50 protein-coding genes (2 of these 50 cut by a window edge) are annotated in these 57671 nt (G+C 39.7%); 31 read left to right on the top strand and 19 right to left on the bottom strand.

What is annotated here, in order from left to right; translation table 11 throughout:
• On the top strand, positions 1-617 hold the final stretch of the coding sequence (locus IF202_RS14815; protein WP_191595691.1) for an aspartate kinase. Its footprint begins 826 nt before the window's first position; only the last 617 of its 1443 coding nucleotides appear in the window; its start codon lies off the left edge, out of view; the stop codon is at positions 615-617.
• A 159-nt stretch (positions 618-776) separates the two neighbouring features.
• On the opposite strand, the gene IF202_RS14810 is transcribed toward IF202_RS14815, so the two are convergent.
• Both IF202_RS14810 and IF202_RS14805 read right to left on the bottom strand, forming a co-directional pair.
• A complete protein-coding gene (locus IF202_RS14810) occupies positions 777-2975 on the bottom strand; it encodes a bifunctional diguanylate cyclase/phosphodiesterase (RefSeq protein WP_235963567.1) in 2199 nt (732 codons plus the stop codon).
• 211 nt (positions 2976-3186) lie between these two features.
• Positions 3187-3771, bottom strand: a complete 585-nt coding sequence (locus IF202_RS14805; RefSeq protein WP_191595689.1) for a HupE/UreJ family protein — start codon at positions 3769-3771, stop codon at positions 3187-3189.
• Between the two features lie 261 nt (positions 3772-4032).
• Here IF202_RS14805 and IF202_RS14800 point away from each other — a divergent pair, with 261 nt between their 5' ends.
• Together IF202_RS14800 and IF202_RS14795 are read left to right on the top strand one after the other, a co-directional pair.
• Positions 4033-4296: a DksA/TraR family C4-type zinc finger protein gene (locus tag IF202_RS14800; protein ID WP_191595688.1), complete on the top strand. Its 264-nt coding sequence runs from the start codon at positions 4033-4035 to the stop codon at positions 4294-4296.
• A 204-nt stretch (positions 4297-4500) separates the two neighbouring features.
• On the top strand, positions 4501-5085 hold the full coding sequence (locus IF202_RS14795; protein WP_191595687.1) for a hypothetical protein: 585 nt from the start codon (positions 4501-4503) through the stop codon (positions 5083-5085).
• A gap of 75 nt (positions 5086-5160) precedes the next feature.
• On the opposite strand, the gene IF202_RS14790 is transcribed toward IF202_RS14795, so the two are convergent.
• Together IF202_RS14790 and IF202_RS14785 are read right to left on the bottom strand one after the other, a co-directional pair.
• Positions 5161-6375: a phosphoribosyltransferase family protein gene (locus IF202_RS14790; protein ID WP_191595686.1), complete on the bottom strand. Its 1215-nt coding sequence runs from the start codon at positions 6373-6375 to the stop codon at positions 5161-5163.
• Positions 6376-6528: 153 nt separating this feature from the next.
• The gene (locus IF202_RS14785; RefSeq protein ID WP_191595685.1) at positions 6529-8055 is read right to left on the bottom strand and encodes a DUF3612 domain-containing protein; all 1527 of its coding nucleotides are present in this window, start codon (positions 8053-8055) and stop codon (positions 6529-6531) included.
• Between the two features lie 155 nt (positions 8056-8210).
• Between IF202_RS14785 and IF202_RS14780 the strand changes: the two genes are divergently transcribed.
• The 4 genes from IF202_RS14780 to IF202_RS14765 all read left to right on the top strand — a co-directional run bounded on the left by IF202_RS14780 (position 8211) and on the right by IF202_RS14765 (position 16303).
• The gene (locus tag IF202_RS14780; protein WP_191595684.1) at positions 8211-10412 is read left to right on the top strand and encodes a malate synthase G; all 2202 of its coding nucleotides are present in this window, start codon (positions 8211-8213) and stop codon (positions 10410-10412) included.
• A 75-nt stretch (positions 10413-10487) separates the two neighbouring features.
• The gene (locus IF202_RS14775; protein WP_191595683.1) at positions 10488-12089 is read left to right on the top strand and encodes an isocitrate lyase; all 1602 of its coding nucleotides are present in this window, start codon (positions 10488-10490) and stop codon (positions 12087-12089) included.
• A 347-nt stretch (positions 12090-12436) separates the two neighbouring features.
• A complete protein-coding gene (locus tag IF202_RS14770) occupies positions 12437-14107 on the top strand; it encodes a methyl-accepting chemotaxis protein (protein WP_191595682.1) in 1671 nt (556 codons plus the stop codon).
• A 189-nt stretch (positions 14108-14296) separates the two neighbouring features.
• Positions 14297-16303: a cache domain-containing protein gene (locus IF202_RS14765; RefSeq protein WP_191595681.1), complete on the top strand. Its 2007-nt coding sequence runs from the start codon at positions 14297-14299 to the stop codon at positions 16301-16303.
• 42 nt (positions 16304-16345) lie between these two features.
• Here IF202_RS14765 and IF202_RS14760 read toward each other — a convergent pair whose 3' ends face one another.
• Entirely contained in the window at positions 16346-17350 is a 1005-nt protein-coding gene (locus IF202_RS14760) for a GGDEF domain-containing protein (protein ID WP_235963566.1), read from the bottom strand.
• 294 nt (positions 17351-17644) lie between these two features.
• Here IF202_RS14760 and IF202_RS14755 point away from each other — a divergent pair, with 294 nt between their 5' ends.
• Together IF202_RS14755 and IF202_RS14750 are read left to right on the top strand one after the other, a co-directional pair.
• Entirely contained in the window at positions 17645-18394 is a 750-nt protein-coding gene (locus IF202_RS14755; protein WP_191595679.1) for a YccT family protein, read from the top strand.
• A gap of 294 nt (positions 18395-18688) precedes the next feature.
• Positions 18689-19327: an HD domain-containing protein gene (locus IF202_RS14750; protein ID WP_191595678.1), complete on the top strand. Its 639-nt coding sequence runs from the start codon at positions 18689-18691 to the stop codon at positions 19325-19327.
• Between the two features lie 40 nt (positions 19328-19367).
• Here IF202_RS14750 and modC read toward each other — a convergent pair whose 3' ends face one another.
• The 4 genes from modC to IF202_RS14730 are packed head-to-tail and all read right to left on the bottom strand — an operon-like array spanning position 19368 to position 22315.
• Positions 19368-20462 carry a molybdenum ABC transporter ATP-binding protein gene (modC, locus tag IF202_RS14745; protein ID WP_191595677.1) on the bottom strand — a complete coding sequence of 365 codons (1095 nt, stop codon included), beginning with the start codon at positions 20460-20462 and terminating at the stop codon, positions 19368-19370.
• Positions 20459-21157: a molybdate ABC transporter permease subunit gene (gene modB, locus IF202_RS14740; RefSeq protein WP_191595676.1), complete on the bottom strand. Its 699-nt coding sequence runs from the start codon at positions 21155-21157 to the stop codon at positions 20459-20461. The genes modC and modB overlap by 4 nt, the downstream gene beginning before the upstream one ends.
• A 10-nt stretch (positions 21158-21167) precedes the next feature.
• Complete coding sequence (gene modA, locus IF202_RS14735; RefSeq protein WP_191595675.1) at positions 21168-21962, bottom strand: molybdate ABC transporter substrate-binding protein; 795 nt, start codon at positions 21960-21962, stop codon at positions 21168-21170.
• A 23-nt stretch (positions 21963-21985) separates the two neighbouring features.
• Positions 21986-22315 (bottom strand): Rieske (2Fe-2S) protein, encoded by a 330-nt coding sequence (locus tag IF202_RS14730; RefSeq protein WP_191595674.1) that lies wholly within the window; start codon positions 22313-22315, stop codon positions 21986-21988.
• A 400-nt stretch (positions 22316-22715) separates the two neighbouring features.
• Here IF202_RS14730 and IF202_RS14725 point away from each other — a divergent pair, with 400 nt between their 5' ends.
• Positions 22716-24893, top strand: coding sequence for a transglycosylase domain-containing protein (locus IF202_RS14725; protein WP_235963565.1), 2178 nt, complete (start codon positions 22716-22718; stop codon positions 24891-24893).
• Between the two features lie 61 nt (positions 24894-24954).
• A complete protein-coding gene (locus tag IF202_RS14720; protein ID WP_191595672.1) occupies positions 24955-25806 on the top strand; it encodes a substrate-binding periplasmic protein in 852 nt (283 codons plus the stop codon).
• A gap of 64 nt (positions 25807-25870) precedes the next feature.
• On the opposite strand, the gene glgA is transcribed toward IF202_RS14720, so the two are convergent.
• Positions 25871-27310, bottom strand: a complete 1440-nt coding sequence (glgA, locus tag IF202_RS14715; RefSeq protein WP_191595671.1) for a glycogen synthase GlgA — start codon at positions 27308-27310, stop codon at positions 25871-25873.
• Between the two features lie 93 nt (positions 27311-27403).
• On the opposite strand from glgA, the gene glgC reads away from it, so the two are divergent.
• From glgC to acpS, 8 genes are all read left to right on the top strand, one after another.
• Positions 27404-28654, top strand: a complete 1251-nt coding sequence (gene glgC / locus IF202_RS14710; protein ID WP_191595670.1) for a glucose-1-phosphate adenylyltransferase — start codon at positions 27404-27406, stop codon at positions 28652-28654.
• Positions 28655-28918: 264 nt separating this feature from the next.
• Positions 28919-29551, top strand: coding sequence for a riboflavin synthase subunit alpha (locus IF202_RS14705; RefSeq protein ID WP_191595669.1), 633 nt, complete (start codon positions 28919-28921; stop codon positions 29549-29551).
• Positions 29552-29822: 271 nt separating this feature from the next.
• On the top strand, positions 29823-31625 hold the full coding sequence (gene lepA, locus IF202_RS14700) for a translation elongation factor 4 (protein ID WP_191595668.1): 1803 nt from the start codon (positions 29823-29825) through the stop codon (positions 31623-31625).
• A 50-nt stretch (positions 31626-31675) separates the two neighbouring features.
• Entirely contained in the window at positions 31676-32500 is an 825-nt protein-coding gene (gene lepB, locus IF202_RS14695) for a signal peptidase I (RefSeq protein ID WP_191595667.1), read from the top strand.
• 18 nt (positions 32501-32518) lie between these two features.
• Complete coding sequence (gene rnc, locus IF202_RS14690; protein WP_191595666.1) at positions 32519-33202, top strand: ribonuclease III; 684 nt, start codon at positions 32519-32521, stop codon at positions 33200-33202.
• A 31-nt stretch (positions 33203-33233) separates the two neighbouring features.
• On the top strand, positions 33234-34166 hold the full coding sequence (gene era / locus IF202_RS14685) for a GTPase Era (RefSeq protein ID WP_191595794.1): 933 nt from the start codon (positions 33234-33236) through the stop codon (positions 34164-34166).
• A gap of 5 nt (positions 34167-34171) precedes the next feature.
• Positions 34172-34909 carry a DNA repair protein RecO gene (gene recO / locus IF202_RS14680; protein WP_191595665.1) on the top strand — a complete coding sequence of 246 codons (738 nt, stop codon included), beginning with the start codon at positions 34172-34174 and terminating at the stop codon, positions 34907-34909.
• A 27-nt stretch (positions 34910-34936) separates the two neighbouring features.
• Positions 34937-35326 carry a holo-ACP synthase gene (gene acpS / locus IF202_RS14675; RefSeq protein WP_191595664.1) on the top strand — a complete coding sequence of 130 codons (390 nt, stop codon included), beginning with the start codon at positions 34937-34939 and terminating at the stop codon, positions 35324-35326.
• 18 nt (positions 35327-35344) lie between these two features.
• On the opposite strand, the gene IF202_RS14670 is transcribed toward acpS, so the two are convergent.
• Positions 35345-38110: a response regulator gene (locus IF202_RS14670; RefSeq protein WP_191595663.1), complete on the bottom strand. Its 2766-nt coding sequence runs from the start codon at positions 38108-38110 to the stop codon at positions 35345-35347.
• A 384-nt stretch (positions 38111-38494) separates the two neighbouring features.
• Between IF202_RS14670 and cysM the strand changes: the two genes are divergently transcribed.
• The 9 genes from cysM (at position 38495) to IF202_RS14625 (ending at position 49998) form a co-directional block, all read left to right on the top strand.
• Positions 38495-39391: a cysteine synthase CysM gene (gene cysM / locus IF202_RS14665; protein WP_191595662.1), complete on the top strand. Its 897-nt coding sequence runs from the start codon at positions 38495-38497 to the stop codon at positions 39389-39391.
• A 128-nt stretch (positions 39392-39519) separates the two neighbouring features.
• Entirely contained in the window at positions 39520-40836 is a 1317-nt protein-coding gene (gene rlmD, locus IF202_RS14660; RefSeq protein WP_191595661.1) for a 23S rRNA (uracil(1939)-C(5))-methyltransferase RlmD, read from the top strand.
• A gap of 16 nt (positions 40837-40852) precedes the next feature.
• Positions 40853-43102, top strand: a complete 2250-nt coding sequence (relA, locus tag IF202_RS14655; RefSeq protein ID WP_191595660.1) for a GTP diphosphokinase — start codon at positions 40853-40855, stop codon at positions 43100-43102.
• Positions 43099-43917: a nucleoside triphosphate pyrophosphohydrolase gene (gene mazG / locus IF202_RS14650; RefSeq protein ID WP_191595659.1), complete on the top strand. Its 819-nt coding sequence runs from the start codon at positions 43099-43101 to the stop codon at positions 43915-43917. Before relA ends, mazG begins: the two co-directional genes overlap by 4 nt.
• Positions 43918-43985: 68 nt before the next feature.
• Complete coding sequence (gene ppc, locus IF202_RS14645) at positions 43986-46616, top strand: phosphoenolpyruvate carboxylase (protein WP_191595658.1); 2631 nt, start codon at positions 43986-43988, stop codon at positions 46614-46616.
• Between the two features lie 224 nt (positions 46617-46840).
• On the top strand, positions 46841-47497 hold the full coding sequence (gene adk, locus IF202_RS14640) for an adenylate kinase (RefSeq protein WP_191595657.1): 657 nt from the start codon (positions 46841-46843) through the stop codon (positions 47495-47497).
• 7 nt (positions 47498-47504) lie between these two features.
• Complete coding sequence (tsaB, locus tag IF202_RS14635) at positions 47505-48212, top strand: tRNA (adenosine(37)-N6)-threonylcarbamoyltransferase complex dimerization subunit type 1 TsaB (RefSeq protein WP_191595656.1); 708 nt, start codon at positions 47505-47507, stop codon at positions 48210-48212.
• 4 nt (positions 48213-48216) lie between these two features.
• Complete coding sequence (locus IF202_RS14630) at positions 48217-49017, top strand: undecaprenyl-diphosphate phosphatase (RefSeq protein WP_191595655.1); 801 nt, start codon at positions 48217-48219, stop codon at positions 49015-49017.
• Between the two features lie 186 nt (positions 49018-49203).
• A complete protein-coding gene (locus IF202_RS14625; protein ID WP_191595654.1) occupies positions 49204-49998 on the top strand; it encodes a class I SAM-dependent methyltransferase in 795 nt (264 codons plus the stop codon).
• Positions 49999-50023: 25 nt separating this feature from the next.
• Here IF202_RS14625 and IF202_RS14620 read toward each other — a convergent pair whose 3' ends face one another.
• Complete coding sequence (locus IF202_RS14620) at positions 50024-50236, bottom strand: SlyX family protein (RefSeq protein WP_191595653.1); 213 nt, start codon at positions 50234-50236, stop codon at positions 50024-50026.
• A 282-nt stretch (positions 50237-50518) separates the two neighbouring features.
• Between IF202_RS14620 and IF202_RS17750 the strand changes: the two genes are divergently transcribed.
• Both IF202_RS17750 and tpx read left to right on the top strand, forming a co-directional pair.
• Positions 50519-50989: a cold-shock protein gene (locus tag IF202_RS17750; RefSeq protein WP_328797236.1), complete on the top strand. Its 471-nt coding sequence runs from the start codon at positions 50519-50521 to the stop codon at positions 50987-50989.
• Positions 50990-51076: 87 nt separating this feature from the next.
• Complete coding sequence (gene tpx / locus IF202_RS14610; RefSeq protein ID WP_191595652.1) at positions 51077-51574, top strand: thiol peroxidase; 498 nt, start codon at positions 51077-51079, stop codon at positions 51572-51574.
• A 74-nt stretch (positions 51575-51648) separates the two neighbouring features.
• On the opposite strand, the gene IF202_RS14605 is transcribed toward tpx, so the two are convergent.
• From IF202_RS14605 to dapE, 3 genes are read right to left on the bottom strand one after another with little or no spacing between them, the layout of a single operon-like run.
• Positions 51649-52023, bottom strand: a complete 375-nt coding sequence (locus tag IF202_RS14605; protein WP_191595651.1) for a hypothetical protein — start codon at positions 52021-52023, stop codon at positions 51649-51651.
• 4 nt (positions 52024-52027) lie between these two features.
• Entirely contained in the window at positions 52028-52294 is a 267-nt protein-coding gene (locus IF202_RS14600; protein ID WP_191595650.1) for a hypothetical protein, read from the bottom strand.
• Positions 52295-52306: 12 nt separating this feature from the next.
• A complete protein-coding gene (dapE, locus tag IF202_RS14595; RefSeq protein ID WP_191595649.1) occupies positions 52307-53452 on the bottom strand; it encodes a succinyl-diaminopimelate desuccinylase in 1146 nt (381 codons plus the stop codon).
• A gap of 80 nt (positions 53453-53532) precedes the next feature.
• Here dapE and IF202_RS14590 point away from each other — a divergent pair, with 80 nt between their 5' ends.
• Positions 53533-53736, top strand: coding sequence for a hypothetical protein (locus IF202_RS14590; RefSeq protein WP_191595648.1), 204 nt, complete (start codon positions 53533-53535; stop codon positions 53734-53736).
• Here the strand turns inward: IF202_RS14590 and IF202_RS14585 are convergent.
• The 4 genes from IF202_RS14585 to glnD form a co-directional block, all read right to left on the bottom strand.
• Positions 53733-54077 carry an ArsC family reductase gene (locus IF202_RS14585; protein ID WP_191595647.1) on the bottom strand — a complete coding sequence of 115 codons (345 nt, stop codon included), beginning with the start codon at positions 54075-54077 and terminating at the stop codon, positions 53733-53735. The genes IF202_RS14590 and IF202_RS14585 overlap by 4 nt on opposite strands.
• 89 nt (positions 54078-54166) lie before the next feature.
• Positions 54167-55204, bottom strand: a complete 1038-nt coding sequence (dapD, locus tag IF202_RS14580) for a 2,3,4,5-tetrahydropyridine-2,6-dicarboxylate N-succinyltransferase (protein ID WP_191595646.1) — start codon at positions 55202-55204, stop codon at positions 54167-54169.
• A gap of 42 nt (positions 55205-55246) precedes the next feature.
• Positions 55247-56449, bottom strand: a complete 1203-nt coding sequence (gene dapC / locus IF202_RS14575; RefSeq protein ID WP_191595645.1) for a succinyldiaminopimelate transaminase — start codon at positions 56447-56449, stop codon at positions 55247-55249.
• Between the two features lie 6 nt (positions 56450-56455).
• Positions 56456-57671, bottom strand: the 3' end of a protein-coding gene (glnD, locus tag IF202_RS14570; protein WP_191595644.1) for a [protein-PII] uridylyltransferase. It continues 1478 nt past the right edge of the window; 1216 of the gene's 2694 nt are visible here — the last part of the coding sequence; the start codon falls outside the window, past its right edge; it ends in the stop codon at positions 56456-56458.

Raw genomic sequence — 57671 nt, 5'->3', positions numbered from 1 at the left:
GTATGGAAGCAATTCATCCGAAAGCAGCAAAAGGGTTACGTCAAAGCGGTATTTCATTACGAGTAAAAAATACCTTTGAGCCAGAACATACAGGCACACTAATTACGGGTGATTACGTGAGTGATGCACCTTGTGTTGAAATCATTGCGGGTTGTCGTGGCGTTTTTGCTGTTGAGTTATTTGACCAAGACATGGCGGGTGATATCGATAAATTCGATGTTGGTATTCTTAAGGTATTGAATCAATTTAATGTTCATATTATTGCCAAAGATATTAATGCGAATACGATTACGCATTATTTAGCGATTAACTTAAAAATATTAAAACGTGTTATGAAAGTGCTTCACGAGCGCTTTGAAGATGCGGAAATCACCCAGCGTAAAGTCGCAATCGTGTCGGCTATTGGTAGTGACATGAAAACAACGGGTATGCTTGCTAAAGCGGTTAAGGCGATTGCAGAGCAAGGCGTAAACGTATTGGCTATGCACCAATCTATGCGTCAGGTTGATATGCAGTTTGTTGTTGATGAAGAAGACTATGAAAAAGCGATATGCAGTTTGCATAAAGAATTAGTAGAATCACATAATCATGGTCGTGCTATTTGCTTAGCATCGTAACACTTGAGAGTGTTTAGTAGTTGATTTTAAGAAAACAGAGTTAATAAAAAGCCCTAAGTCTATCGTTTTGACTTAAGGCTTTTTATTATGAATATTTTTTTACGTTAAGGTTTTAATGGAGCGATGAGGTTCTTAAAAATAGCCTCACTTTGTATAACGTTATAAATTATCATGATTAATTTGTGGGAGAAGATTAAACTGATCAGCAGTGATTGCTTTGCTTACATAGTAACCTTGACCATAATTACAGTGGAATGAAGCTAGCATGTTCCATTGTTCTCTTGTTTCTATACCTTCTGCCAGCACCTGAATATTTAATTTGTGTGCCATGGCGATAATGGCCTCAATGATTTTTCTGTCATCTATATCATTCTCTAAATCCATTACAAAACTACGATCAATTTTCAATAAGGTAACTGGCAGGTTTTTTAGCTGGGCAAGAGATGAATAGCCTGTTCCAAAGTCATCAATGGCAATACAAATGCCCATTTCTTTAAATATTTGTAGCACTTGTTTTGCTAACTCAACATCTTCAAGTATTAATGTTTCTGTAATCTCAAAGCCAACAAGCTTGGCAGATACGTCATACTGTATAAGTAAATCTTGTACTAGAGTAACAAAGTTTGGGTCGGAAAGTTGCTTCGAAGAAAGATTGATATGCAATAGAATCTCAGGCTTACCTTCTTTTTTACGTCTTGCCAAATACGCGATGCTGCTTTCTAAAATCCAATAACCTAATTCAATGATCTTCCCTGTAGTCTCTGCTAATGGAATAAAATCATCAGGAAAAACTAAACCTTTTTCTGGATGATTCCAACGAATTAGCGCCTCAGCTGCAATGATTTTATCTGTATGAAGATTAAATTGAGGTTGATAATACAACTCAAATTCATTTCCTTGTATTGCTTGAGATAGATCATACTCATCTTGGATTTGAGTATAGGTATTGATCTTCATACTTTCATTATAAAAAGCGTATCTATTTTTCCCGTCAAGCTTCGCCTGATACAGAGCCATATCTGCATTTTTCATAATAGTGACTAGGTCATAACCGTGCTCGGGAATCATTGCAATACCTAGTGAAGTACTTAAAGAGTATTCACTATTATCTATTCTTACTGATGTTCGAATACTTTCGAGTATTTGGTCTGCCTGCTTTTCAACTTCATTATTACTTTTGATATTACCAAGTAATATCCCAAACTCATCTCCGCCTAAGCGTATTACTAGGTCAGATTTTTTTTGAAGATTACTTAACCTATTAGCGACGACAACTAACACCTTATCGCCAATGTCATGACCAATCGTATCGTTGATATGTTTGAAATTGTCTAGGTCAAAATAAATAAATGCTGAAATGCGTTTTCGGTGCTGATTGTTATATAGCACCCGCGGAAGAGTATCTTGTAAGTATCGACGATTTGGTAAGCTGGTTAATGGATCTTGGTAAGCCAGCTCTTCTAGTTCCTTTGTCTTGGCTTTTACCAATGCTCTTAGACGCTGGGGTTGAATAAGTATTATATAGAGTGCGACAGCGAGTAAAAATGCGATAGTGATGCTCACTGTATAACCGATTATTTCACGTTCTTCTAATTGAACGTCTAACTCTTTACTAATAGTGAGGTTCCATTCCCCTGACGGTGTTATTAGCTCGGCTGTGATTTGAATTTCAGTAAGAGGCTTAGTAGAAGAAGCAATGATGAGATTTTCTTCAGTACCAATATTGACCCTTGAAAGATTATATTGATAACCTCTTTCTTCAAGCTTCTGTAATTGGGTAGAGGCTAATAAATTATCTAAGTAAATAACAGAAGAAACGAAACCCCAAAATACTTCACGTTGAGTGCCTGAATATAAAAAAACAGGGGCTCGGCCTATGATAGCTGTGCCTCCTTGTACAAGCTCGACAGGGCCAACAAGAACAAATTGTTGTTTTTTAATGGCATAAAAGCCTTCTTCTTTGTACTTGTCTCTAGATAAAATATCTAAGCCAATGGCTAACTCATTGCCTTCAATAGGGAAAAATTGGCTGATGATGCCGTCAGGTGCAAGATGTAAACTATCCACATCACTAATAGATTGAAGGAGCTTATCTGCGTACTCTGGAAACCAGCTACTATCACCTTTATGGTGCTCTATTTCGTAGGCTAATATTTTAGAAGCAGTAAAAGCGGAAGACAACTTACGTTCTAGTACAGCAGCTTGTGTATGGGATAACTCGTTTAATAGAGATACCTGCTGATTAATTATGGCGCTGTTCATGGAGTGAGTCCAATAGACGCCTAGTATTCCAGTGATACAAAAAACAATACAAGCAATAATTATCGCTATAAGTTGTGTTGCTTTTAACTCTTTCAATCCATTGCCCTTATTTAGATGTGCTTTATACCAATATGAAAAAGCATACACAAAAAGCGTGTATTGATGTTTCATTTTTTGTAAATAGATGTGGAGGATGTTAACGCTATAAGTATTGATGAAATGTTTTGTAAGCTGTTTTTAGGGATGTCTAGAGGTCTGAGGAAACTGGCTACGGCATACACTTTATAATTATGCTCGTAGCCATTTATTATGCGATGGCTAGAAAAACACCAGTGAGCCCAATAACACTTCCTATTAAGCGAGTTGCGAGAGGTGTTTGAAAGCGAGTAATAGCGCCACCAAAACCAATACCAACGATATGAAGTAGAGCAGTAGCAACGGCAAAGCCTAATGCATATTGTGCACTGTGAGTGCTTAATGGCATTTCTATACCATGGGCTGCACCATGAAATATTGCGAACAGTCCAGCAATGGCAGCACAAGTGACTATTGGAAAACGTTTTGTTGTTACTAATAACGCACCCATTAATATCACTGACAAGAGAATCCCTTGTTCGACGAAAGGAACTTGCATGCCAGCAATGGCAATACCGCCGCCAATCAACATAGCACCAACAAACGCTATAGGTACTGCTAGTAGGGCGCGACCGCCAAGGCTAGCAGCCCAAAGACCAATAGCCAGCATAGCCAATAAGTGATCTAAGCCACCCATAGGATGCATAAATCCAGTCATAAAACTGGAAGCATGTTCGTGTCCTGGATGAGCTAATGCAAGAGCTGGTACGGCAGTAAGAATGGCTACCAATCCCATTTTAAGCGTGTTTAGACGCATGGTTTAATCTCCTAAAGTAAGATGAGTGTTAAGACAATTTAGTTAAAAACGTCTAAAAAACCACCGCTCTTGCGGCTGGAATAGTTTCTCATTCTAGCATACTCACAGAGAGGGGGAATTGAATGATGCGTTGTTAGTATCGCGATTTTTTCAGATTGGTATGCTTCTAAGTCAAATGTAGAAAATATAGATGCAAAAAAGGTATAAAAATGTAAATCGCGGTAATATATTTTATACACTTACTAGGAAAAGGGTCAAATTATGGCTGGTGGTTGGGCGCACGATGGTGCAGTGCAAGATCAAATAGACGCGACGGTCGATTCGGAAGTTGAGCGTGCAAAAAACAGCATGCCAAAAGGAGAAAGCCTAAGCCATTGTGAAGAGTGTGATGCCGTGATTCCAGAACCGAGGCGCAAAGCTATTGCAGGAGTCCGGCTGTGTATTCAATGTCAGTCCAAGCAAGAAAAGAAAGGCCATTCTGCATTGTTTAATCGTGCTGGTAGTAAAGACAGCCAACTTAGATAAAGTGTCCTCTTACTCTTCCTTAGGTATCTTCATCTTTATTGATCCAGATAGGATGGTTTTATTGAATCCATGTATTTCAGATTGATTTTCACCTGTTTGAACTTTGACATTATGGTAAGGTTCTGCCCATAAAAAAGGCAAAAGTAAAAAGCGTTTTCGATATAAGTCGGGCGTTCCGTTTTTAGAATGAATGAGGAAAAAGTTGTGGCAGACACTCAATCTACACAGATCGAAAAATTAGACAAATTACGTACAGCTTGGTTACCTGCGGTTGAATTTCTTTTTGGCGAAGCGGTTCCCGGAGCAAAATTTGATGGTTTTGATGTATTAGACGATATCGCTAAACCAACGGTTCTCTTTGCACACGCGGATGATCCTTATCGATACACCATTCAAATGCCAACACGAAGCTTCACTAATGACGTAATGTTGTTTGTTGATGTGATTCAAGAAATGGTTCGAGGTTTGTACCCGGTTGGTACCGATGATGTGAAAACATCGGCATTGTGTGAAGGTGCAGCCGTGTTCGGCGCGATTACAGCGATCCGACAGGTATTTGGTGAAGAAACCGTCGACTCTTATTTAAATGCGCTAAAAGAACAAGCTTTTCCATATTACGATGCATTTTCTTATACCGCTGTATTATTGGCAGAAGATCCACAAGCGATCAAAAAATTACGCGGCGTTCAGCCTTTCCTTTATAAGGTCATAAGGGATGATTTTGAATCGGCGGGTGTGGAGATAGATCGGAAAATTAAAGACATTTTGTTATTGGCGTTTCGTGCTTAATAAGCCCGTCGCCAAGGTTACGATAAGCAATAACATTGAAGTCAGGTGAAAGCCTATTCACCTGACTTCAAACTGCTATTTTGCTTGCAGTTCGCTTAACTCTTCACTGAACCAAATTTTACGTGTAAAGCGTGGGTTCTTAGACGACATATCAATTTTATATGGGTTGGCGTCTTGGTTATGTGGTAAATCAAGAATATTACACAGCTCTTGAGCAAGCCATTTCTCTACTTTCAATACCACCATCTTCTTACGCAAACGACCTTGCTCATCACGATTTAAAATTGTCGGTAACGTATTCAGCGTTAAAATTTCACCCAAAGCAGGGTGCGCCATACGTTCACGACCTTCATCGCTGGCATAAAAATGCGATACCGCAAACACCATACGTTGAGGATTAATCTGACGTAAAAACTGACAAGATTTAACAACGGTAGAACCAGTACGAACCATGTCATCAAACAAAACGATACTCGCTCCGTCTAAGCCATCAAAGGTGTGTTCGCTTTCTTTATGAAGAGTGATTTCGACTTTGCGTTCATCTGTTCGCTCTTTATCGAGCATGATGAATTTTGCTTTGCTTAGTCCAAGTGTCTTATACATTTCTTTAACGAAATCGCGTGCGCCTTTATCCGGTGCACAAAGTACAAGACCTTCACCGTCTTTTCCGTAGTGCAAAATGTCTGAATTTAACAAATAGTGAGCGTAAATTTCATAAGGGATTAGATTATGAAAATCGCCTTCGAAGACTTCGGTAAAGATTTTTTGTACCGAATCAGAATGGTTGTGAATCGTCATTACCGTGTCGACACCAGACAGTTTTAGCATCTGGGCGTAAAGCTTGGCGGTAAAAGGTTGGCCGTCGAATTTCTTAATGTCTTTGACATCACGTTCGAAGCTGGTTTTACCTAAACTTTTATGTGGACCACGATCCTGTGCGCTGTAGAACAAATCAGGTTCCACAAGAATTACACGAGCTGCGCCGTTTTCTTTCGCTGCACGAGCGATAATAAAATTCGACATAGCCAATTCTTGACGACTTTTCACATGGCTGCCAGTACTAACAATAATGACAGATTTGCCCTTGAGCTTACGACCAATGTTCTCAAAATCTGTTTCGTCGGAAATAAACCGAGGACAAAATTCAGAGTTCATAAATTGTTTCATACTGATCAAATCAGCGATGTCATCGAATTGGCCCATTGCATAAGCAATATCGATGGCAAATGGATTATCGGAAGAGTTACTAACAACTACGACATTAGTTGACTGACTGGTCGACAAAGTCATTGAAGATCCTTTACGAGGGGTTGGGGATTTGAGCAGATTTTAATACTTGTAGACGCATTTCGATAGGCCTGATTACGTATAAATGGCAATTTCATGTCAAAGAATGATAATGAAGGTTTTTATTTACATGAAAGCCTTATAAAACAGGCCGAATTAACTCCCTTCACATTGCTTGTAACAACTTGGTGTTCTTGGGCAAACGGCGCCACGTGAGCAGATAAGTCTGGCATCATTGTCTATACCGCGTTCGACCCAATTGATATTAAGAATCTTGGCGACGCTCATTAGGTCTTTCTGAATGCTTTTGGGGATTCGAGAAGAGCCACCATGACTGACACAGGCTTGTTTCAAGTCATTGGCAATGGAAATAGCGTCTTTGCCTTGTGCATCGATAGCTGGATTGAGGTCGATACCAGAACAAAGTACATGGCTGTTACCAGCAAGGTCTTGAACTTTAATGGATTCACAAGCATAAATGCGAGGTTCATCGGCGACGTTAAGAATCGATATCTGCGCAGAGGTTCCAGTAGTGGGCTCACTGATCATGCGAAAAACGGCCCAGTGCTGACAAGGGTCCTCCACTAAGTTCATGTTCCCCCAAGGTAAAGGAATCCCGTTACCTCGATAAACTGCCTTTAATTTTCCTGGTGCGTAGGCATCAAAATAATGCCAATGAGGATAAGGTGAAGCTGCGGTCATACGGCGCATGGCAACGGATTCTGAAACCCCTGCCAATTTCGCGGTATTGATCTCGTAACCATTGCGATCCAGCATTTGTCGAAACGGCACTTTAGGACAAAGCAATGCGCCTGCAAAAAAACTGCACTCAAAGTCTCGCCATGCGTGCAAAATATCTTGAGAGTCCATTCCTGATGACTGTACTTTTGAATTACGTGCTTGCAGTGGCGAGATTTCATTACGCCCTGTAACCAGTACATTTTTCATACCGTCTTTGTCGTGTAATACCGCATGGCCAATGTGAACGGCCAAGTTGTATTTCAAACGCTGCGGTTGAGCTTTCATGATCTGGTTGATATAAATCGTGCTTGGTGGATCAAAGAAAGAAGTGACGACGTGGCTTTCATCGATGCCCATGCTTTCTAAAACAGACAAAGGTGTTTTGCGAAACCATTTTATCTGTAAGCCCATTTGTTTAGTAATAGCGACAATATCATCAAGACTTAACGGTAATCGTTTGAGCCCAACCTCTTCGGCGGCGCGTTCGAGATCTGGGAAATGGTTTTGATGGTGTTCTTGGTGTGCACGAATCAATAAATGAGCGAATTGACGACCACTGGTTCCTGTTTGTGACAGCATTTCAGGAATCGCGATTTGCAGTATCTCTTTCGAGAATAAAAAATTGGGCTCTAAAGCCATGCCGCTGATGCCACCGCCAGACCCTTTTGACGGTGTAATAGCATCTTCTTCGGGGATATCGTCAAGGAACCAATCCACTTCTTTTTGAAAAACGTTGGCAATAACTTCCAAAACGTCTTCGCTGGGAATGCGTTTCCCTCGTTCAATCATCGATAAATAGGACACAGAAGGAGCGGACTCAGCATCAACTTTGATGCATCTTGCCGACAGGTCTTCCATCGTCAAACGGTTGCGTTTACGCAGGTTACGAATCTTTGTGCCCAAAAAATGGGTTTTGCGGTTTAGGCTATTTTTATTTTTCATTTTTGTAAAATTTACACTGTGTAATTCTTATTGTGAAATTTTATCTTAGTAGCGCATAGACTATAAATCAAGCAAACGGAAATCACACAAGAAAGCAGTGAATACCGAATTGCCACATGATGAAGATGAAAAAGCTCACTAAGAAGGAAAGTAAAATGACAATGCCCTTACCTAAAAATAACAACGAGATTCATCCCGATTTTTATAACTTCATCAATGAAGAAGTGTTGCCACTCCATGATATTGAGCCAACGACTTTTTGGTGTGATCTCGAAACATTAATTGCAGATTTAGCACCTATTAATCGTCAGTTATTGGCAACTCGAGATCGGATGCAGCAACAGATCGACCAATGGCATTTGGCAAGAAAAGGTCAACCTATTGATGTGCAAAGCTATGAATCGTTTTTACGAGAGATTGGTTACTTAGTAGAAGAAGGCGAAGACTTTTCGATCACAACTGAAAATGTTGATGCTGAGATTGCCACCTTAGCTGGACCGCAATTGGTGGTTCCAGTGAAAAATGCGCGTTTTGCTTTGAATGCCGCGAACGCTCGTTGGGGCAGTTTGTACGACGCCTTTTATGGAACGGATGTGATTCCCAATGCTGATGAATCGAAAACAAGCAATGGATACAACCAAGCTCGTGGCGAGCAGGTTATCCGGAAAGCGAAAGCATTTCTGGATGACGTGTTTCCTTTGGAAAATGGCTCTCATCAAAGCGTGACTAGCTATGTGGTTTATTACCACCATTTGTTGGCGTTTTTTGAGGATGGCAGTCAGTCCGGTTTGCAACAGCCTTCTAAGCTAGTAGCAGTGAATGGCCAGCGTAGTGAACCAGAGGCGGTTTTGTTAAGAAACAATGGTTTGCATGTGGAAATTAAGTTTGATCGTAACGACACAAATGGCGCGAAAGATAAGGCCAATATTAGCGACATTATAATTGAGTCAGCGCTGAGCACTATTATGGATTGCGAAGATTCTGTTGCTGCCGTGGACGCAGAAGACAAAATTGACGTGTATCGCAATTGGCTTGGTTTGATGCAAGGCACGTTAGAAGCGAGCTTCGAAAAAGGTGGCCAACGTCAGACACGCAGAATGAACCCAGATCGCTGTTTCACTGATTTAGACGGAGAAGAATACCGTTTGCATGGCCGTTCATTGTTGTTGATTCGTAATGTTGGACATTTGATGGAATGCGACTTGATACAAGACTCGCTCGGCAACTTTGTACCTGAAGGCATTATGGATGCGGTGGTGACCACCTTGATTGGCGCACTTGATCTGAAATCCACATCCAACAGCCGAAACTGCCGGAATAGCCGAACAGGAAGCATTTATATCGTCAAACCAAAAATGCACGGCCCTGATGAAGTGGCGTTTAGTTGTCAGTTGTTTGGTCGTGTAGAGCAAATGTTGGGCTTACCAAAAAAAACCATCAAGATCGGCATTATGGATGAAGAACGTCGTACAACTGTGAACTTGAAAGAATGTATTCGTCAGGCAAAAGAGCGCGTATTTTTTATTAATACTGGTTTCTTAGATCGCACTGGTGATGAGATTCACACCAGTATGCAAGCGGGCGCATTCTTACCAAAAGATCAGATTAAAGCTCAGCCTTGGATTCAAGCGTACGAAAATCGCAATGTTGATATTGGTCTGCAATGTGGTTTGCAAGGTAAGGCACAAATTGGCAAAGGCATGTGGGCGATGCCAGATGAAATGGCCGCCATGATGGAAGCGAAAATCGCTCATCCTAAAGCGGGTGCGAACACGGCTTGGGTACCTTCACCAACGGCGGCAACGTTACACGCTTTGCATTATCACCAAGTGAATGTGTTCGATGTTCAGCAGCGAATCAAATCGCGTCCTAAATCAAGTTTAAAGGATCTACTGAGTATTCCACTTATTCCCAATACCTTGACGTTATCAAACCAAGTGATTGAAAAAGAAATTGAAAATAACGTTCAAGGTTTATTGGGATATGTAGTGCGCTGGGTAGAGGCGGGGGTTGGTTGTTCAAAAGTCCCAGACATCAATAATGTCGGTTTGATGGAAGATCGTGCCACTTTACGTATTTCTAGTCAGCATTTAAGCAATTGGTTGCTGCATGGAATCTGTACAAAAATGCAGGTGGATGACGTGATGCAGAGGATGGCCATTGTGGTGGATGAGCAAAATAAAGGAACTCAAGGTTATCGTCCAATGATGCCAAACGGTTTAAATAAAAACGAAGAACCAAGCTTTGCTTTTCAAGCTGCACAAGATTTGATTTTCAAAGGGCAAGTTCAACCGAATGGTTATACCGAGCCTTTATTACACGATTATCGTAAACGCGTGAAAGCACTTAATTCGTGATGTTAAAGAAAGCGACTTAATGAATAAATAAAGCAATAACCTAATAAAAAATGACCTTAAAAAGTGAGGAATATCATGCAAACTTATAAAAATAAAATACAGCAAGCTACTCAAACACTTCAACAACAAGGCTCAACTTGGGCGGCGATGAATCCTGAGTATGTGACGAGAATGCAATTGCAAAATCGTTTCAATACTGGCTTGGATATTGCGAAATACACAGCCAAAATAATGCGTGAAGACATGGCGAATTATGACAAAGACCCAGCTAATTACACGCAATCTTTAGGTTGCTGGCATGGTTTTATTGGTCAACAAAAAATGATTTCGATTAAGAAGCATTTTGGTACAACACGAAGCCGTTACCTTTACCTTTCAGGCTGGATGGTTGCGGCGATGCGCTCTGAATTTGGTCCATTACCAGATCAATCCATGCATGAGAAAACCTCAGTACCTGCCTTGATCGAAGAGTTATATACCTTCTTAAAACAAGCCGATGCTCGTGAATTACAGCATTTGTTTAAAGAAATGGACGAGGCGAGAGAGGCCGGCGATCAAGTACGTGAGCAAGCAGCGCAACAAAAAATAGATGATTTTGAAACGCATGTAGTGCCTATCATTGCCGATATTGATGCAGGGTTTGGTAACGAAGAAGCAACCTACTTGCTGGCGAAGAAAATGATTGAAGCGGGGGCTTGTTGTATCCAGTTAGAGAACCAAGTATCCGATGCTAAACAGTGTGGTCATCAAGATGGCAAAGTAACGGTACCTCATGAAGATTTCTTGGCAAAAATTAATGCAGTGCGTTATGCCTTTTTAGAGTTGGGTGTGGACGATGGTGTTATCGTAGCGCGCACGGATTCCTTGGGTGCTGGTTTGACTCAAAAGATTCCAGTATCACAAACAGAAGGTGATTTGGCAGAACAGTACAATGCTTTTATAGATGGTGAAGAGATTACGTCTTTGGCAGAGATGAATTCGGGTGACATGGCAATCAAGCAAGGTGATCAACTGATTAAGCCGACTCGTTTAGCCAATGGTTTGGTTCGTTTTAAACCGAATACAGGCGAAGATCGCGTGGTATTGGATTGCATTACCTCTTTGCAAAATGGTGCTGATCTTTTGTGGATTGAAACTGAGAAGCCACACATTGGGCAAATTGCCTCTATTGTGAATCGCATTCGTGATGTCGTGCCAAGCGCCAAGTTGGTTTACAACAATAGTCCATCTTTTAACTGGACATTGAATTTCCGTCAGCAAATATTTGATACATGGTTGGCAGAAGGCAAAGACGTGTCAGCGTACCAACGTGAAAAACTTATGTTACAAGAATACGATGAGACGGCGCTTTCTGTTGAAGCCGATGAACAGATTCGTCGCTTCCAAAAAGACGCGGCGGCGCAAGCGGGCATCTTCCATCATTTGATTACGCTACCGACTTATCATACTGCGGCCTTGTCGACAGACAACTTAGCGAAAGACTACTTTGGAGAACAAGGTATGTTGGGTTACGTGCTAGAGGTTCAGCGTAAAGAGATTCGCCAAGGTTTAGCCTGTGTGAAACACCAAGATATGTCTGGCTCTAACATGGGCGATGATCATAAAGAGTACTTCTCTGGTGCGCATGCTTTGAAAGCATCTGGTAAAGACAATACGATGAATCAATTTGCAGTCTGATAATAAAAGTAATAATGCAGTTTGTATTGAAAGCAAAAGGCCAGCAGTTTTATTACTGGCCTTTTTAAACTGTTTCATCACATTGTGTTTGGTTACTTAAGCTCAAAGATATGTCTCTTCAGACTCACATATAGTTTTTTTAACCAAATGAAAAGTAAGGATTTTTATTTTTTTGTTATTTTTCTTGTGCCTTTATATGACTTTAATTTTTTCTCTGGTATCTTTCTGACTTAATGAACCTTTTTTGTTTGTTTTAAACGAAGATGGGAGAATACTTTAGATAGCAAGCATAAGCTCCACTTGTAGTGGGCTTGTTTTTATATCTACTACAAGGAAAAGGAAAAAATATGTTTAAGTCTCTTAAATTAAGGATCTACTTACTAGCGTTTGGTCCCTTTCTATTTATTGCCATTATCAGCGCATTAACTCAAATGCAGACTCTAAAGACAGTAAACAGTGGAGTATCTCATCTTGTTGAACAAGCCACGATTGAGACAGAAAAAAACCGTCTAGTGACTGTACTTGATTCTGCCATCAGTATTATTCAGCCGCAAATCAATAAGCCAGCTAAAGAAGGCTTACAAGAAGCCATGGATCTGTTGAATACCTATAAGTTTGATGGCGGAGAAGGATATTTATTCGCTTATGATATTAAAGGCTTGAGGTTGATGCATGGTGCTGGTGGCAAGCTAAATATTAATCAGATGGATTTACAGGATACACAAGGCAATTTCATCTTGAAAAATATGATTCAGTCTGCAACTCAAGGTGATGGTTTTAGTCAGTATTACTTTCCTAAGCCCGGTGAAACTGAAGCAAAAAGTAAATATGCGTATGCTGTTTATGTTCAAAAGTGGGACATTATTATAGGCTCCGGCTTCTATATAGATAGCGCTGAAAAAATCGTTGCAGAAATATCATCTTCTGTAGATGACATTCAGTCTACTAGCCAGTTAACTGCGTTAGTTATTTTAGCGTTTGTTTTCGGTGTATTAACTCTAATAGTTCTACTGTCTTCTCGCTCTGTTTTAAGTCCGTTAATGACGTTAGGTTCTGCTGTGAAGAATCTAGCAAGCGGTCAAGGTGATTTAACTAAAAAGTTGCCAGACAGCTCCATCGATATTCTGAATAATATTGCAACGGACTTTAATACTTTCTTAGATTCGATGGCGGTGGATATCGGCTATTTGAAACGTTCGAGCAGTGATCTTCTTTCTATTTCTGTGAAATCAAATCAGCAACGAATCAAATTATCTGAAGCATCAGATAGACAGATTAACGAAACAAATTTGGTTGCTAGTGCAATTGAAGAAATGAGAGCGAACTCGAATGATATTGCAGATAATGCAGAGTCAACGAAACGATCTGCTGAAAGCACCGAATTGGAAATTCAAGAAGTATTAAAACAAGTGCAACTTTCTAGTGGCGAGCTAAATGAGTTGAGTTCTGTATTAAATACAGTTGAGCAGTCGATTCATGTCCTTGGCGGTAATGTTAATGAAATTAATGTTGCAATTGAGGTAATTCAAGGAATATTTGAGCAGACTAATTTGTTAGCACTTAATGCAGCAATTGAAGCCGCCAGAGCTGGTGAGCAAGGTCGTGGTTTTGCTGTAGTCGCAGACGAAGTGCGTGGATTAGCTCAACGTAGCCAGCAAAGCACGGTTGAGATTAAAGAAGTGCTGGAGAAACTTCAGCAAAGCGCCGCTAAAGCTTCAGAGGATATGCATGGATCAATGCAACGACGTGAAATGGTTGAAGCTGCTATGGCAAAAATTAGTGAGATCATATACTCAAGCACAGATTCTATTAAGAATTTGACGCAAATGAATGTTCAGGTATCTACTGCTGCTTATCAACAATCTGAAGTAGCAACAGACATCGCTAAAAATGTGGTTGGCATTGCACAACTTGCTGAAAATATTGGAGATGAATCTAATCAAACAGCAGAGCAAATGGTTTTGTTAGAAGAGCAAGCTCAGGTCATCAAAAGTATTAGTGATAAATTTAAAGTCTAATTATTAGTGTAAATATTTGGCTTAGAAAATTATAAGTTTAAAAAAAGGAATGCTTTGGCATTCCTTTTTTTATGAATACATAAATTTTTTGATGCTTTATTATTTAAATTTGTCCGAATAGACAAAATGTTGGTCTATTGGTGTAAGCCTTGCATATGCTCGTAGATCTTTAATTTGTGTAGGGGTTAAATGGTGCAGGCTTTTCTTTCTGCTCATCAAAGTACGATGAAGGGTGTGATAAAAGACGTCGATCGATACGATCAAAGTTTAAAGTCATTAAGTACTTGGTGGGAAAAAATAGCACTCATTGGCAAAATAAATAGTTTTGAAGTTGCATCTACTATCTTACAAGATATGGATAACACTCTAGGTCAGTTTAATGATTTACAAGAACGCTTGATTGAAAGCCTGATTAGCGAGCATGTTCGAAAAGTTCTGCTTCAAAATACTTCCCGTTCTCAGATGGCGATTGATGTTCTCATTCGAAATTTGTTTGAGCGAACGGCGGATATTGGCTTTTTATCAACCGATTATGATGTTGTTCAGTTTTTAAAAAAATCTCATAAAAATGAATTAGATAGAGATTTTATCAAGCAGCGTCTACAAGCTTATGTCAGTATTTATTCAGTTTATCAAGACGCTTTTTTATTGACGCCTGACGGTGAATTAGTGTTCCAATTGAGTCAACCTTCTCGAACCGGAAAAGTACACGATGTTTTTATAGAACAAGTAGTTAAAAAGCCGAATGACTATGTTGAATATTTTGGTGAGACAGAGCTTGTAGGGGAATCCGGATCAAACCTTTTATACGCTAATGCGGTCGTAGAAGGCGGTTCTGTTATCGGAGTGATTGTGCTTTGTTTTCGTTTTAAAGATGAGTTGGAAGGCATAGTGGGACGTCTTTTAGCAAAAAGAGAAGAAAATCATTTCTTGCTCTTGGATGGTGCGGGTGAGATTTTGTTTGCGCCACAATATAGCTCTTCTGAATCGTCTTCAAAATTATCACTAAATTTAGAGCCTCAGATTATGTCTTTTAATAGGCGTAGTGTAATGAAGGTGTGTGCAAAAGGGCAGTCTTATCAGGATTATTTAGGACCTAAAAATTGGCACGTGGCATCTTTGTTACCACTGGATAGGATAGAAGGTGGCTCCCATCGTGCTGGAAATGAGAAAAAAGAAAATACGTCATTATCTACTGATTTCACAGGACTAATTTCTGCTGATTTATTTGATATTCGACATCAATCTGTATCGATCAACGATGACCTTCAGTTGATCGTTTTAAACGGTATTATTACTGCTGCACGAAATGACGCGGTTGAGTTGATGCCTGTTTTAGAGGCGATTAAAAAAATTGGCCAAGACATTGATACAGTATTTGATAATTCCATTGAGTCTTTATTTTCGACTATTGTTTCCGGACAATTAAATGTTATGCGTTTGCAGGCCAGTTTAGCTGTAGACATCATGGATCGTAATTTGTTTGAACGAGCAAATGATTGTCGTTGGTGGGGATTAAGTGGTTTATTGCGTACTGCACTGTCTGCATCGATTGTTGATAGAAAAAGTATTCAGAAAACCTTGGCAACGATTCATTCCCTTTATACTGTTTATCACACCTTATATGTTTACGATAAACAAGGTCGTTATGTGGCGTTTTCTGATGATCAATATAACGATAAAATTGGCCAAACTATAGAAGAGCTTTCAGGTGGAAAGAACGTATTCCAATTAGAAACGGCCTATAAATACACTGTATCTGCTTTTGAAATGTTTGATTGTTATCAAGGGAAACATACTTATATTTATAATGCTGCACTTCGCGATATAAATGGCACTGGTGGCATCATTGGAGGGATAGGAATTGTATTCGACTCGACCGTGGAATTTAGTGCAATACTTCATGATATTCTACCCCGCGAGAATGGAGTCATAAAATCAGGTTCAAAAGCCTTGTTTACAACGGATACCGGTTTTGTAATATCCAGTACATCAGAGGAGTATCTTATTGGAGATACTTTTTTACCTGATATTAATTTACATGAATTAGAAGAACAGGGAACGATAGCCGCAGTAATTAAATTGGGGGGCTCTTCTTATCTTATTGGTGCGGCTAAATCGATAGGTTATCGTGAATATAAGCAAACTGATGGTTATGAAAACTGCGTAATTTCTTGGGTTTTAGTGCCTTGCTAAGTCAGGCTGCATTGATGTATGTGAGTTGCATTTAAATGTTAATTAATCTTCAGACAGTTCTACACGGTTACGCCCTTTGTTTTTTCCTTTATAAAGGGCTTTATCCGCACGTTTAATTATTTTTAAGGTGGTTTCATTTTCTGGCTTGGATTCTGTTAAGCCTAAGGTAATAGTCAAAGGTAGTTCTAATTCACTGTAAGTATTCTCGGATACTTTTCTTCTTAATGTTTCTGCTATTGTTATAGCTTCTATTTTAGATGTCTTTGGAAGGATGGCAATAAATTCTTCACCACCAAATCGAGCAATAATGTCATTTTTTCTCAGTGCATTTTTAAGAATATTAGCTACTTCGATTAAACATAAATCGCCTATATTATGGCCGTGAAAATCATTGATTTTTTTAAAATAATCGATATCAATAATCATCAAGCTTAATGGTGAATCTGTATTGGTTTTATCAAGCTCTTTTTCAAAGTGAAGACTTAATCCTCGTCGATTAAGTAATTTCGTTAGAGGATCCTGAAGGTTTTCATCTTTAAGCTGGTCAGTCAATTCAGTGTATTTTTGTAGAAAAAAGCGACCAAAAATCATGCTAAAAACAATCGTAATGATCAACCAAAAACTACGACTAATAGTTTTTTCATCAGAATATATATGATCGTTTAGATCCATAATAGAATCACCAAATACAGTGGCTAAAATAATGGCAGTGATCAAAATAAAACCGACCACGAGAGACTCTAGTCTGCCACCGATTAATGCCGCCATAATAGGAATTAGAGGTAAGAAGAAAGCTAATTGACTGTTTACTCCTCCTGATATAACAAGAAGTGGAAGTATAAGAAGGTTAGAAGCAGTTAATGATATTGAGATTTTCCATTTATCTAAAAATCCCGCACGAATGATAAAATAGAAAACTGTAGCCAAGGCTAAATCTATTAATTCTATCCATAGAAAATAAGGGTGTATTTCAGACAGTAAAGGCCTGATAAGAATGGCACATATTAAGGTGACAATAGTTAGCTCTACAATTCGTAGTGTTAACATGTGGTTTAGCTGGTCTTGTTTCGTTATGTGCATAAATTGATCATATCAGCTTATTCAGTTACACCAATCTTAAACGACATTTAATTAGATGATGCTCGATCAAAAAATTATACATGAGACTAAGTGCTTTTTTTACACTTTTTATTTCGAATATGTTTTGGTTATAGAATCTTATTAGTAATGAAAAAAGATAAAAATTAGCAAGTGCGCGCAGTAGACAGCAAATCCAGAAAACTAATTAAGACATTATGTTAGATTCATTACTTGAGCGATTTCCTTGTTAAGAGGTGTGCAATGTCATTGAAAAAACGTTTAATTGAATACTGTGTTTTGTTTTCTTCTATGTTGGTTGTACCTATTCAGGCGGCAACGTTTGAAGTACCAAGATCATTTGAAATTATGTATGTAGATCTTGAAGGGACTGGGAAGTTTGGTAATGATTTCAAAATTGAAGTAAGTGCCGGTGCTCACCAAATAGTCATTCGTTTTAACAAACTATTGAGAAGCGGTGGCGACACAGAAGTGTATCAATCAGAGCCTATTGTGTTAGACCTAGTTTTTGAAAAAGACGTTTCTCTCATTATAAAAGCTCCTTATATTTCTAATCAAAAACAGGCTGAGTCTTATTTGAAAGCTCCTAAATATACTATTTCAGATAAATTAAGTGGTAAAAGCGTTGAGTACCAGCAACATATACTTCCAACCCAATCTGGATTGCAAAATACTCGAGATTACGTCGATGAAATTGAACAATTAACATCGGAAACTCGACCTAAAAATCATACCTATATTGATAAAAATATTGCCTTTTCAGAAAGGCCTTTTACCGCTCCACTTATTATGTCGGATGATATGAGTTTGGATATGATGAAGTTTTGGTATAACCAATCTGATGAGGTAACCCGTAAAGAGCTTCGAATCTGGATTTCTGATGCACTTTATCAATCTAAATTATCAAGTATTCAGTTTGAAATGTCTCAGCTGTGGTACACCAAAGCAAATAGTAGTGAGCAAGAAGCCTTTGAGCTTTGGTTCACCCATTAAGTAAGATATGAATAAATATTTTTTGTATAACATTTATTTCTTTATAAACTAAAAACACCCAGTTCGAATTGTGCGTTTTTAGTTCATAAAAGTCATATTGAAAGGGCGAACGGCAATAAGTAACGGCATTTTTGTGTCCTCTTAAAAATTTCGGGCAAGTGTAACGATTTCTTAAACAGAGGTAAAACAGTTTACTTTTATTTTCAATGTTGGTTTACAAGTAGTTTTAAAACAATCTTTTTAGTTGTTTATAGTAATATTAAAGGTAATATGGGATAGAGGAACAGAGTATTTATGACACCTGAGTTTTTATTGGAATACGAAGTCATTTTTCAGGCTTTTATTGAAAAGCAAGATCAAGCGGACGCTGCGCACGATCTGAGCCATATATTGCGTGTCGTCAAAATTGCAAAGCAATTGGCCATAGATGAAAAGGCAGATATGTCGGTGATTGTACCTGCTGCTTGGCTACATGATTGTGTGTCTTTACCTAAAAACCATTCCGACCGGCACTTAGCATCTACATTTGCAGGCGATAGAGCGGTTGAATTTTTAACTTCTGTTCATTACCCCAGTGAATATTATATGGCAATTCATCATGCGATTCGTGCTCATAGCTTTAGCGCTAATATCAACCCTGAAAGCGTAGAGGCAAAAATCGTACAAGATGCAGATCGTTTAGATGCTTTAGGTGCCGTAGGAATTGCGCGCTGTATGCAAGTGAGTGGTTCTTTGAATCGAGCTTTATACTCACTTAATGACCCATTTTGTACGGTACGAAAACCAAACGATACAGAGTATTCAATTGATCACTTTTATAAAAAACTATTTCATATCACAGAGAGCTTGAATACTGTATCTGCTCAACAAGAAGGAAGAAGGCGTGAAAGTGTAATGCGTGTTTTTCTTGAACAACTGGCGAGTGAAATATAATTTTATTCACTGATGCATTTTTTATGGTCAAACTTTTCCTCTAACGTAAAAGGGCGACAGACTTTATTTGAGCAATAACTGTCTGGCCTTTTGAAAGAGCTAAGTTATGCGTGGATAAGGCAGTGACTCTGGCCAAAATAGGAGTGCTACCAGCCAGTAAACGTAACATGACCATACTTGGATCTTTGGGATCTTTTATCATGTCATCAATGATAACGGTTAAGCGATTTAAGATGCTCGAATCTTCTTGTGGGCTGAGGGACAGGCTAACATCTTTAGATTGAATTCGTAAACGTAACTGGTCTCCGATTTTTTCATTACCTTGTTTTACAATAATATCTTGGTTGTCGAAGTGTAGCCATGACAATCCCCACTGGGCAGATTGTTCAGTTATTATGCCTGTAATAACAACGCTGGCATCTTTGTGTCGAGAAAAAAAGGTGCCAAGTTTACCTAGTAAAAATTGTGTTTCACCTTGCTCTACTACCCTACCTTTTTCTAAAACGACCATGTGATCTGCTAATCGGATAACTTCATCTAATGAGTGACTGACATAGATAATAGGGATCTTTGAACTATGACAAATAGCTTCTAGATAAGGCAATATTTCTTTTTTTAAAGAGTCATCTAGCGCAGCCAGAGGTTCATCCATAAGGAGAAGTTTAGGTCGAATTAATAGGGCTCTAGCAATAGCAATTCGTTGGCGCTCACCACCTGACAGCTGTGATGGATATTGGGGTAAGATTTCCTCAATATCCATAAGGCGAATCACTTCAGAATATGAAATAACTGACTGACTTTTGTCTGCTCGTTTTATAGCGAATTGTAGATTTTCAGCCGCCGTAAGATGTGGAAATAGGTTCGCTTCTTGAAACACGTAACCAATAGGGCGTTTATGAGCTGGAAGTGATATTTTGTTTGTCTGCCAAAACTCATTGCTTAGACTGAGCTCACTTTGTTGGTTCTTTTCTAGACCTGCAATACAGCGTAGTAAAGTAGTTTTCCCCGAACCTGATGGGCCAAATAATGCAGTAACACCAGTGCTTGGAATGTTTAAATCGACATCTAAAGAAAAGTTTGAATCTTTTAAGTGATACTTTCGTATTCTTACTTTTAAAATATTTGATTTTGTCATAGTAAGCCGCCTGCAGCTGGCTGGTGTTTACGCCGTTTCTGAAGGCTATATAAAAAAGCAAGGACGGTAAAAGCAAAAGCAACCATTAATAAGGAAAGGGTGTGCGCTTGGCCATACTCTAATGCTTCTACATGATCATAAATTTGTACTGATACTACTTTGGTCTCATTTGGAATATTACCACCTATCATGAGTACAACACCGAATTCGCCTACAGTATGGGCAAAGCCTAAAATAGTGGCGCTGATGTAGCCTGGTTTAGCGAGTGGCAATGCGACATAAATGAAACGATTCAATGGCGATGAGCGAAGTGTGGCAGCGGCTTCTAATGGTTTATCTCCTATGGCAATAAAGGCATTTTGAATCGGTTGTACAACAAAAGGCAATGAATACACCATTGAAGCTACTACAAGACCTGAAAAACTAAAAGGTAAAGGTGATAGCCCTAGATCGTCTAAAATTTTACCAATAGCACCTTGTGGGCCTAGAAAAAGTAATAAATAAAAGCCTAATACCGTTGGCGGTAAAACAAGAGGCATAGCGACAATGGCATTTATCGGGCCTCTAAACCAAGATTGAGTTCGTGCCAACCACCAAGCAATCGGCGTGCTCATTAGAATTAGTAATAAGGTAACAAGGCTGGCAAGCTTTAATGTTAACCATATTGCACCAAGATCTTCGGGGCTGAGTTGCATCTGTCTGAGCCTAGTTTTTTTTTGTGGAATACCCAAAGTGAGCAATTTTAGCCTGTGTATCGGCGCGTATTAAAAATGCCATAAAAGTCTCAGCTAATACAGTCTTTTGAGTTCTTGATAAAATGACAGCCGCTTGGTTTATACCCTTATAAAATGAATTAGGTATGTTAATTGAGTAGCCTTTTTGGGGGCCTGCTAATACTTGAGATAAGGCGACTAGGCCTAAATTGGCATTTTCTGAATAGGTAAATTGATAGGCTTGTCCTATGTTTTCGCCTTGTACTAATTTACCTTGAATACCTTCCCAGACAGATAGATGACGCAAGCTTTCCTCAGCGGCTTTACCATAAGGTGCCAATCGTGGGTTTGCGATAGCAATGCGCTTAGCGTTGAGTAGGGCTTCTGGAAGCGTTAAGGGGGAAATAGGTTTCATTGACCAAAGTGTCAATTGGCCTTTTGCGTAGACGATTAAGCTATATGATAGAGCCATTTTATTATCGATCAGCGCCTTTGGTTTAATGACATCCGCGGAGAGAAATATATCATAAGGTGCATTATTTTGAATTTGAGCAAAAAGTTTACCAGATGAACCAAATGATAACTGTAACGAGTGCCCTGTCTCTTGTTCAAATTCCTGTGCCAATTGTTTTATCGGAGAAATGAAGTTCGAAGCGACAGCTACATGTAGGGTAGCGGCTTGTAATTGAGGTAATAGAATAAAATTACTTAAGATAATAACAAACGAGACGATGTGTTTAGCGTGTCCGAAAGTGGACTTAGCAGCAGACAACGTCTTGTTTGTCATAATGTACTGAATGCTTATTAGGGCTATGCTAGCAGTAAGTAGCAATTTCCTTTTTCCATACCAATAGTCACTTTTTTTAGCTGACCACCCTGACATGGACCCGTAATGCAGGAACCATCACGTGGCGAGAAAAGTGCGCCATGATGGTGACATTTTAAATAATCGCCATCTTCATCTACGGCTTCCGTTGAAGACCAGTTAAGTTGTTTGTTTTGATGAGGGCAGAGATTCTCATAAGCAAGAAGTTTACCTTCATACTTAGTAATTAAGAAATCGTAATCTGCTACTTTTATATTGAGCGCTTTGCCTTCAGAAAGGTTTTGCGCATCAGGTATTAGATGCTTATTAAACACTTGATTACCGCACTTTTGTATAATTGAAGTTATTTATTGCAAAGGAATGTGTCTATTTTAGTATGAAAAGTGTCAATTTGACTACTATATAAATTAGTATTTTTTTCTCATTCCATTATTGACTGTATTTTACAAAGTTCAGAATTGTGTCAATTAGATCAGCTTTTAGTGATGAAGGACTTTAAAGTGCAATGATAGACGAGTCAATACGCAAAAACAGGGTGAGTTCATTCTAGATCGTTGCTTGCTTGAGGTAAGCTCCTTATAATTCTGCGCTATGGCTAAAAAAACTCCTGTAAAGTCTTCACGCAAGTCCTCGACTAAATCGAAAAAAAAACTGAAACCTTCATTCTTGATGAGGATAACTCGTACCCTTTTAAAATGGGGGCTAATATTTTCTTTGTTAGGAAGTATCCCATTTTCTATTTGGGTCTGGTGGCTGAACGGCCAAGTTGTAAGCCGGTTTGAAGGGCAAAAATGGCAAGTTCCTTCTGAGGTTTATAGTGCTCCTATTATATTGAGGAGCGGTGCCCTGTGGAAAAAACAGGATCTAGAAAACTTATTGGAAGAAACGGGCTATCGCTTCGGGCGGAACAGTCAAAATGTCGGTTGGGCCGCTAGAAGTAATATAAAAGTTAGTGCACATCTACGCGCATACGTAGATCATCTCGGTTTTCATGAAAGTCAGCGTCGCATATTCTCATTTAATAATGGTCATTTGGTTATTCAGAAGTTGAATGGTGATGAAGTCGTTGAAGCAAGAATTGAACCCCAACGTATTGGGTTCCTATACGATGGTAATACCGAAAGCCGCCAAATTTTAACGTATGACGAAATACCGAAACCTTTGCTAGATATTCTGATTGCAGTGGAGGATCAGGACTTTTATGAACATTGGGGGATTTCGTTAACGGGTATAGCTCGTGCTGTAGTGGTCAATTTAACGCATGGTTCACGTCGTCAAGGTGGTTCGACACTGACACAACAATTGGTTAAGAATATGTATTTGAGTTCGGAACGAACCTATACACGAAAATTAACTGAAGTTGTGATGAGTTTGTTGCTGGAATATCACTATTCAAAAGAAGCCATTATTACTGCTTACATGAATGAAGTGTATTTGGCTCAGCTTGGAAGTAATGCTTTACATGGTTTCGCCGCTGCGAGCCAGCATTTCTTTGGGCGTCCTATCAATGAATTAAATATTGATGAATTTGCGCTTTTGGTAGGAATGGTTAAAGGCCCATCGCTCTATAATCCTCAGCGTTCTCCTAATCGAGCGAAAACTCGTCGTAATGTTGTCTTAGCCATATTAAAAGAGCAGGGACGTTTAACGAACGGCGATTATAATAGTCTAATTAAGCAACCTATTCGTCTTGCTAGTAAGCAAAAATCACGTTCTGTTTATGGGGATTATTTAGATCTTGTTGCTATGCAATTGTCACGAGATTTTGATGAAACTACTTTAGCCACAAAAAATTTACGTATTTATACTGGTGTTGATATACGGGCACAAAGGGCGGCAAATTCGGCTATGCGACGTCAGGTGGCTCAGTTAGAAAAACGAGATCCTAAATTAAAAGGATTGCAGGGCGCCATGGTTGTTACTGACAGGCTTTCTGGGCAGGTACGTGCCATTGTTGGTTCTAGTGGTGATCACTATACGGGTTTTAATCGTGCTTTAGGTGCCGTTAGACCGATAGGTTCTTTGGTGAAACCGCCTTTATATTTATCTGCTTTAGCAACAGGTCGTTATACTTGGTGGACCAAAATAGAAGATAAGCGTATACGTTTTAATGTGGGTGGAAAGGTTTGGGCTCCTGAAAACTACGATCGTAAAACTCATGGTGTCGTTCATTTATATGAAGCTATGGCAAAATCTTATAACTTAGCAACAGTTTCTTTGGCTAACGATATTGGCTTTGATCGAGTTGGGGACACATTAAGGCAACTTGGTGTTAAACGGTCTTTCACCATGCATCCTGCAATGGCACTTGGTTCCCTGGAATTATCTCCGTTTGAAGTGTCTCGTTTGTATCAGCCTATTGTCTCCCAAGGGGCGAGTAGTGAGCTCGGTGTCGTGTTGGCTGTTATGGATCAAGATGACCGGTTGATAAAGCGTTTTAATCAACTGAATGATATCCCCTTTACTGATGCACTATTGGCTGTGACCTTAGATGGTATGGCAAAAACACCTAAAATTGGTACCGCTCGCGCGGCACAGGCTGTATTTCCAAAATTGAACTTCGCGGCCAAAACAGGGACAACCAACCAGCAAAAGGATAGTTGGTATATAGGTATTACGGGGGACTATTCATCTACTGTATGGCTTGGTGACGATAATAATGTTCCGTTGAGTATTACAGGGAGTAGTGGTGCACAAAAAGTATGGATTGACTTTACTCAGCATACGAACCCAATATCGCTACCTGATAGCTTACCTTATGGCGCTGCTCGTTTTGATGTATTGGACAGTAAATTTGAAATCGCAGCAGATCGTTGCGAAGATAAAATACCATTAGCGTTTATTTTAGGCACTGAACCAAAAGACAGTACCTCTTGTTTTTGGCCTTTTTAGTTATATGATTACAAAGTGGTCAGCATATATATTATAGGAAGATGAATAATAGTAGGGCGGTATGAATACCTTTATAGATTTACATAAACAGATGCTTTTTTGTCTAATAGCAATAGGTATTTTTCATACCGCCGCTGTTTTGGCTGAAAATCCAACAATGACGCTGTCTTCTGAATGTACGTCATTAACTGCCTCAGGTAATTCTGAATACCCTCCTTTTTTATGGCGACAAACTCATTCATCTGTTCAGTTGCAAGGTATTAATCGCTTTATTATTGATGAAGTTAGTCGTCGAATAGATATTCCTATTGAGTTGATACATGTGGGAGCTTGGTCACGAGTTCAAACGGAACTTAAAAATGGCCATGTTGATCTTATTGCGGGTGCTTTTTATACTAATGAGCGTGCCCATTATATGGATTACTTTACTCCTGTTATGTTGCATACGAACAGTGTTGCCTGGCAGCAAAAAAATAAGCCATTTCCTTTTACTCGTAAAGAAGATTTAGAGGGGAAGTGGGGGGTAACTGTTATTAACAATAGCCTGGGTCAGGCATTTGATGAGTATGCACGCCGCCGCCTCAATGTATTGACGGTAGCGAGCTTATCTCAAGCTTTACACATGTTGGCGGAAGACCAAGTCGATTATATGTTGTACGAAAAAAACCCTGCAAATGCTTATGCGACTATGTTGAATTTATCTGATGTTATCGCCCCCGTAGAACCTTACTTAAGCAGTGAGGGTTTGTATTTGACTATATCTAAACAGTCACTTTGTAATACAGGGGGTATAAAGCATCGTATTACTATGGCATTGCAGCAAATGAAAGCGGAGGGTTTTATGGACAAAGCGTTGCTTGAAGGTATTAAAATGTGGGGAAGTGAAGAACGTATAGGACAAGCTGCCGAATAACGCTTATTACTCGGCAAAAATAGAGAAGAAGGTTTGTTGCTCCTCTCTATTTTTTTTACCTTTATTATAATTTTTTGCAGATCAGCGATTCATATAAGTCTATCCATTGATCTGTCACAGCGTCCCAACTGTAATCATACTTCATTGCATTTTGTTGCTTTACTCGCCAGCCATTTATGTCTTTAAAGCTTTCATAACAGCGTTCCATTGCGGCTTGTAAGGATTTACTGTCAGCGTCTTTGAAAACAAAGCCATTGGTATGTTCTCCGTCCTCAAAAACAGTGTCTGCCAGCCCGCCTGTTTGCCTTACAACTGGCAATGTCCCATATTTCAGTGCATAAAGCTGTGTTAACCCACAAGGCTCAAAGCGTGATGGGATAAGCAGCGCGTCTATGCCTGCTTGAATTCTATGAGAATAATCCTCAAAGTAGCCAATCCGAACAGAAACTTGTTTAGGGTAGCGTTTTTGCAATTCTAAATAACCCGCTTCTAGGTGTCTGTCACCTGAGCCTAAGACAATCAATCGAGCACCTTTTTTAAGTAATGCTGGCATAGCATCTAAAACAAGGTCTAATCCTTTTTGTTCTGTTAAACGGCTTACTATCCCAAATATTGGTTTTTTAATATCTTCTGAGAGATTATTTTCTTTCAATAATGCGAGTTTATTGACTTGTTTTTGGTCTAGTGTTTCTAAATTGTAATTGCATGGAATAAGTAAATCTTTTTCTGGAGACCATTGGTCATAGTCAACACCATTTAAAATACCAGTTAACTTTTCTTGCATGACTCTTAATACACCGTCTAAACCATCACCATATTCGGGTGTGAGAATTTCTTCTGCGTAAGTTGGGCTAACAGTGGTAATCGCGTCAGCATATACTAAACCCGCTTTTAAGCCCGAGAATCGACCATAAAATTCTATGCCATGTATGTTAAGTAATTCTGATGATAAGTGGGTATCAGCAAATTGATTCAAGTCAAAACTACCGTTATAACGTAAATTATGTACCGTAGTGACAACTGGGATGTGTTCTGTTTTCCAGCCTTTAAGATAGGCCGCCGCAAAGCCAGTTTGCCAATCATTCAAATGTAGAATGTCGGCTTGCCAATCTATAAGGCCACCTTTTAGAGCTAGTGTTGCTGTAGCCCATGATAGCGCTGCAAAACGGATGTGATTGTCATTAAAGTCGAAGCCGTTTTTATCGACATAAGGGCCATCTTCTCGCTCGTAGAGCGCTTGACATTGTAGTAACCAAATAGGCGTGCCGTTTTCAGGGATATGAGTTTCAAGAAGAAGTAAATGACCTACACCAAATTGATCTCCTAGGTTGATAGTCTTCTGAATAGGAGCTACCTTTTCTAGTATACCTTTGTAAGCTGGCATGATGAGTTTCACATCATGACCTTTTTTTCTCAACGCAACAGGTAGGGCGCCTGCAACATCGGCCAACCCACCGGTTTTAATCAAAGGATAAATTTCAGAAGCCGCGAAGAGTATTTTCATTATTTAGAGTCTTATTGATTTGGGGTAATGATCAGAGTATACCTAAACCATACTTGGAATAGAGTGAGTTGATAATAATTTTAAGGGCATCTCATGGATTTAAATACAGCACGCATGAAAACTTTGTCCATTATATTAGCGGGTGGACGGGGTTCTAGATTAAAGCAATTAACAAATAATCGTTCCAAACCTGCTGTTCCTATTGCAGGCAAGTATAAAATCATTGATTTTCCTCTGTCCAATTGCATCAATTCAGGTATGCGTCGTATTGCGGTACTAACCCAGTATCGTTCCCATACTTTGAATCAGCATGTACAGAGAGGTTGGAATTTTCTACGTTCGGACTTTAACGAATTTATAGAGCTCTGGCCTGCTCAGCAACAGACTGGCAGTGATTGGTACCGTGGTACAGCAGATGCTGTATATCAAAACCTGACTATGATTGATGGTTTGAAAAGTGAGTACATACTAATTCTTGCTGGCGATCATTTGTATAAACAAGATTACAGCATTATGTTAAAGCAACATATTGAAAGTGGTGCAGATGTTACGGTTGCTTGTATCGAAGTGCCAATAAAAGAAGCTGATCAGTTTGGCATCATGCATGTGGACGAAGGTGATAATATCATTGCATTTGAGGAGAAGCCTACCAACCCTCCAACCATGCCAGGTAAGCCTAGTATTTGCTTAGCTAGTATGGGGATTTACATCTTTAATACTAAATTTTTATCTGAGCACTTACGTTCTGACGCTGGTGATGAAGCGTCCAGCCACGATTTTGGTAAAGATCTTATTCCACTGTTTGTCGGTCATTGTAAAATTAAAGCCCATCACTTTTCTCAAAGTGTAATTCAAAATGAAAGTTATCCAGACACACCTTACTGGCGTGATGTTGGAACGTTAACGGCATATTGGGAAGCCAATATGGATTTGGCAAAATTGACACCGGAGCTAGATCTGTACGATGAAGAATGGCCTATTCGTACTGCTCAATATCAGCGCCCAGCGGCAAAATTCAATTACAATTATGAAGAAAGGATTGGAACTGCACTCAATTCGGTTGTTTCAGCGGGTTGTATTGTGTCTGGTTCAACAGTTGAGCAGTCTATTTTATTCAACAACGTGAGAGTGAATTCTTACTCTTACGTTAATAAATGCGTTGTTTTACCGAGTTGCGATATTGGTCGTCATTGCCGCTTAAACAAAGTAATAGTCGACTCAGATTGTCATATACCAGAAGGCACTGTAATCGGTGAGGATGCTGTTGCTGATGCAGAGCGCTTTTATCGAAATGCCGATGGCATCACCTTAGTAACGCAAGAAATGATTGATGCCTTACCTTAGTTTTTGGTAGTTGGTATCTATGTTGAATAAAGCCGCTTATTTAAGCGGCTTTATTTTTTCCCTCTTACTTATCCCAGTATATTTTAGTTGAGTGGTTGTCCCCGCAACCTGTGGATAAACCTATTAGTGAATTATTGATAACGTTCGCAAAGCCAATTGTTATGCTGCTTTGATTATAAGTGTTCATTTCTTCTTCATTCTTTGGTTTTGCAGGCAGTATTTCGCTACTATAGATCTTATTTTTACCGAGCAATGGGGCGTTTTATGTTTACAGGTATTGTTCAGGGAACGGCTAGCGTGCAGGCAGCACATCAAATAGGGCGTAACAAGCATTTGGAGATAGTTTTTCCTGCCGGCGTTATGTTAGGCCAGCAGTTAGGCGCGAGTGTTGCTATTAACGGCGTTTGCCTGACAGTCTCTGAAATCGGTCATGATGTATTGACCTTTGATGTGATTGATATGACGTTAGAGCTGACGAATATCGGACTTCTTCAAGCTGGTGATACAGTGAATTTTGAACGTGCTGCCAGAATGGGTGACGAAGTAGGTGGGCATGTGATGTCTGGTCATATTATGACGACAGTTTCTGTGTCTCGAATCGAGAAAATAGAGGAAAGCGTTCATATTCGTTTTACGACCGATCGCCAGAACGAAGTAGATGCAAGACGTTACTTATTTAATAAGGGGTATGTCGGACTTAACGGCTCTAGCTTGACGGTCAGTAATATCGGAAACGATTGGATTGAAGTCTCTTTGATCCCTGAAACACTGAGATTGACGACATTCGGTACCTTATCTGTAGGAGATAGAGTGAACTTAGAAATAGATGCTCATACGCAGGCTACTGTGGATACGGTTGAGCGTATTTTAAAAGAAAGAGGGATCGTTTTACCTTAAAACTAATTTTTATCAGTTGCTTGTATTTGAAGCGATAAGATGAGCTTTAGCTGTTTCACTATAGGTGTATCGTAAATTGATTCTGATATTTACGAAAAAGCCCTTCATATGTGGGGCTTTTTACATTTTGTTGTGAACTTTCTAGTCTATCAACTCCTATGAACACACTGTATAATCCCGAAAATTATTTTCACTGTTTTCTTCGCATTGCATAAAAGTCTGTAGATAAATGAGTATATGGCCTCTTGTAAATGCATATTTAGAGTAAAAAATGTCTAATAATCTCAAGCACATACGTAATTTTTCTATCATTGCCCATATTGATCACGGTAAATCCACTTTAGCTGACCGTTTTATTCAAACTTGTGAAGGTTTGAGTGAACGGGAAATGTCCGCTCAGGTTCTTGATTCCATGGACATCGAGCGTGAACGTGGTATTACAATAAAGGCGCAAAGTGTGACGCTGGATTACCACGCGAAAGATGGCCAAACTTACCAACTTAATTTCATCGACACACCTGGACACGTAGATTTTTCTTACGAAGTTTCTCGTTCTCTGGCGGCTTGTGAAGGTGCGCTGCTGGTGGTCGATGCGGCTCAAGGTGTAGAGGCTCAGTCTGTTGCTAACTGTTATACGGCGATCGAGCAAGGTCTTGAAGTTATGGCCGTACTGAACAAAATTGATTTACCGCAGGCTGATCCTGAGCGAGTGAGTGCAGAAATCGAAGAAATTATCGGTATTGATGCTATGGATGCCGTTACTTGTTCTGCGAAAACAGGCATGGGTGTTGACGATGTTCTTGAGCGTTTGGTTGCGACTATTCCACCACCAGAAGGGGATGTAGATGCGCCGCTTCAAGCACTGATTATTGATTCATGGTTTGATAATTACTTAGGTGTTGTGTCTCTTGTACGTATTAAACAGGGCACCTTACGTAAGAAAGATAAGATTTTTATCAAATCGACTAAACAAGCTCATCCTGTTGATATGGCAGGTATCTTTACGCCAAAACGTAAAGAAACAGGTATTTTGAAAGCAGGTGAAGTAGGTTACGTTGTTGCTGGTATTAAAGACATTCAAGGTGCGCCAGTGGGTGATACTATCACTCATGCTTCGACGCCAGATGTTGATACACTTGCCGGTTTCCAAAAAGTAAAACCTCAGGTGTATGCGGGTCTTTTTCCTGTTAGCTCTGATGAATATGAAGACTTCCGTGTGGCGTTGAGTAAATTGACGTTAAACGATGCGTCTTTGTTTTTTGAACCAGAGAGTTCTGATGCGCTTGGTTTTGGATTCCGTTGTGGATTCTTGGGCATGCTTCACATGGAGATTATTCAAGAACGTCTAGAGCGTGAATATGACCTTGATCTGATTACTACTGCGCCAACTGTAGTGTTTGAAATAGAACTGAATAATGGTGAGGTTATTTACGTTGATAGCCCATCGAAAATGCCTGATCCAGGTACTATCCGTGAAATGCGTGAACCTATTGTGGAAGCCAATATTTTGGTACCACAAGAATACTTAGGTAATGTTATTACGCTTTGTATTGAAAAACGTGGCGTACAGAAAGACATGCAGTACGTTGGTCGTCAAGTTCAGCTACGTTATGAATTACCAATGAACGAAGTTGTGATGGATTTCTTTGATAAGTTGAAATCTTGTAGCCGTGGTTTCGCATCGTTAGATTATAGTTTTTCTCACTTTAGTGCCGCTCCACTTGTTCGATTGGATATTTTGATTAATGGTGAGCGTGTTGATGCATTGGCGTTGATCATGCATAAAGACAACGTTCAATACAAAGGGCGTGCCTTGTGTGAAAAAATGAAAGAATTAATTCCTCGCCAAATGTTTGATGTGGCTATTCAGGGTGCAGTAGGTGCGAAGGTAATATCTCGTACGACAGTTAAAGCCTTGCGTAAAAACGTAATTGCAAAATGTTACGGTGGCGATGTAAGTCGTAAGAAGAAACTGTTACAGAAGCAAAAGGACGGTAAGAAACGTATGAAACAAGTAGGTAATGTTGAAGTGCCACAGTCTGCTTTCCTTGCCGTTTTACAATTAGACAGCTAATCAGATAATCAAGTAGGTGTGATTTACACGCCTAAATGGAGACATGAAATATGGGTTTTGATTTTGAGCTGATACTAGCCATTGCATTTTTAGTGACTGGTGTATTCTGGGTTTATGATCGCATTGTGTACCTTCCTAAGCGCAAAGTGGTATTGGCAAATATGGCACCAGAAACGCGTATTGCTGTGAGTAAAGATGCTCAGCAGCGCTTGGCAGAAACACCTCGTTTAGTTGTAGAGGTTAAGTCTTATTTCATTATTATTGCGGTTATCTTTGGCGTTCGCTCATTTGTGGTGGAGCCGTTTCAAATTCCGTCTGGCTCTATGTTACCGACGCTGAAAATAGGCGATTTTATTTTAGTAAATAAGTTTGATTATGGGCTGCGCTTGCCTGTTTCAAATACTACTATTATTCCAACGACCGAGCCTGAGCGTGGTGATGTTGTTGTTTTTAAATATCCTCTTGATCCTAGTCTAAACTATATTAAACGTTTAGTTGGTTTGCCGGGTGATACGGTAAGTTATCACGATAAAGTATTAACGGTTAATAATAAGCAAGTCAGTAAAGAATTATTGGCTAAACTGTCTGTATCGTTAAATCCAAGTAAAGAACCTGTTCAACTGTTTAATGAAAACTTAGGCGGTGTGCAGCATGACATTTATAATAGCTATCGTTTTACGCCTCACGAAGGTGAGTGGGTTGTTCCAGAAGGTCACTATTTTGTTATGGGTGACAACAGAGATAATAGCGCAGACAGCCGATTTTGGGGCTTTGTTCCAGAAGAGAATATGAAAGGCCGTGCTTTTTATGTATGGCTGCATTGGGGTGAATTTTTCAGTGTCCCAAGCATTAAAAATAACGGTTTGATTGAATAAGTATTCTTTGGAGAAATTTTGAGCTCACAGTATCAGAAATTGAGTCGACGCATAGGTTATTTTTTTGCAGACCTTGGGTTGCTTGAACTGGCGCTAACGCACCGTAGTTTTGGTGGGAAAAACAACGAACGCCTTGAATTCTTGGGTGATTCAATACTTAACTATGTGATTGCGGAAGATCTTTTTCATCGTTTTCCAAAAGCCAAGGAAGGTGAGTTAAGTCGTTTACGAGCTTCATTGGTAAAAGGCGACACCTTAGCTGAATTAGCAAGAGAGTTTCAGTTAGGGGACTTCCTGAAGTTAGGCGCTGGAGAATTAAAAAGTGGTGGTTTCAGACGTGATTCTATTCTAGCGGATACCGTTGAAGGTATTATCGGTGGCATCTATTTAGACGCTGGTATGGATGTTTGCCGTGAGCATATCCTAGCCTGGTATAAAGAGCGTTTAGATGCAACATCGCTTAAAATAGTGACTAAAGACGCAAAAACCCGGTTGCAAGAGTTTTTACAAGCCCGTAGGCATGGTTTGCCTCAGTATGATGTAGTGAAGATCGATGGCGAACCCCATGATCAGACATTTTATGTTCATTGCCAAATCGAACTTTGCGATGATTCAATTGAAGGCAAAGGTAATAGTCGTCGAATCGCAGAACAAAATGCGGCAGCGAAAGCATTAGCAAAATTGGAAAAGAAAAATGACTGAAGAGTTTGAGTCTAAAATGTCTGAAATGGCAATGCCTGCATTCGATGTATCTGAAAACGAAGCGGCTGAAGTAGAGGTTACTCATTGTGGCTATATTGCCATTGTGGGGCGTCCAAATGTAGGTAAGTCGACCTTATTGAATCATATCTTGGGTCAAAAACTATCTATTACTTCTCGTAAGCCTCAGACCACACGAGATCAAATTTTAGGTGTAAAGACTGAAGGCCATATTCAAGCAATTTATGTAGATACTCCTGGGTTGCATTTGGGTTCAGATAAAGCGATGAACCGTATTATGAATAAAACGGCAGCCGCTGCATTGAAAGATGTCGATGTGGTGTTGTTTGTGATCGATGCGGATCGCTGGACAGAAGAAGATGAATCTGTTCTTCAGAAAGTAAAGCATGCTCGCTGCCCGGTAATTTTAGTCGTTAATAAAGTAGACCAATTAGATCAACAAGATGATTTATTACCTCGCTTGGCAAATTTATCTGATCGGATGAATTTTTCTCAAATCGTACCTATTTCAGCGTTACGTAATAAAAACCTAGATCGATTAGAGCGCTTGGTAGAAAGTTATATTCCAGAAGGAACTCAATTTTACCCTGAAGATCAAATTACCAATCGAAGTTCTCGGTTTTTGGCGGCAGAAATTGTACGTGAAAAAATTACTCGCCAGCTTGGACAGGAAGTGCCTTATGAAGTGGCGGTTCAGATTGAAGAGTTCACTTACGAAGAGTCGGCAATACATATTAGTGCATTGATTTTGGTTGAGCGAAATGGCCAAAAACGGATCATTATTGGTGAACGTGGCGATAAAATTAAGCTGATAGGTAAAGAGGCGCGTATTGATATGGAGAACTTATTTCAGCATAAAGTTATGCTGAATCTCTGGATTAAAGTTCGTTCTGGTTGGTCTGATGATGAACGTGCGCTAGCTAGTTTAGGTTATCAAGAAGAGTAATTTCGATGCGCGCTGCTGCGTATGTTATTCATACCCGACCTTTTCAAGATGGTAAGATTTTGCTTGATGTACTTACTCTTGAACAAGGTTTAATAAGAGGTGTGTGGCGGTTGCCAAAAAAAGAGGCTCGGGTAATACCTGGGTCTTTTTTATGTTACGAAATGGAATACGTCGGTCGCAGTGATTTAAAAACTGTCAAAAGTTTAGAATCGATCAAAGCCGCGTTTTCTCTAGAAGGTCTACCTTTGTACGCAGCACTTTATTCACATGAGTTGCTCGAAAAATTACTTCCCTTGAATTTACCTTTACCTGATATATTTTCGCTTTATCAATGGCTCATTGAGAGTTTGCACTCAGGTGTCTCTATTGCGCCTTTATTACGACGTTTTGAAGTTGGCTTATTCTCTGAATTAGGCGTTGCAATCAATATGATATCGACTGGACGAGGAGAAATGATAGAAGCTCGTCAGTTGTACCAGTTTCATTATAAATTTGGTTTGCGCCCATATTACGGTGAAATACCTAAACAAGCGCCTATGCTGTTTGTAGAGGGGCAGGTGGCATTAGATTATCATGCTGGGAGGTGGACAGATAAGCAGGTGTTGAGTTTGGCAAAAGAGCTTCATCGTAATTGGTTAGACGGTATTTTAAACGGTAAGCCTATTGATTCTAGGCGTTTATTACCACAGCAACCTTTTCAGGGTGAGCGACATCTAGGTGTGCCCATTTTTCGTTCGTTGTAATGTATATATTTTAAGAAGGGGGTTTTCTTGATTATTGGTATCGGAACGGATTTAGTTGATATTTCTCGTGTCGCTGCGTCAATTAGTAAGCTAGGTGAGCGCTTTATTGATCGTATTCTAACGGTGGATGAAAAGCGACGCTGGTTAGAGATAAGTCATCCAGAACAAGCCGCTGCCTATGTTGCAAAACGTTTTGCTGCGAAAGAAGCGGCGGTTAAAGCATTAGGAACGGGTATTGGTTCAGGAGTCAGCTTTCAACATTTTTCAGTCAGTAATTTGCCTTCTGGTCAGCCTGTACTTAATGTTGATAAAAGTATTTCTGCTCGTTATGATTTTCCTGTTTCATGGCATTTGAGCCTGACAGACGAAAAAGCATATGCTCAAGCATTTGTTATTCTCGAGTCTCTTACTTCCTAAATGATAGTTTTTGAACCTTCAGGCCTGAGTCCAAGGAATAAGTTGGCGATGGTTGAGAAGCTCTTCTATTGCATCCATAAAGTCTTCTGCCACGCCTTCTACTTCTTCTAAACCTAGCTCTTTCAAGTGTATTTCCAAAAAACCTGCGTTACGTGCAATGCTGATAGTGCCTGTGTATTTTGATGCGCCATGCACTCTGTGCACAACCTCAATGAGTTTCTCAATATCTTGGTTTTGCAAGTGATGTTGTATGAGCTTTTTCTCTGCGTCCAACGTATCCGCTAAAAGGTCAAACATTTCTCGTGCAATTTCTTCTTTGCCATCGACAATGCTAAGCGCTTTGTCTAAGTCAAAAATATCCGCCATTTTAAGGTTTACTTGCTCTTCAAATGTTTCTGTATTGGCATGCCATGCTTCAATGGTGTTCAGCAAAATATCTTCATCAATAGGCTTGGTCAAATAAGCGTTCATTCCGCTGGCGAGAATCTGCTGTTGTTCTGATCCTAAAGCATGTGCTGTTAAGGCGATAATAGGCGTATTTTTATAATTTTTGAGCAAGCGGAGTTGACGAGTCGTTTCCATGCCGTCCATTTCTGGCATTTGTATGTCCATAAAAATCAGGTCGTACTGATTTTTTTCAGCCATCTCTATTGCTTGCTTTCCGCTGTATGCTAATGAGACTTCTAGACCTTTCGGGTTTAACCAATGACCAAGTAGTTGAAGGTTTATTGGACTGTCGTCAACGGCGAGTATTTTTAATCCTTTAAGCTTATCTATGAATACTTCTGGTTGAGATATTAATGGTGTTATGGACGTAGCGTTATTGATGTTTTTTAGCGCGTTATAAAGGCGATCTTGGCTGACAGGTTTTAGCAAGATATCGCTGCAGAGATCTTTTAGGTCTGAGTAGTGTGAAATTTGGCCTGGCGGCTGAATCATTAAGATACAGGGAATATTAAATTGCTGGGAGGCATAGTTGATAAGTTCTTTGGCTTCTGAAATGCTTTGTTTGTCCGGTGCGACGCTAAGTAATAAGGCGTCGGTGGTGTCGTGCTGTTTTTTGATTAGAGTGATCATTTGCTCTAGGTCTGAACAGGTGGTGCAATCAACGCCTATATCATGTAAATATTTTTTCATGAAGTTACGATAAGTGATGCTTGGTTCTAGTAATATTACACACTGGTTTAGTGGTTGGTGGCTACTTTTTAACTTAGGTGATGTTTTTAGGCGCAAAGTGAAGCGGAAAGTTGAGCCAATACTAGGGTCACTGCTTACTTCAATTCTGCCATCCATTTGTTCGACTAATTTCTTAGTAATGACCAAGCCTAATCCAGTACCACCAAATTGCCTCGTTGTGCTGGTGTCTACTTGTGAAAAGGCTTTAAATAAACGGTTTATTTTCTGCTCTGGGATTCCAATGCCTGTGTCTATGATCTGAAAGCATAAAACAACATCGCTATCGCTCTTAGATAGAATGGATACTTTAGTTTGAATAGACCCTTGGTGGGTAAACTTAATCGCATTTCCAATTAAATTAGTTAGAATTTGACGTACTCTAGTACTATCACCAATGAACCATTCAGGCGTATCTGGATGAAACTCTGGCACTAAATCTATTTCTTTGTCTTTGGTGAGTAAGTTGATGCTGAGGGTTTGATATACATCGTCAATAAGTGATTTTAAGTTAAAGTGATTGCTCTCTAAGTTCAGTTTTCCTGCTTCAATTTTTGAAAAATCTAATATATCGCCAATAATTGCCAGTAAACTATTGGTTGATTGCTGAATGGTATCAACATAAAGGCGTTGCTGTGTGTCAGTCACATCTTTTTGTAACGTTTTCGTGTAACCCAAAATTGCGTTAAGTGGCGTGCGAACTTCATGACTTATATTGGCAAGGAATTGCGATTTCAAACGATTTGATTCCATTGCTTCGCGGTTTGCTATGTGAAGCTGCGCACTCTTTTCTTCCATGCTATCCATACTGCGACGCATGTCTTCGGTAGACTGCTCAATACCTGAAATGAGTTCTTCATTGTGGTTTTCTAATCTTTCCGTTAGTTCGAGTAGATTCTTTTGTATATCGGTGTACTCAGGTGGTAGTTTCATCAGTTTGGCGTTTGAGAACTGACCTTGTGCTAATTTGTCTAATGACGTGGATAGTTTATTGATTGGAAGTGTCAGGGTTCTTGAAATACGTACTGCACCTAAGATAGTTAGAAAAATAAAAATAATAAAAGTGAAAATGATGAAGCTGGCGTATTGGTATTTTTTAATTTGAATGTCTGATTTACTAACTTCAACTTTAACCCAACCGATTAAGTTACGTTGATTCAATGGATTGAATGCATTTGTCCGAGGGTTGAAGGTACTGTCTAGTGAATCACTAGCATAGTGAATGCCACTAACTGATTCTAAATGGTCTTCGTACTCCATTATATAGTCTGAATCTGGAAATGAACTTCCTATTGAAAAAGGCGGTTTGCCCAATTCTGCAATGATTTTTTGTTCGTTATTAAAAATCTGAACACTACTTATACTCTGATGATTGAGTGCACTTTGCAGTATTCTGTACATCATGTTTTGGTCAGAAAAAACGATAGCGTATTCACTGGTTGTAGCTACTTGCTCTGTGATGTGAAGAGTGCGTTCGTATAGGTTTTTGTCTAAATCATTAAAGCGTGACGACAGCAAAAAAAAACAACTAAGCAGAGACACAATAAAAATAGGAGCGAATAGAGCCCAGAAAAACTTCTGATTTACGTTAAGTCTAATTGCTATTTTCATAATTCTAGGAGTCTAATTTGTGTGTTTCTAGCAAGCCGAGTTATTTTTGACTTTATGATGGTTGAGTTCCTATTCATAGTGCCACATGTCTTTTATTTGCTACTAGAAGGAGTGTGAATATAGAAGGATTCACGCTATTGTTATGAGTGATAAATTACTCAGTGTTAGAGGGGTGTTCATCCATTTTTTTATAAGCACTTACTATTTTTAAAAGAAATAGTAAGATGAAGCTACATGCTATGAACATACCTTTTTACTTTAGTATACGAAATCGAAACTAAGTTTATAACGCTTTTTTATTGTACAGTTTGGGCTAAGTGTTTTTAAATAGACTTATAGTGTTAAGTTTCATTCCCTATAACATCAATGTCAATGAAGTTTTTTATGATCCAGTATCCTAGTATTGAGTCCTTAATTGGGCAGACACCTTTGGTTCGTCTACAGCGAATTAATCCAAATCCAAATAATACGATTTTATTGAAATTAGAAGGACAAAATCCAGCGGGCTCAGTAAAAGATCGGCCTGCTTTTAATATGATACATCAAGCCGAATTGCGTGGAGACATTAAATCAGGAGATAGCTTAATTGAAGCAACCAGCGGTAATACTGGTATCGCCTTGGCTATGGTTGCCGCAATTAAGGGTTATAAAATACATCTGATTATGCCTGATAATATGAGTCAAGAGCGTAAGTCGGCAATGACGGCCTATGGCGCAATCCTTCATTTAGTCACACAAGCTGAGGGAGGTATGGAAAGAGCGAGAGACCTTGCTCAGGAAATGCAAGATCAAGGTGTTGGTGTGGTTCTGAATCAATTCTCTAATCAAGATAATCCTAATGCTCACTATTTGACGACAGGGCCAGAAATTTGGCAGCAAACTCAAGGTACTGTGACGCACTTTGTCAGTTCTATGGGAACAACAGGCACAATCATGGGGGTTTCTCATTATCTAAAGGAACAAAACAAAGACATTCAAATTGTAGGTCTCCAGCCACAAGATGGCGCAAGTATTCCTGGTATTCGTCGTTGGGGTAAAGACTATCTTCCGTCTATTTTTGAAGAGAATCGTGTCGATACTGTGATGGACGTGTCGCAAGAAATTGCAGAAGTTACTATGCGCCGTTTGGCCAAAGAGGAGGGCGTTTTTTGTGGAGTCTCTTCTGGAGGTTCTGTTGCCATGGCAATGAAATTATCCGAACAGCTTAATAATGCCGTTATTGTGGCAATTGTTTGTGATCGTGGAGATCGCTATCTATCAACAGGTGTTTTCGATTCATAAGAGATGAATAAGGTATAAGTAACTGAATCGTAAAGTGTCGCAATGGCTTTCTTTAGACGTGTAGATATATGAATAGATACGATAGAATATACTGCGTTTATCCTAAACTCTGATAAAGAGAGCCTCCTTTGAGAAAAAGAACCTCGTCACGTCGACAATCGAAGCCACAGCCAATTGGTCCTATTCAAACATTTCAGATCGATGGCTTAACACATGACGCGAAAGGTGTTGCGCGCTTGCAAGGTAAAGTCGTTTTTATAGATGGTGCATTGCCAGGCGAAACGGTTACCGCGCAAGTGACTAAAGCGGGTCGCCATTTTGATGAAGCGCTTTTGTCAAATGTCATGGTGTTAAGTGAATATCGTAAAAATCCCGCGTGTTCGCATTTTAAGCAATGCGGTGGCTGTAGTTTTCAGCATTTAATGGACGAGCAGCAGCTTCTATCAAAAACGAATTGGCTAAAGGGTCAATTACGGAATCTTCTTCCTAAACTTCCATTCGAAGTACTGTCAGGTCCGTCTACACAATATCGCCGTCGGGCGCGTATTGCTGTAGATCAAAGAGATGGTTCATTAGCGTTAGGCTTTCGTGGAAAAGCATCAAAAGATATAGTGTCAATCGACCAGTGTGCCGTTCTTACTGCCCCATTACAGGCTATTTTTACTTCATTAAAAACCAAGTTAATCGATAGTGATTTAATTAAAATTTTGGGTCATATCGAATTATTAGAAGACACCAAAGGTGTTTCTGTATTGTTCCGATTGACACAAACTATTTCTGAAATGTTTGAAAAAGACTGGAAGGAATGGGCTGAAAAAGAAGCGATTACCTTGTATTGGCAAGCACCAAAAGAGAGCAGAGCAGACATTGCTTTAGAGCAAATGCGTTATTATGATTTGGATGGTATGAGGTTGAGTTATCACCCTCAGGACTTTATTCAAGTAAATGAAGTAATGAATCACAAAATGGTTGATCAAGCGATCGATTGGTTAAAGCTAAACGATCAGGATGTGGTTTTAGATTTATTTTGCGGTGTTGGTAATTTCTCTCTGCCCTTGGCAAAACGTGCGAAGTCAGTGATTGGTGTAGAGGTGCAAGAGAGCATGGTACAAGCCTCTCGAGATAACGCCAGCTCTAATAATTTAGATAATTTGTCATTTATTGCTGCAGACTTAACTCAACCAATAGCCCAGTCGTTTGTTAAAGAAAAAATCACCAAAATTCTACTCGATCCGCCTCGAGCAGGGGCATTTGAGTTTTTAGATACCATAATAAAAATTAAACCGATGCAAATCTTGTATGTTTCTTGCAATGCTTCCACCTTAGCTAGGGATGCTGAGTATTTAGTCGCGAAGGGATATCGAGTACAACGAGTGGCTTTGATGGATATGTTTCCCCAAACATCTCATGTCGAAACCATGATGTTATTGCAAAAAAAGAATTAAAAGAAAAGGCAGATAAATGGTTACTGTAAGAAAAGATCACCCTGTATTAGAAGATGGCAGTGTTGATATCGACGCATGGATGGGACAATTCACCCATCTAATGGATGATGGAGCGCGTGTTCCTTTACGTATGGCGTGCGAGCTTGCACGACAGGCTGATTTACAGTGTTCACGACCATCCTATTGGGGCCCGCAGGCAAGTACCTTTCGTGCAGGTTTAGAAATGGTTGAAATATTGTCTGGTTTTCGGGCTGATCAAGATTCTTTAGTAGCAGCGGCTTTATATCGTGCTGTCCGTGAAGACCAATTACCTTTATCGCGTGTTACCGAGATGTTTGGCCGAAAAGTGGCATCCCTCATTGAAGGCGTTATACGCATGGGGGAAGTGTCGAAGAATCTCACGGCAGATACCGCTGCGGAAGTGTTGGGGAGCCATGATAACCAGTTAGAATCTTTACGCAAAATGCTCGTGTCTATTATCGATGATGTGCGTGTTGTATTGATTAAGCTAGCTGAACGCGCTTGTGCTATTAAAGAAGCAAAATATCAAGATGAAGAACGTCGTATTGCTGTGTCATTGGAGGTGCAAAGTGTATACGCACCTTTGGCACACCGTTTAGGGGTTGGTCATATCAAATGGGAATTGGAAGACCTTTCTTTCCGCTATTTATACCCTACCGACTACAAGCGTATTGCGACACTGTTAGATGAAAAACGCCTTGATCGTCAGCAATATATTGATGACATGATTAAGCTATTAGATGAGCGTTTAAAAGGCATTAATATTCATGCCGATCTAATGGGAAGAGCTAAACATATCTACAGTATTTGGCGGAAAATGAAGCGCAAGAATATTGGTTTTGATGAAGTCTATGATGTACGTGCGGTACGCATCTTAGTTGATGAAACGATGGAATGTTATGGTGTTTTGGGCATTGTTCATAATTTATGGCGTCCGATCCCTCAAGAATTTGATGATTATATTAGCAACCCTAAAACAAATGGTTACCAGTCATTGCACACCGCGGTGGTTGGCCCACAAGGTCGAGTATTAGAAATCCAAATTCGCACACATGCAATGCATGATGATGCAGAACTTGGTGTCTGTGCTCATTGGAAGTACAAGGGCACAGATTTAAGCTCAAACAGCTCAAGCTATGAAGAGAAGCTTCAATGGTTAAGAACTATTTTAGATTTTCATGAAGAAGAAGGTGATTTAGAGTCTTTGTCTGAGCAGGTTCGCAGCGACATAGAACAAGACCGCATTTATGTGTTTACGCCAGATGGGCATGTTGTCGATTTACCTGTTAATTCAACACCAGTGGATTTTGCATATCGAGTACACACGGAAATCGGCCATCGATGCCGTGGCGCGAAAGTGAATGGAAAAATCATTACTCTGGTTACACAGTTAAAAACAGGCGATAAAGTAGAAATTTTAACAACAAAAGAAGGAGGGCCAAGCCGAGATTGGCTTCACCCTATGTTGGGCTATGTTCAAACTAGCCGAGCACGTGCAAATATTCAAAACTGGTTTCGAAAAGAAGATCGTGAGAAGAACCTAGAAGCGGGCAAGCATTTATTAGACAAGCAATTGAAGCGCCTTGGCATTGAAGAAAACCGTATAGATTTTCAAAAAATAGCGTCTCGATTTAGCTTTTCAAGTGCCAGTGATGTATTTGTTTCTTTAGGTGCTGGTGACATTCAATTAACGCGCGTGATGCGTATTATTGATGAATTGTATAGTTTGAATGGCGATGTTGCGCCAGTCCGCCCTGTTCGGTTGAAAAAGAGTCTCCATAAGTCTTCAGAAAATGATATTCACATCTTGGGTGTTGGTAAACTACTGACTCAAATGGCTAAATGCTGCACGCCAATTCCGGGTGATGACGTGACTGGTTTTATAACTCAAGGTCGAGGGGTATCTGTTCATAGACAAGATTGTATTAACATTGGTCAGCTTGCTTTAGACGAGCCTGAACGTATTATCAATGTTAGTTGGGGGGAGGAGGTTGATAACCAATACCCAGTTAATATTCAAGTTGAAGCATATGATCGAACCGGTTTACTAAGCGATATAACAAGCTTACTTGCGAACGAAAAAGTGAACTTGTTATCAATGAATACTCTGTCTACAAAAGAAGATCATACAGCGTGTATTCGTTTTACTATCGAAGTCGGTGCGTTAAGTGTATTGAGCAAAATACTACACAGAATTAATCAGCTACCAAATGTATTAAATGTTTTTAGAGAGAGAGATTTTTGAGCGACGCACTTAAAACACTACAGCATTTGATGGTTTGTCTCAGAGACCCTGAAATGGGTTGTAATTGGGATAAAAAACAAACTTATAAAAGTATCGCAGCTTACACATTAGAAGAAGCATACGAAGTCATTGATGCTATTGAACGAGAAGATTTTGAACATTTAGAAGAAGAGCTAGGGGATTTACTTTTTCAGGTGATTTTCTATGCTCAAATAGCGCAAGAAGAACAGCGTTTTACGTTTGATGATATTGCTATCGGTATTACTGAAAAAATGCTTCGACGTCATCCACACGTATTCCCTGATGGCGACATTACACGTTTTGGTGAACCTTCGTCATTGAGTGAAAATGAGATCACAGAGCAATGGCAAAGAATCAAAGCAAAAGAGAAAGAAAACACAGTTAAAAGTAGCTCAGAAAACAGTTTTTTAGATGAAATACCGACTTCAATGCCTGCTTTAATGCAAGCCGTTAAAATACAGAAAAAAGCGGCTAAAGTAGGATTTGATTGGCCAGACGTTTCTCCTGTATTTGCAAAAATTAGAGAAGAGCTAGATGAGCTAGAAGAAGCGATAAAAGAGCAAAGTCAACCTCATGTTGAAGAGGAAATGGGAGATGTTTTATTTACTATGAGTAATTTGGCTCGGCATCTTGATGTTGCTCCTGATGTGGCATTAAATAAAACTAATATTAAATTCCGTCGTCGTTTTGGCAGGATAGAAACACTCGTATTGGCACAGAATAAAAAATTAACGGATTGTTCTTTAGTGGAGTTGGATCGTTATTGGGAGCAAGCTAAACGCGAAGGTTTATAGACTTGCTTATCGTAGTGTGTATGAATATGTTTGTTAGAAACATTGTTGGTACTGTTTAGGAGAGTGAAGTGAGTGATCGACAGGCGTCATTGCGTGAAAATGTTAGGTTGCTGGGAGACTGTCTCGGTGAAAGCATGAGTAATCATTTAGGAGACGGTTTTCTAGAAAAAGTGGAAAATATTCGATTACTTTCTAAAAATGGACGTCAATCCGGAGACTCTGCTGCTCTTATTGAAGCACTGGAAGCGTTAGATGATAAAGAAATTGTACCTGTTGCTAGGGCATTCAATCAGTTCTTAAATCTGTCTAATATTGCAGAACAATATCACCGTGTACACCGCCGCAGAACGAATGAAAGTCTAGGTGTGTACCAGAATCCAATTGGGGATTTATTAGCGCGCCTTTCAAAGCAAAATTTCACCCCAGAACAAATGATGGCGTCTTTGCAATCCCAGTCTATTGAATTGGTGCTTACTGCTCACCCAACTGAAGTTGTAAGACGTTCCTTAATCCGAAAATACGATAACATTTCTAGTGAGCTAGAAGCTTTAGACAAAGATAATATCCTTCCATTAGAAGAAGCCAAACATATTCGACGTCTCAAAGAGATCATCACACAAGCTTGGCATACGGATGAAATTCGAGAGGAGCGTCCTACTCCAGTAGACGAAGCTAAATGGGGTTTTGCCGTTATTGAGCAATCTCTATGGCAAGCCGTTCCAGATTTTTTTAGACAGTTGGACGAACAGTTTAATGATTTCTGTGAAGCTGATCATCTGCCTCTTGATTTAGCGCCTATTCGTTTTGCTACTTGGATGGGAGGGGACCGAGATGGTAATCCTAATGTAACTCATAAGGTAACAAAAGAAGTTGCATTACTAGCTCGCTGGATGGCTGCCGATTTATATATAAAAGATTTAGATGTTCTGCGTGCTGAATTTTCGATGACGCAATGTAATGCCGCTTTACGTGAGCGTGTAGGTGACAGTGCTCAGCCATACCGTGAAGTTATCCGATACTTAGAGCGTAAAATGCAGGCAACCAAAAACTGGGCTAAAGCATGTCTAGATGGAAGGCCAACGACAGACGACGATATATTTCTGGATATACAAGAGCTTATTGATGATTTGACTTTATGCTATCAATCGCTATTAGACTCCGGAATGAAAGTTATTGCGAACGGCGCTTTGATTGATTTAATTCGTTGTGCAGCCACCTTTGGTACGACATTGGTACGCTTGGATGTTCGTCAGGATGCCGCGCGTCATATTGATGCCTTGTCTGCTATTACACGTTTTTATGGCCTTGGTGATTATGCTGAATGGGATGAAATGTCTCGTCAGGCTTTTTTGTTAACTGAGCTCAATTCTAAACGGCCATTATTGCCCTTAGATTGGGAAACAACCGAAGAAGTAAAAGAGGTTGTTGATACCTTTAAAATGATTGCTCAAGGTCAGCAGAATTCATTTGGTTCTTATGTTATTTCTATGGCTAGTTCGCCGTCTGATGTATTGGCGGTCGCGCTGATGTTGAAAGAATCTGGCGTGAGTTTCCCAATGCGTATTGTGCCTTTATTTGAAACATTGGCAGATTTGGATAACGCTGAGCCAACCATAGAGCAGCTTTTCTCAATTCCTTGGTATAAATCCTACATAAATGGTCGTCAAGAAGTGATGATTGGCTACTCTGACTCAGCGAAAGATGCAGGTCAAATTGCAGCGACGTGGGGGCAATATCGAGCCCAAGAGGCCTTGACTCGGTTGTGTAAAAAGCACGATGTTCATCTGACTTTATTTCATGGTCGTGGTGGCACCGTAGGTCGTGGCGGCGGTCCTGCTCATGTGGCAATTCTTTCTCAACCTCCAGGTTCTGTAAATGGCTCGATTCGAGTGACCGAGCAGGGTGAAATGATTCGCTTCAAATTTGGTATTCCAGACATCGCGGTACGGTCTCTTGAGTTGTATTGCTCTGCGGTAATGGAGGCATCTCTTATGCCTGCTGAGCCACCGATGGAAGAGTGGCGAGCAATTATGGATGAAATGTCTGAAGTAGGTATGAATCAATATCGCTCTATCATCAGAGGGCATGAAGATTTTGTTCCTTACTTTAGGGCGACAACACCTGAACAAGAGTTGGCTAAACTGCCACTGGGTTCTCGTCCCGCTCGTCGCCGTTCGGATGGTGGCGTAGAAAGTTTGCGAGCCATTCCTTGGATCTTTGCTTGGATGCAGATTCGATTAATGCTACCCGCTTGGCTTGGTGCAGAAAGTGCATTAGAACAAGCTGTGGAATCTGGGAACCTAGACAAATTACGTGAAATGCATAAAAAATGGCCATTCTTTGGGGCTTATCTAGATATGCTTGATATGGTTTTGGCAAAAGCGGAACCTGAGATCGCAGAATATTACGAAAAACGTTTAGTTAGTGAAGAGTTACAAGGCTTAGGCCGGCTTTTACGTAGTAAACTAAAGCAAGTGTGTGAGCTTGTTAAGATGCTGAAAAAACAAGATAGATTGATTGAAGATAATAAAACCATTCGCCAGTCTATCGATGTACGGAACCCATATATAGATCCATTACATTACTTGCAGGCTGAGCTTTTATACCGTAGCCGTAAAGATGAAGAAAATGCAGAAGTGAATAAAGCGTTGATGATCACAATGGCTGGAATCGCCAGTGGTATGCAAAATACGGGCTAATTTGTATATAGGGTTACTAAATGCTCATTATGAGCAAGAAAATGATAAAAAAAGACACGTAAGTTTGCATAATGAAGGGCTGCTTGGGTATGCTTGGCGACCATTTATTTTAAAGTATGTATTTGGTTCACCTGTATGTTTTGTTGTAGTGCTTAAATACACTGTTGCGATGCATTGCCTGAGTGCCATTACAAATCAATTTACGCTGTCTTTGGAGACTTTTTATGCGAGTAATATTATTAGGTGCGCCAGGAGCTGGTAAAGGTACTCAAGCTCAATTCATCACGGAAGAGTTTGGCATTCCACAGATCTCTACAGGAGATATGTTGCGTGCAGCAGTAAAAGCAGGAAGCGAAATGGGCTTGAAAGCCAAAGCGGTAATGGATGCAGGGCAACTTGTTTCTGATGATATTATTATTGGGTTAGTAAAAGAACGTTTGACTCAAGATGATTGTATCAAAGGTGCTTTGTTTGACGGTTTCCCTCGAACTATTCCACAGGCTGACGCTTTAAAAGATGCTGGTGTAAAAATCGACTTCGTTGTTGAAATTGACGTTGCAGATGAAGAAATTGTAAAACGCATGAGTGGACGACGTGTCCATGAAGCATCAGGTCGTACCTATCACCTAGTTTACAATCCACCTAAAGTGGAAGGTAAAGACGATGCAACAGGGGAAGACCTTGTTCAACGTGTAGATGATGCAGAAGATACGGTTCGTAAGCGCTTAGGTGTTTATCACGATCAAACAGCACCACTTATTGGCTATTATCAAGAATGGTTGAAAGTAGACAGTGTCGCGGCTCCGAAGTTTGTGAAAGTAAACGGTGTTGGTGATTTAAATGAAATCAAACAAAGTCTATTAGCATCGTTAAAGGCTTAACCATTCAATGACTGCAATTCTATCATTAGATACATCAACGCCAGCTTGTTCTGTGGCGTTGAATATTGATGGTGTCGTGTTGGAAGATTTCCGCATGGCACCTCGTCTTCATAATGATTTGATTTTACCTATGGTGGATCAAATTCTTGCCCAGGCCAATTTAACCTTATCTGATCTTGACGCTATCGCGTTCGGCCGTGGCCCAGGATCTTTTACAGGGCTTCGCATTAGTGCTGGTGTAGTCCAGGGGCTTGCTTTTGGTGCTGATTTACCCGTTGTTCCTGTTTCTACTCTTGCAGCTTTATCTCTAGAGGCCTTTCAAAAGACAGGAAAAAATAACTGGTTGGCAGCACTTGACGCACGTATGGGTGAAATTTATTTAGGTGGTTATCACGTTAATAAAGTCGAAGGTCATTACGAAATTCATTCATTGATTGATGAATGTGTAGTCAAGCCAGATGCTCTGTCTAAACTTGTAACGGATTTTAATGGTGTGGGGTCCGGTTGGTGTTATGAAGAGATACTAAGTATGTTGCTTCCTGAGTCTCCATCGCATGTTTTAATGGATTTAGCGCCTCGCGCGGCTTGTATTGCAGAGTTGGGGTTATTGGCATTTAATCGAGGTGAAACGGTGTCTTCTTATGATGCTATGCCTACATATTTAAGAGATGAAATAAGCTGGGAAAAACAAGCTCCTCGCATAGGGAAACGTTAGTATTATGTTGTGGTATCAAATTGTTTTTTTAGCTCTTATTCAAGGGTTAACGGAATTTCTTCCAATTTCAAGTTCAGCACATCTAATTCTTCCCGCACAACTATTGAACTGGCAAGATCAAGGTTTGGCTTTCGATGTTGCTGTGCATGTGGGGACGTTAATTGCTATTGTTGCGTATTTTCGTAAAGATCTTGTGCAAATTATTGCCGCTTGGTGTGTATCCATTAAGCGTAAAGAGTCTACATCTGATAGTCGTTTAGCTTGGTGGATCTGTCTTGCGACAATACCCGCTTGCGTTGCTGGGCTGTTATTTGATGATTTTATTAGTACTCATTTGCGATCTGTTGAAGTGATTGGATATACCACAATAGGATTTGGTGTTTTACTCTGGTTATCTGATCGCTATGGTTCTTCTAATAAGACTGAATATGACTTTTGTTTGAAAAGTGTTTTGTCTATTGGTCTAGCACAAGCGCTGGCTTTGATACCTGGCACCTCTCGTTCAGGCATTACTATGACTGCAGCACGTTATTTAGGGTTTAGCCGAGAATGTGCTGCAAGGTTTTCTTTTCTTTTATCTATTCCTCTTATTTTGGCTGCAGGTAGTATGAAGCTGCTAGAGCTTATATCATCAAATATCTCGGTGGATTGGATTAGTATTGGTTTAGGTGTTGCTCTATCTGCGATAAGTGCTTATTTTTGCATTCATTTGTTTTTAAAATGGTTGAATACCATTGGCTTTTTTCCATTTTTTGTTTACAGATTGGTTTTAGGGTCGGTGCTTCTTTTATTGGTGTATGTTTAATACTTTTCATATTGCATCTTTAAAATATGTTACAAAGTTAGGTGACTAACTATTTTAGAAAAAAGCTTTTAGAGTTCTCTAGAAGCTTTTTTCTATTTTGGAGTTAGATAGACTTGCTCTTTATATTTTGTTTTTTTAGTAAATCGTTTTTATTTGCATTCCTAATTCTGTTTTTGGAGAAAAGTTTTGCTTAATTCTATCGCGGTATCAACAACAGATAGGTTTTTAGAACCTGATGCCCGTTTATTAGCTCAATCACTAAACTTGCCATTTTTCTTTGTTAAAGATGCGATTAAATTTGTTTCTGATTATGGGTATTTATTGCTCAAAACGTCAGAAGGTATTGCGGTTGCAAAAACAGGGAAGGGGGCGCCTAAACCTGTTTATGTAGACTTTACTTCAGGTGCTGTTGATCATAGAAGACGATTTGGTGGCGGTAAGGGACAAGATATTGCTAAGGCAATTGGGTTAAATAAGCGTGCGAATTTATCTGTGCTTGATGCTACTGCAGGCTTAGGACGGGATGCGTTTGTGCTGGCGTGCTTAGGTTGCTCTGTCTCTTTGTGTGAGAGAGTCGGTTTTGTTAGAGCTATGTTAAAAGATGGCTTATATAGGGCTTCTTTACATTATGAGGTGGCTGATATTATTGAAAAAATGCCACTGCTTGATAATGATATACAAGGTATTGAAGGTGGTACTTTGTTTGATGTTGTCTATTTAGACCCGATGTACCCACATACAGAAAAATCTTCTGCGGCAGCCAAAAAAGAAATGGCTTTTTTTAGAGACCTAGTGGGTAAAGATGAAGATGCCGATGCTCTTTTGCCTCGCGCGATGCAGCTAGCAGAATATAGAGTCGTTGTTAAGCGCCCTAAAGGTGCTCCGTTTTTAAATAACACAGAGCCAACGTATCAACTTGAAGGGAAATCTGGAAGGTTTGATATTTACGTACAGAAATCTCTGGATCTATTATCCACGTAATAATTTTAATATGTATATTCGGCTATTAGTAATGTGGTGGCCTTTCACCTTCGTTAATGTTTTGTTGCTGACGCTGAGAGTCAAGTTGTTTGCCTATAATAAGTAATTTCTCTTTCATTAAAAGAATGTCTTTTTGTTGAGCAATAAGTGCTTGATTTAAACTGTCGATTGTATCTTCTTGAAATTGTAGTTTGAATTCTAATTCGTCTATGCGTTGATTGATTTGTGAGGTGTTCATATATACCTTCTGTGTGTTAACCTTAGTAAGCTAAATTCGTATTTTATAAGCTGTTCTATACTTTATGTAGCGCAAGTATTGTCTATTTAAAGTGAAAGACTGGCGTGATAATTGCTCTTAAAAAGAGGAGTGGTATTTTACTACTATCTTCTTTAGCTTCACATGGCAATTTTAGAAAGAGTTTAGTAAATATATTTATTTATCCACTTTTGTACTAACACGGGGTCTATTTTTCAAAATAGGTCTCTTTTCACAATAATATTTAATAAGAGATATACAGTTATGAATGATCATCAGGATAATGTTCCACATAGTAAAGAGTCTTCTGTTGGTTCCGGTCTTTTTTCAATGCGCGCATTGGTCGTTAGCCTTGTTATTGCTTTGATTGTTCCTTTGCTAATTGCTGGGGTTTTAAACGAAGATATAAAAACAAACTTTCTAATTTATTTTGGCTTTATTTTAGTATCTGTTTATGTCGGTACTATGGTTAGTCAAGCTCGTTTTGTTGGTGGTGATTCTGATTCAGAAGAAGATGAAGACGATGATCGTGAGCAAGGCACAGTAAAATGGTTTAATTCTTCAAAAGGCTTCGGCTTTTTGACTATGGAAAACGGCGATGATGTTTTTGTTCATTACCGTGCTATTCGCGGTCGTGGCCGTCGCTTCCTTGTTGAAGGCCAGTTGGTTCGTTTTTATGTAACTGAAGGCGAAAAAGGCAAGCAGGCGGAAAACGTTTCTATTATCCGTGGCTAATTGCTAATACCTTTGGGTAATTACCATAGTATATCTATGTACCGTGGTAATTCTCGTTTTTATGCACACCGTTTTAAGAGATTAAATATGGCTACTGTAACATTACAAGGCAACCCTTTTGAGACAGTTGGTTCACTTCCATCTGTTGGCTCTGCAGCACCTTCATTCGAATTAGTAAAGCCAGACTTGTCTGTTGCTACGCTAGTCGATTTTAAAGGGGCGAAACTTGTTTTAAATATCTTCCCTTCTATTGACACGCCAACGTGCGCGACATCGGTTCGTAAATTTAACGAATCTGCAGCGGCATTAAAAAATGTTAATGTAATTTGCGTTTCTGCAGATTTACCTTTCGCCGCGGCTCGTTTTTGTGGTGCTGAAGGTATTGATAATGTTGATACTGGATCTTCTTTCCGTTCTACATTTGGTAATGATTACGGACTTGCTTTCTCAACTGGTCCGCTAGTTGGACTTTTGTCTCGCGCTGTTGTCGTTCTTGATGAAGTTGGTACAGTAATATATACAGAGCAAGTTGCTGAAACAGCTGATGAGCCTAATTACGATGCAGCGTTAGCTGTACTTACGTAATATTTGATTGAAAAAAAAACCAGCTCTATGAAAATAGAGCTGGTTTTTTTGTTCTTGAAAATACTTTAATTAACTTAGTTCCAAATAAAAGGACCTTCTCCGTATGCATTTATTTGCCACCATTGATCAGGATCTTGCTCGCCTTTTTCTTCCCATGCTTGAAAATTACAGCGTACTTCGCAATTAAGGGATTGGAAGGCCTGTTTAGCGCAGTCCATATCATTTTCCCAAGGTGTTTTATCCGAATCAAACCAAACAGAAGTGAATCGTTTGCCCGCAGCTTGCTTCAAAATAGTAACTTCAATGTCGTTTCCGTTTGAGTTGATAACAATTTTTGAGCACAACTTTGATGGTTCGCTTTTATTAACTAAAATAAATTCTTTTTCAAGCCAAGCAATAATATTCTCTGTTGGGCAGGATAATAGATATATTTCGATGTCAGTTTGCATCTTATTAACTCTTCTTTTTAATCATATGATAAATTCTAAGTACACTCATAGATAAGTAACCGATGAGAGTCCATAGCAGGCCACATCCAGCGATAATCAAGCCTAATAGGGCGATGACCTCTTGAATAAGTGATTCTTCAATAACACGATCTGCTACCATTAGCATAAGTACGCCAAAAACGAACATCAATCCGCCTTGGATCATTTTCATGAGCGCAAGTTTAGGATTATTACCTAACTTCATTGCTAATTTATGCAGTGAGTTTCTCATCCGTTTTATCTTTTAAGTCTTATTTACAAAAAGATTTTTTAATATACGAGTATAGATAGTAGAAAGCTTGTTTAGGCTTTCTGCATCTACACATTCATTTATTTGGTGAATGGTCGCGTTGATTGGGCCAAGTTCAACAACTTGCGTACCCATCTTGGCAATAAATCGACCATCAGAAGTTCCGCCTGAAGTGGATAATTCAGGTGTGATGTTAACTGTAGTTTGTACGGCATCTACAATCGCATCTACTAGGTTTCCTGGGCGTGTAAGAAACGGTAGGCCATTATATGTCCATTCAATATCGTAGCGAAGTTGATGCTTGTCTAAAATTTCTAGAACACGGACTTTAAGCGCGTCGAAATCAAGCTCAGAAGAGAACCGAAAATTAAATTGAGCATTAAGCTTACCTGGTACTACGTTGGTTGCACCAGTACCTGCTTGAATGTTAGAAATTTGAAAGCTTGTTGGTGGGAAAAAATCATTGCCATCATCCCAGTGAGCTGTCGACATTTCTGCTAATGCTGGAGCGACTAAGTGAATAGGGTTTTCTGCTAAATGAGGGTAAGCAACATGGCCTTGTTTACCGTGAACGGTTAAGTTACCACTAAAAGAGCCGCGTCGACCATTCTTAATAATATCGCCCAATGTATTGGTGCTTGATGGTTCACCAACAATACACCAATCTACTTTTTCGTTGCGCTCCATAAGTGCATCAACAACGCGAGTTGTGCCATCTACGAATGGACCCTCTTCATCACTTGTGATTAAGAATGAGATTTGACCTTCATGGTCTGGGTGTTCAGCTATAAAGGCTTCGACTGCTGTCACCATAGCCGCAAGACTGCCTTTCATGTCTGCTGCACCACGTCCGAAAAGTATACCGTCTACAATTTTTGGTGCAAAGGGAGGTATTGTCCATTCTGATTCAGGGCCTGTTGGAACGACATCTGTGTGTCCTGCAAAGCAAAGATTTGGTCCAGATGTGCCATGTTTTGCATAGAAGTTTTTAACCTCTCCAAACGGCATGTATTCGATCTCAAAACCAATTTTTTTCAATCGATCAATCATGAGTTCTTGGCATCCAGCATCTTCTGGTGTAACAGAAGGGCGGGAGATAAGATCTACGGCAAGTTTTAGTGTTGGTGACAAGTCAGACATTCTTTACCTTTGTGTTAGTTTTCGCTACTTTATGGATGGTTCTGTTACTATAACAGGAGATTTCCATTAAGGGTGGTGTTATGAAGTTAGGTGTTATTGTTTTTTTGAGTTTTATTGCAGCTGGGTGTAACTCTTTTGGCCAGTCTCAGTCTGTTGCACAGGAATCATATTTTGTGCCGGTTATTCGCTCAGATGTTTCATCTTCTGGGTACACGCCAACAGTAACGCCTATTGTCAAACAAACTAAAGAAACGCCTCGTATTTATACGCCAGTTTTACGTTAAAGCAGGTGTTCAGCGTAATCGTCAGCATTAAAACCTAAGTAGACAGTATTATTTAATGCCATTAAAGGTCGCTTTATCATAGAGGGTTGATTAATGATGGTTTGGATAGCGGTCTCGTTATCCATTGTGTTCTTAGTTTCTTCGTCCAGTTTTCGCCAAGTTGTACCGCGTTTATTAATTACGTTTTCCCAGCCTAGTTCTTCGATCCAAGATTTTGCTGTAGTCGTTTCAATGGTTTCTTTTTTGTAGTCATGGAAGTGATATTCAATACAGTTTTCATCTAGCCAACGAAACGCTTTTTTCATAGTGTCGCAATTTTTTATGCCGTAAATGTCTACCATATTATTCTCCGTTAAAACTCTTTCTATAAAGTATAAACGCCTAATCTAAATTTATTAGCATTAGGCGTTTATTGGGCATAGATTAATGTTTAGTTATGAGCATGTAGGGCTTCGTTAAGTGCAATGGCTGTTTTGTTGGTTTTGCATTCAACCGCCCCCGTTTCTGAGTTACGACGGAAAAGAAGATCTGATTGACCAGATAAGTCACGAGCTTTCACAGTTGAAACAACTTGATTATTTTCATCGAGTACTGCTACTTTTGAACCTGCTGTGATGTATAAGCCGGATTCAACTGTACAGCGATCACCTAATCCAATACCGATTCCTGCATTCGCACCAATTAGACATTTTTCACCCACCCCTATAACTATGTTGCCACCGCCAGAAAGTGTGCCCATTGTGGAACAGCCGCCACCTAAATCTGAACCATTACCAACGACAACACCTGCAGAAATTCGGCCTTCAACCATGCTAGTGCCTAGTGTACCTGCATTAAAGTTAACAAAACCTTCATGCATAACTGTTGTACCTTCTCCTAAATGAGCGCCTAAACGAATGCGTGCTGCATCACCAACACGAATGCCTGTTGGTACAACAAAGTTTAGCATTTTAGGGAATTTGTCTACGCTAAATACTTCAATGGTTCGGCCTTCCATTCGAGCGCTTAATTGTCGATCGGCTAATTCGCGCACATCGATAGGGCCTTCGCTTGTCCATGCTGTGTTTATTAGTAAGCCAAACATGCCATCAAGTACTGTGTTATGAGGTTGCACTTTACGATGTGAGATTAATTGTAGTTTTAAATAGACTTCTGCTGGATTACTTGGTGCTTCATCTACTGTTAACACACACAAAATAACTGGCTGAACAGTCGCTTTTAGGCGAGATGCCAATTCTGCCTGTTCAATATTTCCCGCTTTTAAAAGGTTCATGTGTAAGCGGTTTAGATCACCTTCATCTAGCTCTATTGTGTTGTTTCCACCTTCATAGTTAGTGCTTTCTAGTAGTGCATCTAATGTGCTTTTTTCTGCACCAAGAGTAGGTGAAGGATAGAAGACCTCTAGTAAACTACCTTCTTTGTTTTTTGTTCCGATACCAAGACCGAATGCGAAAATTGTATTACTCATATATTTCTCCAACTGAGTTTTATAATTTATATAAAATGAAAATTATTTTTTGATAAGATTGTTACGAATCAAGAAAGATTGAATTCTTTTTGCGGCTTCGACGCACTCTAATTCTTCGGCAACTAATGCCATTCGAATATGCTGGCTGCCAGGGTTGGTCCCCTCTATTTCGCGTCCTAAATAACTGCCAGGAAGTACCAATACTGCTTCTTCTCGGTACAGTGATATGCAAAACTCTTCATCTGTTATGTCTATTTTTGGCCAGAGATAAAACCCAGCTTCTGGTTTTTCAACGTCCATAACAGGTGATAATATGCTTAAAACAGCATCAAATTTACGAGTGTAGATTTCACGATTTTTTACAACATGTTTTTCATCGTTCCAGGCTGCAACTGATGCATTTTGATGGTGAGCTGGCATGGCGCAACCTTGGTAGGTTCTATAGAGTAAAAAAGGTTTTAATAAAGAGGCGTCACCAGCAACAAAACCAGAACGAAGGCCTGGTAGGTTTGAGCGTTTAGAAAGAGATTGAAAAATTAGACAGTGCTTATAGTTTGTATTGCCAAGTTTTTGGCACGCTTCCAGTAAACCTAAAGGTGCTTGATTACCAAAGTAAATTTCTGAATAGCACTCATCAGCCACAATGGTGAAATTAAACATCTTCGCTTTTTCAATCAGGTAGGCGTATTCCTCAAGCGTTGTGACTGTGCCACTCGGGTTATTTGGCGAACAGACAAACAACACTTCGCAACGCTTCCAAATATCATCGCTTACGCTTTGGTAATCAACTTTATACCTTGTTTCTGATCCGCACGGAAGAAAGTGAAGATCGGCGCCAGCGAGAATGCCAGCGCCTTCGTAAATTTGATAAAAAGGATTTGGACTTATGACAAGAGGTTTATTTTTTTCACCTACTAATGTTTGGGTGATAGCAAATAGCGCTTCTCGCGTACCTGAGACGGGTAGGATTTCTGTTTCAGGGTCTAAACTTTCCAGTTTAAAACGACGTTTTGTCCATTCGCTAATAGTGCTTCGTAAAGGTAGTTCACCTTTTGTGCTGGGATATTTACTGACACCATTTAAGCTATTGGCGAGTGTTTCTAAGACAATGGCGGGTGCTTCGTGTTGAGGTTCGCCAATGGTTAATTTAATTAGCGTTTTTTCGGGGTTAGGTGTTATCCCTTCTAGAAGCTCTGCAAGCTTTTGGAATGGATATGGGTGCAAAGAGTGTATAAGAGGGTTCATTAGGTTCTAGTCCATGGCTTTAGAGAAACGGTCTATTTTCTCTTTTAAAAGGTTACAGATTGTATTTATACGATCGTTGTCAGTAATAAGGTCGCCATTATCTTCGGTTATGTAAAAAGTATCTTCTACACGCTCTCCGAGTGTGGCAATTTTAGCCTTATGCAGCATGATGCCGTTATTCATAAAAAATTGCCCTACTAAAGCAAGTAAACCTGGGCGGTCTGGTGCTGTTATTTCAAGCGCTGACCAGACCTCTTCGGGTTGGCTAACAAAGTGAGCTGTTGCTGGAGAGTTAAATATTTTTAAGATTCTTGGAGTGTGTCGTTGTACAACGCTTTCATATCGCGACGGCGTTTCAAGTTGTTCCATTAGTGTTTGTCGAATTAAGTTTATGCGTTCTTTATCTAGGTATAAATTAGTGTCGTTATCGTTACTGTCCATAACAACAAAACTATCTAAACTGTAGTTATCCGTTGTATGGCTGATTTTAGCATCTAAAATTGTCAGGCCTAGTTGTTCAAATGTTGCGGCCATAACGGCAAAGAGATGGTTGCTAATAGGAGTATAAATAAAGATTTTACTAGCGCCTGAGAAATTTCGTCCGCCCAACGGTGTTACTGCGATAAGTGGTTTTTGGCTTGGGCGGTGACGTAAGATGGCTTCCGTATTCCATGCTATTTCATCGCCATTTGAGCGAATGAAATACTCATCTTCAATGGTTGACCAAATGTCTTCAGCTTCAGTGATGTCTGCATTGTTTTCTAGCATAACTTCTAGCGCGCGCTGTTTGTGTTCGTCACTGATCATTTCGGCATCGATAGGTGAGTCGAGACCACGACGAAGTGCGCGTTTAGTTTCTAAATATAGTTGGCGCATAAGTGATGCACGCCAACTATTCCACATAGTTGGATTGGTTGCATTTATGTCAGCTACTGTCAGGATGAATAAATAATCCAGGTGTTCTTGGTCTTTCACATAACTAGCGAATTCCCAAATAACCTCAGGATCTGATATATCTTTTCTTTGAGCAGTAACAGACATGAAAAGATGGTTTCGAACTAGCCACACAATTAAGGCTGTATCTTTCTTTGAAAGCCCGTGTCTCTCACAAAAAGCCTGTGCATCAACACAGCCAAGTTCAGAGTGATCTCCGCCTCGACCTTTTGCTATGTCGTGGTATAGGCCTGCAATATAGACAAGCTCTACTTTTTCTATATGTCGT

Source organism: Marinomonas colpomeniae (assembly GCF_014803385.1).
GTDB classification, from domain to species: Bacteria; Pseudomonadota; Gammaproteobacteria; order Pseudomonadales; family Marinomonadaceae; genus Marinomonas; species Marinomonas colpomeniae.
Note: the sequence above shows the minus strand (reverse complement) of the source record. Positions and strands in the feature narration are given on the sequence as shown.

Bases quoted from the DNA above. Each gene is read 5' to 3' on its own strand.
- IF202_RS14600 (WP_191595650.1), bottom strand. From the start codon at position 52,294: ATGAGAAACTCACTGCATAAATTAGCAATGAAGTTAGGTAATAATCCT.
- IF202_RS14670 (WP_191595663.1), bottom strand. From the start codon at position 38,110: ATGAAAATAGCAATTAGACTTAACGTAAATCAGAAGTTTTTCTGGGCT.
- IF202_RS14780 (WP_191595684.1), top strand. From the start codon at position 8,211: ATGACAATGCCCTTACCTAAAAATAACAACGAGATTCATCCCGATTTT.
- IF202_RS14770 (WP_191595682.1), top strand. From the start codon at position 12,437: ATGTTTAAGTCTCTTAAATTAAGGATCTACTTACTAGCGTTTGGTCCC.
- IF202_RS14805 (WP_191595689.1), bottom strand. From the start codon at position 3,771: ATGCGTCTAAACACGCTTAAAATGGGATTGGTAGCCATTCTTACTGCC.
- IF202_RS17750 (WP_328797236.1), top strand. From the start codon at position 50,519: ATGAATGATCATCAGGATAATGTTCCACATAGTAAAGAGTCTTCTGTT.
- dapE (WP_191595649.1), bottom strand. From the start codon at position 53,452: ATGTCTGACTTGTCACCAACACTAAAACTTGCCGTAGATCTTATCTCC.
- IF202_RS14750 (WP_191595678.1), top strand. From the start codon at position 18,689: ATGACACCTGAGTTTTTATTGGAATACGAAGTCATTTTTCAGGCTTTT.
- modB (WP_191595676.1), bottom strand. From the start codon at position 21,157: ATGCAACTCAGCCCCGAAGATCTTGGTGCAATATGGTTAACATTAAAG.
- tpx (WP_191595652.1), top strand. From the start codon at position 51,077: ATGGCTACTGTAACATTACAAGGCAACCCTTTTGAGACAGTTGGTTCA.
- dapD (WP_191595646.1), bottom strand. From the start codon at position 55,204: ATGAGTAATACAATTTTCGCATTCGGTCTTGGTATCGGAACAAAAAAC.
- glgC (WP_191595670.1), top strand. From the start codon at position 27,404: ATGGATTTAAATACAGCACGCATGAAAACTTTGTCCATTATATTAGCG.
- modA (WP_191595675.1), bottom strand. From the start codon at position 21,962: ATGACAAACAAGACGTTGTCTGCTGCTAAGTCCACTTTCGGACACGCT.
- IF202_RS14775 (WP_191595683.1), top strand. From the start codon at position 10,488: ATGCAAACTTATAAAAATAAAATACAGCAAGCTACTCAAACACTTCAA.
- lepA (WP_191595668.1), top strand. From the start codon at position 29,823: ATGTCTAATAATCTCAAGCACATACGTAATTTTTCTATCATTGCCCAT.
- adk (WP_191595657.1), top strand. From the start codon at position 46,841: ATGCGAGTAATATTATTAGGTGCGCCAGGAGCTGGTAAAGGTACTCAA.
- IF202_RS14630 (WP_191595655.1), top strand. From the start codon at position 48,217: ATGTTGTGGTATCAAATTGTTTTTTTAGCTCTTATTCAAGGGTTAACG.
- IF202_RS14705 (WP_191595669.1), top strand. From the start codon at position 28,919: ATGTTTACAGGTATTGTTCAGGGAACGGCTAGCGTGCAGGCAGCACAT.
- glgA (WP_191595671.1), bottom strand. From the start codon at position 27,310: ATGAAAATACTCTTCGCGGCTTCTGAAATTTATCCTTTGATTAAAACC.
- IF202_RS14800 (WP_191595688.1), top strand. From the start codon at position 4,033: ATGGCTGGTGGTTGGGCGCACGATGGTGCAGTGCAAGATCAAATAGAC.
- IF202_RS14790 (WP_191595686.1), bottom strand. From the start codon at position 6,375: ATGACTTTGTCGACCAGTCAGTCAACTAATGTCGTAGTTGTTAGTAAC.
- lepB (WP_191595667.1), top strand. From the start codon at position 31,676: ATGGGTTTTGATTTTGAGCTGATACTAGCCATTGCATTTTTAGTGACT.
- cysM (WP_191595662.1), top strand. From the start codon at position 38,495: ATGATCCAGTATCCTAGTATTGAGTCCTTAATTGGGCAGACACCTTTG.
- recO (WP_191595665.1), top strand. From the start codon at position 34,172: ATGCGCGCTGCTGCGTATGTTATTCATACCCGACCTTTTCAAGATGGT.
- IF202_RS14620 (WP_191595653.1), bottom strand. From the start codon at position 50,236: ATGAACACCTCACAAATCAATCAACGCATAGACGAATTAGAATTCAAA.
- IF202_RS14765 (WP_191595681.1), top strand. From the start codon at position 14,297: ATGGTGCAGGCTTTTCTTTCTGCTCATCAAAGTACGATGAAGGGTGTG.
- IF202_RS14755 (WP_191595679.1), top strand. From the start codon at position 17,645: ATGTCATTGAAAAAACGTTTAATTGAATACTGTGTTTTGTTTTCTTCT.
- era (WP_191595794.1), top strand. From the start codon at position 33,234: ATGCCTGCATTCGATGTATCTGAAAACGAAGCGGCTGAAGTAGAGGTT.
- IF202_RS14605 (WP_191595651.1), bottom strand. From the start codon at position 52,023: ATGCAAACTGACATCGAAATATATCTATTATCCTGCCCAACAGAGAAT.
- IF202_RS14785 (WP_191595685.1), bottom strand. From the start codon at position 8,055: ATGAAAAATAAAAATAGCCTAAACCGCAAAACCCATTTTTTGGGCACA.
- IF202_RS14720 (WP_191595672.1), top strand. From the start codon at position 24,955: ATGAATACCTTTATAGATTTACATAAACAGATGCTTTTTTGTCTAATA.
- relA (WP_191595660.1), top strand. From the start codon at position 40,853: ATGGTTACTGTAAGAAAAGATCACCCTGTATTAGAAGATGGCAGTGTT.
- IF202_RS14585 (WP_191595647.1), bottom strand. From the start codon at position 54,077: ATGGTAGACATTTACGGCATAAAAAATTGCGACACTATGAAAAAAGCG.
- modC (WP_191595677.1), bottom strand. From the start codon at position 20,462: ATGACAAAATCAAATATTTTAAAAGTAAGAATACGAAAGTATCACTTA.
- IF202_RS14590 (WP_191595648.1), top strand. From the start codon at position 53,533: ATGAAGTTAGGTGTTATTGTTTTTTTGAGTTTTATTGCAGCTGGGTGT.
- dapC (WP_191595645.1), bottom strand. From the start codon at position 56,449: ATGAACCCTCTTATACACTCTTTGCACCCATATCCATTCCAAAAGCTT.
- IF202_RS14760 (WP_235963566.1), bottom strand. From the start codon at position 17,350: ATGTTAACACTACGAATTGTAGAGCTAACTATTGTCACCTTAATATGT.
- tsaB (WP_191595656.1), top strand. From the start codon at position 47,505: ATGACTGCAATTCTATCATTAGATACATCAACGCCAGCTTGTTCTGTG.